The 56,138-nt window shown below is 63.6% G+C and carries 53 protein-coding genes (1 of these 53 running past the window's edge); 21 read left to right on the plus strand and 32 right to left on the minus strand.

Annotation, left to right across the window (positions count from 1 at the left end):
* The first annotated feature begins 230 nt into the window (after window positions 1-230).
* Both ACQKPS_RS12425 and ACQKPS_RS12430 read left to right on the plus strand, forming a co-directional pair.
* Window positions 231-551 carry a transcriptional regulator gene (locus ACQKPS_RS12425; protein ID WP_427604272.1) on the plus strand — a complete coding sequence of 107 codons (321 nt, stop codon included), beginning with the start codon at window positions 231-233 and terminating at the stop codon, window positions 549-551.
* Window positions 538-852, plus strand: a complete 315-nt coding sequence (locus ACQKPS_RS12430) for a helix-turn-helix domain-containing protein (protein WP_427604274.1) — start codon at window positions 538-540, stop codon at window positions 850-852. The genes ACQKPS_RS12425 and ACQKPS_RS12430 overlap by 14 nt, the downstream gene beginning before the upstream one ends.
* A gap of 75 nt (window positions 853-927) precedes the next feature.
* Here the strand turns inward: ACQKPS_RS12430 and ACQKPS_RS12435 are convergent, their stop codons facing one another.
* Both ACQKPS_RS12435 and ACQKPS_RS12440 read right to left on the minus strand, forming a co-directional pair.
* A complete protein-coding gene (locus tag ACQKPS_RS12435; RefSeq protein ID WP_427604276.1) occupies window positions 928-1,092 on the minus strand; it encodes a hypothetical protein in 165 nt (54 codons plus the stop codon).
* Between the two features lie 47 nt (window positions 1,093-1,139).
* Window positions 1,140-2,420, minus strand: a complete 1,281-nt coding sequence (locus tag ACQKPS_RS12440) for a Y-family DNA polymerase (RefSeq protein ID WP_427604278.1) — start codon at window positions 2,418-2,420, stop codon at window positions 1,140-1,142.
* 137 nt (window positions 2,421-2,557) lie between these two features.
* Between ACQKPS_RS12440 and ACQKPS_RS12445 the strand changes: the two genes are divergently transcribed.
* A complete protein-coding gene (locus ACQKPS_RS12445) occupies window positions 2,558-3,760 on the plus strand; it encodes an MFS transporter (RefSeq protein WP_427604280.1) in 1,203 nt (400 codons plus the stop codon).
* Here the strand turns inward: ACQKPS_RS12445 and ACQKPS_RS12450 are convergent.
* Entirely contained in the window at window positions 3,757-4,185 is a 429-nt protein-coding gene (locus ACQKPS_RS12450; protein ID WP_254480702.1) for a LexA family protein, read from the minus strand. The genes ACQKPS_RS12445 and ACQKPS_RS12450 overlap by 4 nt on opposite strands.
* A gap of 102 nt (window positions 4,186-4,287) precedes the next feature.
* Between ACQKPS_RS12450 and ACQKPS_RS12455 the strand changes: the two genes are divergently transcribed.
* On the plus strand, window positions 4,288-4,992 hold the full coding sequence (locus ACQKPS_RS12455) for an SOS response-associated peptidase family protein (RefSeq protein WP_427604282.1): 705 nt from the start codon (window positions 4,288-4,290) through the stop codon (window positions 4,990-4,992).
* 59 nt (window positions 4,993-5,051) lie between these two features.
* Here ACQKPS_RS12455 and ACQKPS_RS12460 read toward each other — a convergent pair whose 3' ends face one another.
* From ACQKPS_RS12460 to ACQKPS_RS12505, 10 genes are all read right to left on the minus strand, one after another.
* Complete coding sequence (locus ACQKPS_RS12460; RefSeq protein WP_427604283.1) at window positions 5,052-6,857, minus strand: ABC transporter ATP-binding protein/permease; 1,806 nt, start codon at window positions 6,855-6,857, stop codon at window positions 5,052-5,054.
* 137 nt (window positions 6,858-6,994) lie between these two features.
* Window positions 6,995-7,198, minus strand: coding sequence for a formate dehydrogenase subunit delta (locus ACQKPS_RS12465; RefSeq protein WP_054883529.1), 204 nt, complete (start codon window positions 7,196-7,198; stop codon window positions 6,995-6,997).
* Window positions 7,195-10,065, minus strand: a complete 2,871-nt coding sequence (gene fdhF, locus ACQKPS_RS12470; protein ID WP_427604285.1) for a formate dehydrogenase subunit alpha — start codon at window positions 10,063-10,065, stop codon at window positions 7,195-7,197. Before fdhF ends, ACQKPS_RS12465 begins: the two co-directional genes overlap by 4 nt.
* Window positions 10,062-11,621 (minus strand): formate dehydrogenase beta subunit, encoded by a 1,560-nt coding sequence (locus tag ACQKPS_RS12475; protein ID WP_254480706.1) that lies wholly within the window; start codon window positions 11,619-11,621, stop codon window positions 10,062-10,064. Before ACQKPS_RS12475 ends, fdhF begins: the two co-directional genes overlap by 4 nt.
* Window positions 11,615-12,097, minus strand: coding sequence for a formate dehydrogenase subunit gamma (locus ACQKPS_RS12480; protein ID WP_254480707.1), 483 nt, complete (start codon window positions 12,095-12,097; stop codon window positions 11,615-11,617). Before ACQKPS_RS12480 ends, ACQKPS_RS12475 begins: the two co-directional genes overlap by 7 nt.
* A gap of 256 nt (window positions 12,098-12,353) precedes the next feature.
* On the minus strand, window positions 12,354-13,511 hold the full coding sequence (locus tag ACQKPS_RS12485) for a glutathionylspermidine synthase family protein (protein ID WP_254480708.1): 1,158 nt from the start codon (window positions 13,509-13,511) through the stop codon (window positions 12,354-12,356).
* Window positions 13,512-13,513: 2 nt separating this feature from the next.
* The gene (locus tag ACQKPS_RS12490) at window positions 13,514-14,245 is read right to left on the minus strand and encodes a DUF1190 domain-containing protein (RefSeq protein WP_427604288.1); all 732 of its coding nucleotides are present in this window, start codon (window positions 14,243-14,245) and stop codon (window positions 13,514-13,516) included.
* Between the two features lie 16 nt (window positions 14,246-14,261).
* On the minus strand, window positions 14,262-14,687 hold the full coding sequence (locus ACQKPS_RS12495) for a DUF350 domain-containing protein (protein WP_027919591.1): 426 nt from the start codon (window positions 14,685-14,687) through the stop codon (window positions 14,262-14,264).
* A 12-nt stretch (window positions 14,688-14,699) separates the two neighbouring features.
* Window positions 14,700-15,299, minus strand: coding sequence for a DUF2491 family protein (locus tag ACQKPS_RS12500; protein ID WP_254480710.1), 600 nt, complete (start codon window positions 15,297-15,299; stop codon window positions 14,700-14,702).
* Window positions 15,300-15,594: 295 nt separating this feature from the next.
* Window positions 15,595-15,852, minus strand: a complete 258-nt coding sequence (locus ACQKPS_RS12505) for a hypothetical protein (RefSeq protein ID WP_254480711.1) — start codon at window positions 15,850-15,852, stop codon at window positions 15,595-15,597.
* 479 nt (window positions 15,853-16,331) lie between these two features.
* Between ACQKPS_RS12505 and ACQKPS_RS12510 the strand changes: the two genes are divergently transcribed.
* The 5 genes from ACQKPS_RS12510 (at window position 16,332) to ACQKPS_RS12530 (ending at window position 23,108) form a co-directional block, all read left to right on the plus strand.
* Window positions 16,332-18,086 carry a phosphoethanolamine transferase CptA gene (locus ACQKPS_RS12510; protein WP_427604291.1) on the plus strand — a complete coding sequence of 585 codons (1,755 nt, stop codon included), beginning with the start codon at window positions 16,332-16,334 and terminating at the stop codon, window positions 18,084-18,086.
* Between the two features lie 150 nt (window positions 18,087-18,236).
* Window positions 18,237-18,839, plus strand: a complete 603-nt coding sequence (locus ACQKPS_RS12515; RefSeq protein ID WP_254480713.1) for a phosphatase PAP2 family protein — start codon at window positions 18,237-18,239, stop codon at window positions 18,837-18,839.
* A gap of 156 nt (window positions 18,840-18,995) precedes the next feature.
* On the plus strand, window positions 18,996-20,006 hold the full coding sequence (gene dusA / locus ACQKPS_RS12520; protein WP_427604294.1) for a tRNA dihydrouridine(20/20a) synthase DusA: 1,011 nt from the start codon (window positions 18,996-18,998) through the stop codon (window positions 20,004-20,006).
* A 237-nt stretch (window positions 20,007-20,243) separates the two neighbouring features.
* Window positions 20,244-21,170 (plus strand): transaldolase, encoded by a 927-nt coding sequence (gene tal, locus ACQKPS_RS12525; RefSeq protein WP_254480781.1) that lies wholly within the window; start codon window positions 20,244-20,246, stop codon window positions 21,168-21,170.
* Between the two features lie 96 nt (window positions 21,171-21,266).
* Window positions 21,267-23,108 (plus strand): alkaline phosphatase D family protein, encoded by a 1,842-nt coding sequence (locus tag ACQKPS_RS12530; RefSeq protein ID WP_254480782.1) that lies wholly within the window; start codon window positions 21,267-21,269, stop codon window positions 23,106-23,108.
* A 138-nt stretch (window positions 23,109-23,246) separates the two neighbouring features.
* Here the strand turns inward: ACQKPS_RS12530 and rssC are convergent, their stop codons facing one another.
* Window positions 23,247-23,729 (minus strand): anti-sigma factor antagonist RssC, encoded by a 483-nt coding sequence (gene rssC / locus ACQKPS_RS12535; protein WP_254480783.1) that lies wholly within the window; start codon window positions 23,727-23,729, stop codon window positions 23,247-23,249.
* Window positions 23,726-24,910 (minus strand): two-component system response regulator RssB, encoded by a 1,185-nt coding sequence (rssB, locus tag ACQKPS_RS12540; protein WP_254485598.1) that lies wholly within the window; start codon window positions 24,908-24,910, stop codon window positions 23,726-23,728. The genes rssC and rssB overlap by 4 nt, the downstream gene beginning before the upstream one ends.
* 270 nt (window positions 24,911-25,180) lie before the next feature.
* On the opposite strand from rssB, the gene ACQKPS_RS12545 reads away from it, so the two are divergent.
* Complete coding sequence (locus ACQKPS_RS12545) at window positions 25,181-25,480, plus strand: PilZ domain-containing protein (protein WP_254480784.1); 300 nt, start codon at window positions 25,181-25,183, stop codon at window positions 25,478-25,480.
* Window positions 25,481-25,531: 51 nt separating this feature from the next.
* On the opposite strand, the gene ACQKPS_RS12550 is transcribed toward ACQKPS_RS12545, so the two are convergent.
* Window positions 25,532-26,239 (minus strand): MlaA family lipoprotein, encoded by a 708-nt coding sequence (locus tag ACQKPS_RS12550; protein WP_054883510.1) that lies wholly within the window; start codon window positions 26,237-26,239, stop codon window positions 25,532-25,534.
* Between the two features lie 189 nt (window positions 26,240-26,428).
* Between ACQKPS_RS12550 and ACQKPS_RS12555 the strand changes: the two genes are divergently transcribed.
* Window positions 26,429-26,992 carry a phosphonoacetaldehyde phosphonohydrolase-related protein gene (locus ACQKPS_RS12555; RefSeq protein ID WP_254480785.1) on the plus strand — a complete coding sequence of 188 codons (564 nt, stop codon included), beginning with the start codon at window positions 26,429-26,431 and terminating at the stop codon, window positions 26,990-26,992.
* 123 nt (window positions 26,993-27,115) lie between these two features.
* Window positions 27,116-27,379 (plus strand): DUF4404 family protein, encoded by a 264-nt coding sequence (locus ACQKPS_RS12560; RefSeq protein WP_054883508.1) that lies wholly within the window; start codon window positions 27,116-27,118, stop codon window positions 27,377-27,379.
* A gap of 39 nt (window positions 27,380-27,418) precedes the next feature.
* Here ACQKPS_RS12560 and queF read toward each other — a convergent pair whose 3' ends face one another.
* Both queF and ACQKPS_RS12570 read right to left on the minus strand, forming a co-directional pair.
* A complete protein-coding gene (queF, locus tag ACQKPS_RS12565; RefSeq protein WP_254480786.1) occupies window positions 27,419-28,249 on the minus strand; it encodes an NADPH-dependent 7-cyano-7-deazaguanine reductase QueF in 831 nt (276 codons plus the stop codon).
* A 68-nt stretch (window positions 28,250-28,317) separates the two neighbouring features.
* On the minus strand, window positions 28,318-28,845 hold the full coding sequence (locus tag ACQKPS_RS12570; protein ID WP_254480787.1) for a cupredoxin domain-containing protein: 528 nt from the start codon (window positions 28,843-28,845) through the stop codon (window positions 28,318-28,320).
* A gap of 155 nt (window positions 28,846-29,000) precedes the next feature.
* Between ACQKPS_RS12570 and cinR the strand changes: the two genes are divergently transcribed.
* Together cinR and ACQKPS_RS12580 are read left to right on the plus strand one after the other, a co-directional pair.
* On the plus strand, window positions 29,001-29,681 hold the full coding sequence (cinR, locus tag ACQKPS_RS12575) for a two-component system response regulator CinR (protein ID WP_254480788.1): 681 nt from the start codon (window positions 29,001-29,003) through the stop codon (window positions 29,679-29,681).
* Window positions 29,681-31,024 (plus strand): heavy metal sensor histidine kinase, encoded by a 1,344-nt coding sequence (locus ACQKPS_RS12580; RefSeq protein WP_427604300.1) that lies wholly within the window; start codon window positions 29,681-29,683, stop codon window positions 31,022-31,024. Before cinR ends, ACQKPS_RS12580 begins: the two co-directional genes overlap by 1 nt.
* A 60-nt stretch (window positions 31,025-31,084) precedes the next feature.
* Here ACQKPS_RS12580 and ACQKPS_RS12585 read toward each other — a convergent pair whose 3' ends face one another.
* Genes ACQKPS_RS12585 through ACQKPS_RS12595 form a run of 3 tightly spaced genes read right to left on the minus strand, consistent with a single transcriptional unit; the run spans window position 31,085 to window position 34,327 of the window.
* Window positions 31,085-32,326 (minus strand): lipoprotein-releasing ABC transporter permease subunit, encoded by a 1,242-nt coding sequence (locus ACQKPS_RS12585; protein ID WP_427604302.1) that lies wholly within the window; start codon window positions 32,324-32,326, stop codon window positions 31,085-31,087.
* 59 nt (window positions 32,327-32,385) lie between these two features.
* Window positions 32,386-33,069, minus strand: coding sequence for a lipoprotein-releasing ABC transporter ATP-binding protein LolD (gene lolD / locus ACQKPS_RS12590; RefSeq protein ID WP_176506135.1), 684 nt, complete (start codon window positions 33,067-33,069; stop codon window positions 32,386-32,388).
* 7 nt (window positions 33,070-33,076) lie between these two features.
* Window positions 33,077-34,327 (minus strand): lipoprotein-releasing ABC transporter permease subunit, encoded by a 1,251-nt coding sequence (locus ACQKPS_RS12595; RefSeq protein WP_283724113.1) that lies wholly within the window; start codon window positions 34,325-34,327, stop codon window positions 33,077-33,079.
* 93 nt (window positions 34,328-34,420) lie between these two features.
* Here ACQKPS_RS12595 and ACQKPS_RS12600 point away from each other — a divergent pair, with 93 nt between their 5' ends.
* Both ACQKPS_RS12600 and ACQKPS_RS12605 read left to right on the plus strand, forming a co-directional pair.
* Window positions 34,421-35,005: a PilZ domain-containing protein gene (locus ACQKPS_RS12600; protein ID WP_254480791.1), complete on the plus strand. Its 585-nt coding sequence runs from the start codon at window positions 34,421-34,423 to the stop codon at window positions 35,003-35,005.
* 30 nt (window positions 35,006-35,035) lie between these two features.
* Complete coding sequence (locus ACQKPS_RS12605) at window positions 35,036-35,752, plus strand: glycerophosphodiester phosphodiesterase (RefSeq protein ID WP_254480792.1); 717 nt, start codon at window positions 35,036-35,038, stop codon at window positions 35,750-35,752.
* Between the two features lie 48 nt (window positions 35,753-35,800).
* On the opposite strand, the gene sthA is transcribed toward ACQKPS_RS12605, so the two are convergent.
* The 3 genes from sthA to ACQKPS_RS12620 form a co-directional block, all read right to left on the minus strand.
* Window positions 35,801-37,195 (minus strand): Si-specific NAD(P)(+) transhydrogenase, encoded by a 1,395-nt coding sequence (gene sthA / locus ACQKPS_RS12610; RefSeq protein ID WP_054883499.1) that lies wholly within the window; start codon window positions 37,193-37,195, stop codon window positions 35,801-35,803.
* A gap of 202 nt (window positions 37,196-37,397) precedes the next feature.
* On the minus strand, window positions 37,398-38,396 hold the full coding sequence (locus tag ACQKPS_RS12615; RefSeq protein WP_283724111.1) for an FAD:protein FMN transferase: 999 nt from the start codon (window positions 38,394-38,396) through the stop codon (window positions 37,398-37,400).
* 121 nt (window positions 38,397-38,517) lie between these two features.
* Window positions 38,518-39,981 (minus strand): glyceraldehyde-3-phosphate dehydrogenase, encoded by a 1,464-nt coding sequence (locus ACQKPS_RS12620; protein ID WP_103449827.1) that lies wholly within the window; start codon window positions 39,979-39,981, stop codon window positions 38,518-38,520.
* 168 nt (window positions 39,982-40,149) lie between these two features.
* On the opposite strand from ACQKPS_RS12620, the gene mfd reads away from it, so the two are divergent.
* The 3 genes from mfd to ACQKPS_RS12635 are packed head-to-tail and all read left to right on the plus strand — an operon-like array spanning window position 40,150 to window position 47,491.
* Window positions 40,150-43,599 carry a transcription-repair coupling factor gene (gene mfd, locus ACQKPS_RS12625; RefSeq protein WP_427604307.1) on the plus strand — a complete coding sequence of 1,150 codons (3,450 nt, stop codon included), beginning with the start codon at window positions 40,150-40,152 and terminating at the stop codon, window positions 43,597-43,599.
* Between the two features lie 9 nt (window positions 43,600-43,608).
* Window positions 43,609-44,181: a CsiV family protein gene (locus tag ACQKPS_RS12630; RefSeq protein WP_427604309.1), complete on the plus strand. Its 573-nt coding sequence runs from the start codon at window positions 43,609-43,611 to the stop codon at window positions 44,179-44,181.
* 4 nt (window positions 44,182-44,185) lie between these two features.
* Window positions 44,186-47,491, plus strand: coding sequence for an SNF2-related protein (locus ACQKPS_RS12635; protein WP_427604310.1), 3,306 nt, complete (start codon window positions 44,186-44,188; stop codon window positions 47,489-47,491).
* Window positions 47,492-47,538: 47 nt separating this feature from the next.
* Here ACQKPS_RS12635 and nagZ read toward each other — a convergent pair whose 3' ends face one another.
* The 3 genes from nagZ to ACQKPS_RS12650 are packed head-to-tail and all read right to left on the minus strand — an operon-like array spanning window position 47,539 to window position 49,832.
* A complete protein-coding gene (gene nagZ / locus ACQKPS_RS12640) occupies window positions 47,539-48,537 on the minus strand; it encodes a beta-N-acetylhexosaminidase (RefSeq protein ID WP_427604624.1) in 999 nt (332 codons plus the stop codon).
* A gap of 22 nt (window positions 48,538-48,559) precedes the next feature.
* On the minus strand, window positions 48,560-49,084 hold the full coding sequence (locus ACQKPS_RS12645; protein ID WP_254480798.1) for a L,D-transpeptidase: 525 nt from the start codon (window positions 49,082-49,084) through the stop codon (window positions 48,560-48,562).
* A gap of 40 nt (window positions 49,085-49,124) precedes the next feature.
* The gene (locus ACQKPS_RS12650) at window positions 49,125-49,832 is read right to left on the minus strand and encodes a TetR/AcrR family transcriptional regulator (RefSeq protein ID WP_254480799.1); all 708 of its coding nucleotides are present in this window, start codon (window positions 49,830-49,832) and stop codon (window positions 49,125-49,127) included.
* Window positions 49,833-50,044: 212 nt separating this feature from the next.
* Here ACQKPS_RS12650 and lexA point away from each other — a divergent pair, with 212 nt between their 5' ends.
* Both lexA and sulA read left to right on the plus strand, forming a co-directional pair.
* Window positions 50,045-50,653 carry a transcriptional repressor LexA gene (gene lexA, locus ACQKPS_RS12655; RefSeq protein WP_283724106.1) on the plus strand — a complete coding sequence of 203 codons (609 nt, stop codon included), beginning with the start codon at window positions 50,045-50,047 and terminating at the stop codon, window positions 50,651-50,653.
* Window positions 50,654-50,666: 13 nt separating this feature from the next.
* Entirely contained in the window at window positions 50,667-51,143 is a 477-nt protein-coding gene (sulA, locus tag ACQKPS_RS12660) for an SOS-induced cell division inhibitor SulA (RefSeq protein ID WP_254480801.1), read from the plus strand.
* Window positions 51,144-51,182: 39 nt separating this feature from the next.
* Here sulA and ACQKPS_RS12665 read toward each other — a convergent pair whose 3' ends face one another.
* The 5 genes from ACQKPS_RS12665 to fadA all read right to left on the minus strand — a co-directional run.
* On the minus strand, window positions 51,183-51,416 hold the full coding sequence (locus ACQKPS_RS12665) for a hypothetical protein (RefSeq protein WP_054883489.1): 234 nt from the start codon (window positions 51,414-51,416) through the stop codon (window positions 51,183-51,185).
* 50 nt (window positions 51,417-51,466) lie between these two features.
* The gene (locus tag ACQKPS_RS12670; RefSeq protein WP_283724105.1) at window positions 51,467-51,982 is read right to left on the minus strand and encodes a DUF6586 family protein; all 516 of its coding nucleotides are present in this window, start codon (window positions 51,980-51,982) and stop codon (window positions 51,467-51,469) included.
* A 126-nt stretch (window positions 51,983-52,108) separates the two neighbouring features.
* Complete coding sequence (topA, locus tag ACQKPS_RS12675) at window positions 52,109-54,721, minus strand: type I DNA topoisomerase (protein ID WP_427604314.1); 2,613 nt, start codon at window positions 54,719-54,721, stop codon at window positions 52,109-52,111.
* A 100-nt stretch (window positions 54,722-54,821) separates the two neighbouring features.
* The gene (locus ACQKPS_RS12680; RefSeq protein ID WP_054883486.1) at window positions 54,822-55,073 is read right to left on the minus strand and encodes a DUF1653 domain-containing protein; all 252 of its coding nucleotides are present in this window, start codon (window positions 55,071-55,073) and stop codon (window positions 54,822-54,824) included.
* Window positions 55,074-55,152: 79 nt separating this feature from the next.
* On the minus strand, window positions 55,153-56,138 hold the 3' portion of the coding sequence (gene fadA, locus ACQKPS_RS12685) for an acetyl-CoA C-acyltransferase FadA (protein ID WP_003248768.1). It continues 190 nt past the right edge of the window; 986 of the gene's 1,176 nt are visible here — the last part of the coding sequence; its start codon lies beyond the right edge, outside the window; it ends in the stop codon at window positions 55,153-55,155.

Genomic DNA, 56,138 nt, shown 5'->3' on the forward strand with positions numbered 1-56,138 from the left:
GGGGGTTCTTACTATATCTTGGGGGGGTTTTGTCGGTGGGTGGGGGGCGGTGTTGGCCCGTGGGGGGGTGTTGTTGGGGTTTTTTTATTTTTATAGCGCGGGGGGCGGCTGCCCCCCCCCCGGCGATATCGAACCAAACCACCCTCTTGGCAACCCCTCGATACAACCTCCCGCTTCTTGATCTCAGGTAGGCAAAGCAAATACCTACGTCAAAGACGTAGGTATGCAGTATGCTGACGATCATTGAAGCGCCACTATTCACCAGGCAATGGCCCAGCTATTGGACAGAGGATGAGCACGGGGCATTCATGTCCTATCTGGCCAACGACCCTGACGCAGGTGCAGTGATTCCCGGCTCAGGCGGATGCCGCAAGGTACGCTGGAGCCTGGACGGCAAAAGCAAGCGAGGCGCCGTCCGTGTCATCTACACCGCTCAGCTGGCCAATGGCGCTCTGGTTGCTCTGCTGATCTATTGCAAGAGCGCCACCGAGAACATACCCGCGCACGTGCTGCGCAAGATTGCGAAGGAGCTTGATCATGCCCCTGACTGAAAAAGAACTGATGCTTCGGGATGCTACTCGCAACATCGGTGAAGAACTGCTGGAATCCATCCGCGATGTGAAGGCTGGTCGCTATGGCGCTGTGCATCAAGTAGAAGTGACCGAAGCAGCGGAAGCCCGGAGCAGAACTGGACTCTCCCAGATCAAATTTGCGGAGCTACTGGGCGTCTCGGTGCGTACGCTTCAAGAATGGGAGCAAGGTCGGCGCATGCCATCTGGGGCGGCCCGGTCTCTTCTGCACATTGCGGCTTCTCGCCCGGATGTGTTTCGCGAGGTTCTTCAGACACCCTAATTGGCTTGCGCCCCTCGCCTCACCAACCCCTACAACACCAGAACGGGCCGCGTCTGCGGCCCTATCAACAATCACCTATCCCTGTTCCAGACCTTGGAGCACAGCCTCAGCCAACGCCAGGCCCTTTTCCAGCGAGTTCTCCGTTGCAATCAGCAAGCTGCGCATCGGCTCTTTCGCCTTTTCCAATGCCAGCGCATTGGTTTCGAAGGCGGCATTCAGCGCTGCGAAGGCACAGACCATTGCGTCTTCTCCATCTCCAGTCTCGAGTCACTTCATCATTGAGATAGCTAGCACCGTGCCGGAATGGTCCAAAGCTGCTCATACATAGTGGTATACCCTCCACTCATCAACTCCCGCCGCATCGCCCACTGCGGTGCTGCCGGCACCGCCGCACTGCGCAGCGTCCCCCTCCCCCAACGCCCGTTGACGCCATCGATCACCTGCATCACCCGCTCGGCCTTCACGCTCTGCGTCGGCGTAAACAGGTCAGCGGTCACCTCCCCGCGCTGGCACAACTCCATCAGCAACACCTCGGCCTTGCTGTAGCGAAACCCCTCGCGATACACCCGCTCCACCGCTTCCAGCGCCATGCGTGTCAGCAACCGCTCGTCATCGGTCGGGTACGGCAGCTGCACCACCACGCCGTTGGCGTAGCGCGGTTCATCGGGGTTGAACATGCCAGTGCGGATACTCACCCGCATCCGCTGCGCCAACGAGCGCTGCTTGCGCAATTTTTCCGCCGCACGCATCACGTAGGTGGCCACGGCTTCCTTGAGTGGCGCAAGGTCGGTCAGGCGCTGGCCGAACATGCGGCTGCAGCAGATTTCCTGGCGTGGCGGGTCGACCTCCTCCAGTTGCAGGCAAGGCGTGCCGGCCAGTTCGCGGGCGGTCTTTTCCACCACCACGCTGAAGGTCTTGCGCAGCAGGCCGGGGTTGGCGCGGGACAGGTCCCAGGCAGTGCGGATGCCCATCGCTTGCAGGTGTGCCGTAAGCCGTTTGCCGATGCCCCAGACTTCCGACACATCGCACTTTTTCAACACCCACTCGCGCTTTACCGGATCACGCAGATCGACCACCCAGCCGCTGTGCACCGACCAGCGCTTGGCCGCGTGGTTGGCCAGCTTGGCCAGGGTCTTGGTGCCGGCGATACCGACCCCCACCGGGATGCCGGTGTGCTTGAACACCCTGGCGCGGATGTCACGGCCGAGGCGGTCCAGATCGCCGGGCATACCGGACAGGTCAGCGAAGGCTTCGTCGATGGAGTACACCTCCAGCGCCGGGACCATGCCCTCGATGACCGTCATCACCCGCTGGCTCATGTCCCCGTACAGCGCATAGTTGGAGGAAAACGCCACCACACCATGCCGACGCAACAGGTCCTTCACCTGGAAGTACGGTTGGCCCATTTTCACCAAAGGTTTGGCCTCGGCGCTGCGAGCGACGACGCAGCCGTCGTTGTTGCTGAGCACGACGATGGGCGTACGCTGCAGGTCCGGGCGAAACACCCGCTCGCAGCTGGCGTAGAAACTGTTGCAATCGATCAGGGCAAAAACAGGGGTGGGCTTCATTGGTAAGCATCAACAATACTGTATTTATATACAGTCAATCACAACGCGACGCCCATGCCTCCAGCCACTCATCCGATTTGCATCCTGCGCACGCAGTCCTACAGTTTCGAACTGTGACAACCCCATCGAGGCTCCCGATGCACAGTGCCGAAAAGTCCGAACAAGGCAGCACCGCCAAGGCCCTGCCGAAGATCCCTCGCAGCGTCTGGGCGCTGGGCTTCGTGTCGATGTTCATGGACATCTCCTCGGAAATGATCCACGCCCTGCTACCGCTGTACATGGTCACCGTGCTCGGTACGTCAGTGATCGCCGTTGGCTTCATCGAGGGTATCGCCGAGGCCACCGCGTCGATCACCAAGGTGTTTTCCGGCGCACTCAGCGACCGCCTCGGCAAGCGTAAGCTGCTGACCGTGCTGGGCTATGGCCTGGGCGCGCTGACAAAGCCGGTGTTCCCGCTGGCCTCCGGCCTGGAGTGGCTGACCGCGGCGCGCTTCGTCGACCGCATCGGCAAGGGCATCCGCGGCGCCCCGCGCGATGCGCTGGTCGCCGACGTGACGCCGGCCGAACTGCGTGGCGCGGCATTCGGCCTGCGCCAGACGCTGGACACCGTGGGGGCTTTTCTCGGCCCGTTGCTGGCGATCGGGCTGATGTGGCTGACGGCGAGCCATTTCCAGACGGTGTTCTGGGTAGCGGTGATCCCGGCGTTCGTCGCCGTGTACATTCTCGTCGCCTTCGTCCGTGAGCCCGGGACGGCGCCCGGCGCACGGCCGGTGCGCTCGCCGCTGGCATGGCATGAACTGGCGCGCCTGGGCCCGGCCTACTGGCGCCTGACCGGCCTGGCCATGCTGTTCACCCTGGCCCGTTTCAGCGAGGCTTTCCTGCTGCTGCGCGCTCAGGATATGGGCCTGGCGCCGTTGTGGGCACCTGCGGTGCTGGTGCTCATGGCCCTGGCCTATTCGCTGTCGGCCTACCCGGCCGGCGCGCTGTCAGACCGCGTCGGCCGCCGTGGCGTGCTGATGACAGGGCTGGGCCTGTTGATTGCCGCTGACCTGTTGCTGGCCCTGTTGCCAGGCTGGGCCGGGCTGGCGCTCGGGGTCGCCGCCTGGGGGCTGCACCTGGGGTTCACCCAGGGCATCTTCGCCGCGCTGATCGCCGACCGTGCGCCGGCCAGCCTGCGCGGCACCGCGTTCGGCCTGTTCAACCTGCTGACCGGGGTTGCACTGCTGGGCGCCAGTGTGGTGGCCGGGCTGCTGTGGGATGGCGCCGGGTTCCAGGCAACCTTCCTGGTCGGGGCGGGCTTTGCCGGCGCCACCCTCGTCGGAGTGATACTGCTGCGCTAAGCCGGGTCATGGCTGCGCACACTGAAGGTCACCACGCCCCAGATCATGAAGTCGTCACCCTCCATGATGTAGCGTGGCGCATAGCGCGGGTTTTCCGAGCGCAGCAGCACTTGCCCGGCGACATGCTGCAGCCGCTTGCACAGCGGCTCGCCGTTGACCGCAGCAATCACGATATGGCCATGGCGCGCCTCGATCGAACGGTCGACGAGCACCAGGTCGCCATCAAAGATGCCGGCACCTTGCATGCTGTCGCCGTCTATCCTGACCAGATAGATGTGCGGTGCGCGCAGGTTGAGCAGCTCATCCAGCGAAATGGGCTGCTCCATGTGGTCGGCAGCAGGTGACGGAAAGCCCGCCGGGACACGGAACAGATAGCGCGGCACGGCAACACTGCCGCCGGTGATGGGACCCAGGATGAAAGTCATGCGACGGCCTTTATGTTTAGCTGTATGCATATACAGTAAACGCCGTAGCAGGTATCCGGTCAATTTCGCCGTAGGATATTTCGACAAGTGGGGGTAGATGCCATGTGTGGACGCTTCGCCCAGTACCAGGGCCTGGCCGACTACCTGCGTGAGCTGGACGCCGAACAGGACGTGATCAGCGGGTACGACAACGTGCCGATCGGCCGCTACAACGTCGCCCCCGGCAGCCGCGTGCTGATCCTGCATCATGCCACCGATGGCCTGCGCATCGACCCCTGTCATTGGGGTTGGGCGCCGTTCTGGGCCACGGGCAAGCGGCCGGCACCGATCAACGCGCGGGTCGAGACGGTGACCTCCGGCAAGTTCTTCAAGGCCCTGTGGCCGCAAGGGCGGGCTTTGGTGATGGCTGACGGCTGGTACGAGTGGGTGGCTGACCCGCATGACCCCAAGCGTAAACAACCCTATTTCATTCGCCTGAAGAACCAGGCCCCGATGTTCATGGCGGCGCTTGCCGAGGTGCGTGCCGGGCACGAGCCTAACGAAGGCGATGGCTTCGTGATCATCACCGCCGCCAGCGATGCGGGGATGGTCGATATCCACGACCGCCGGCCCCTGGTGCTGAGCCCGGAGCATGCGCGGGCCTGGATTGATCCCGAGGTACCTGCCGGGGAGGCCGAGCGCCTGGCGCGGGAGCAGTGCCTGCCGGTGGAGGCGTTCGAGTGGTTTGCGGTGGGCAAGGAGGTGGGGAATGTGCGCAATGAAGGGGCTGAGCTGATCGTGATGCTGGATGCCGAGCATCAGCCCTGAAGTTTTTGTTGCCTGTGATGCCCTCTTCGCGGGTAAACCCGCGAAGAGGCCGGCACTGGTTAAGCCAGAACCTCCTGCTGGCGCAGCGACCAGCCGCCTTGCCCATCCACTTCCAGCCGATGGGTATGGAAGTCAGCCAACGTACTGCGGTGCCCCACGCTCACCAGCAAGGTCTCGGGCATCTCCTTGCGCAGCAACGCATACATCGCATGCTCCAGCCCTTCGTCCATCGCCGAGGTGGACTCGTCGAGGAACACCACCTGCGGCCGGTTGAACAGCACCCGGGCAAACGCCAGGCGTTGCTGCTCACCGACCGAGAGAATGTTCGACCAGTCGCAACTCACCGCCAGCCGCTCGGCCAGGTGCGCCAGGTTGACCTCGCGCAGGGCCTGCTGCATGCGCGCTTCATCCTCCGGCTGGCTGTCGGCCGGGTAGGCAATGGCGGTGCGCAGGTCGCCCAGCGGCAGGTAAGGCCGCTGCGACAGGAACAACGCCTGGGTCCCCAACGGCCGCCGGACTTCGCCCTCGGCATACGGCCACAGGCCGGCCAGGGCGCGCAGCAGAGTGGTCTTGCCACTGCCCGACGGCCCTTTGATCAGCAATGCCTGGCCGCCCTGCAGGCGCAGGTCGAGGTCGGCAATCAGCGCGTGCCCGTCCGGGCGCAGCACCTGCAGGCCAACGATATCCAGGGCGCGTGGCTGGTCTTCGGTCAACACCCGTGGCAGCGCACTGGCTTGGTCGTTGGCATTGAGGAAGCCGGTCAAACGGTCGAGGGTGGCGCGGTACTGGGCAAAGGTGTCGTAGGACTCACGGAAGAATGACAGCGAATCCTGCACCTGGCCGAACGCCTGGGAGGTCTGCATCACGTCACCGAGCTTGATCGCCCCGCTGAAAAAGCGTGGCGCCTGGAGGATGAACGGGAACACCACCGCCACCTGGCTGACGCCGAGGTTGAAACCGCTGAACTTCAGGTTCCGGAACACCAGCGCCCAGACGTTGACGATCAGTGCGCCGAAGCGCCCGAGCAAGGTTGCCCGTTCGACCGCAGCGCCCTGGTAGAAGGCAATGTTCTCGGCGTTCTCGCGCAGACGCATCAGCGCATAACGGAAGTTCGCCGTGAGTTTTTCATTGAGGAAATTCAGGCGGATCAACGGCCGGCCGAGGCGGAAGGCAATCCAGGTGGCGATCAGCACATAGATATACACCGCAAACACCATCGCCCGGGGTATCTCGTAGCCCGCCACCGTCAGCGGCGCCGACAGGCCCCAAAGGATGCCAGTGAAGGCCACCAGCGAAACCAGCGCGCTGACCGCGCCCAGGGCCAGCGAGACCGAATGGGTGACGAACGCGCTGACGTCCAGTTCGATACGCTGGTCGGGGTTGTCCACCGGCTCGGCGAGGAAACGGCCGCGGTAATAGGCATCGCCTTTCATCCAGTCGCCAGTCAAGCGCTCGGTCAGCCACACCCGCCACTGAATGCTGAACGCCTGGGTTACGTAGAAGGTGAACAGCGAACGCAGCACATGGATGGTGGCCAGCACCGCGAACACCCCCAGCAGGTACCAGAAGGCCGTCTGGTCGAGGGCCTGCAGGGCGCTGTAGAAGCCGTTGTACCAGAACGAGAACAGCACGTTCAGGCGCACCGAGAACAGCGTCAGCACCAGCAGCAGGCCGAACACCAGCAGCGGGCGCCAGCTGCGCCGGAAGGTGAAGTAGGGCCCCGCCAGCTGCCAGAACTGGCTGCCCCAGCGCGTGTAGCGCACGGCCAGGAAAGCAGCAGCGGTGAAGCCGATGAGGGTGATGAACGAGGCGATTGCAAGCCAGCTCAGGCTCTCTTGCAGGGCCTGGTGCCAGTTCATGTCCATAGAAGATATCCGTGACGAGGGTTTCCGCGAGCGTAGCATTGCGGCGGGATTCGTCTTGCATAAATGACGGACATTTCATTTTTTCTGTTCCGGCCTCTTCGCGGGCTCGCCCGCGAAGAGGCCGGAACAGGCAAGCGCTAGGCCAAGGCCTCCACCACCTTGGCATCCAGCCCTTCCTGCCCATGCTCGGCAATCCACTCCCCCAGCTGCCGGCGCATCGCCGGCGTCCAGAAGCTGTGCAGATGCTGCCTCACGCCCTGCACCGCCTGCGCCCGGTTTGGTTCGCTGTCGAAATAGTGGGCGATCTGGTTGGCCATCTTGACCAGGTTGTCACTGCTCATCGGCGCACCTCGGCTTTTTCCTGTGTGCGGCGCTCCTTGAGCAGACGCTGCTGTTCGTCACTGAAGTCCTGGTAGCGCTTCTGCCATTGCGACGGGTGGAACACCTTCACCACCTCCACCGCGGTGACCTTGTATTCCGGGCAATTGGTGGCCCAGTCGGAGTTGTCGGTGGTAATCACGTTGGCTCCGGACTCGGGGAAATGGAAGGTGGTGTACACCACCCCCGGGGCTACCCGCGTGCTGACCTTGGCACGCAGCACGGTCTGCCCCGCACGGCTGCCGATGCCGACCCAGTCGCCGTCCTGAATGCCACGGCTTTCAGCGTCGTCGGGGTGGATCTCCAGCCGGTCGGCATCGTGCCACGCGGTGTTGCTGGTGCGCCGGGTCTGGGCGCCGACGTTGTACTGGCTGAGGATGCGCCCGGTGGTCAGCAGCAGCGGGTAACGGCTGTTGACCCTCTCGTCGGTGGGCACATAACCGGTAAGCATGAAGCGCCCCTTGCCGCGCACGAACTGGTCGATGTGCATGGTCGGGGTGCCGTCCGGGGCGGCGTCGTTGCACGGCCATTGCAGGCTGCCATGGCGGTCGATCTCGGCATAGCTGACGCGGTGGAAGCTCGGGGTCAGGCGGGCGATCTCGTCCATGATCTCGGACGGGTGGCGGTAGTCCATCGGGTAACCCAGGGCATTGGCCAGGGCCACGGTAGCCTCCCAGTCGGCCTTGCCGGCGAGCGGTTCCATGACCTTGCGCACCCGCGAGATGCGCCGCTCGGCGTTGGTGAAGGTGCCGTCCTTCTCGAGGAACGAGCTGCCGGGCAGGAACACATGGGCGAACTTGGCCGTCTCGTTGAGGAAGATGTCCTGCACCACCACGCATTCCATGGCGCGCAGGGCGGCGGTGACATGCTGGGTGTTGGGGTCGCTCTGGGCAATGTCCTCGCCCTGGCAGTACAGCGCCTTGAAACTGCCATCGAGCGCCGCTTCGAACATGTTGGGAATACGCAGGCCCGGATCGGGTTGCAAGGTCACGCCCCACGCCTGCTCGAACTCGGCCCGCACCCCCTCGTTGGAGATATGCCGGTAGCCAGGCAGCTCGTGGGGGAACGACCCCATGTCGCAAGAGCCCTGCACGTTGTTCTGCCCGCGCAGCGGGTTCACCCCTACCCCTTCGCGGCCGATGTTACCGGTGGCCATGGCCAGGTTGGCGATGCCCATGACTGCGGTGCTGCCCTGGCTGTGTTCGGTCACCCCGAGGCCGTAGTAGATCGCCGCGTTGCCACCGGTGGCGTACAACCGGGCGGCCCGGCGGATCTGCTCGGCGGGCACGCCGCATACCGGCCCCAGGGCTTCCGGGGCATTTTCCGGCAGGCTGACGAAGTCACGCCAGCGGGCAAAGTCCTCGGTTTCACAGCGGGCGTCGATGAACGCCTGGGCCAGCAGGCCCTCGCTGACGATCACGTGGGCCAGGGCATTGAGCATGGCCACGTTGGTACCGGGGCGCAGCTGCAGGTGCAGTTCGGCACGGGCGTGGGGCGAGTCGACCAGGTCGATCCGCCGTGGGTCGATGACGATCAGCCGTGCGCCTTGGCGTAGCCGGCGCTTGAGCTGCGAGCCGAACACCGGGTGGGCGTCGGTGGGGTTGGCGCCGATCACCAGGATTACATCAGCCTGCATCACCGAATCGAAGCTCTGGGTACCGGCCGACTCACCCAGGGTCTGCTTCAGGCCATAGCCGGTCGGCGAATGGCAAACCCGGGCGCAGGTATCGACGTTGTTGTTGCCGAACGCCGTGCGCACCAGCTTTTGCACCAGGTAGGCTTCTTCGTTGGTGCAGCGGCTGGAAGTGATGCCGCCGATGGAATCGCGCCCGTACTTGAGCTGGATGCGGCGGAACTCGCTGGCGGCGTAGGTGACCGCCTCGTCCCAGCTGACTTCCTGCCACGGGTCTTCCAGGCGCTTGCGGATCATCGGCTTGGTGATGCGGTCGGGGTGGGTGGCATAGCCCCAGGCGAAGCGGCCCTTGACGCAGGCGTGGCCGTGGTTGGCGCCGCCGTTCTTGTCCGGGACCATACGCACCAGCTGGTCGCCCTTCATCTCGGCGCGGAACGAGCAGCCAACGCCACAATAGGCGCAGGTGGTGATCACCGCACGCTCGGGCTGGCCAAGCTGGACCAGGCTCTTCTCGGTAAGGGTCGCGGTCGGGCAGACCTGCACGCAGGCGCCACACGACACGCATTCGGAGGCCAGGAAGTTGTCGCCACCGGCTGCCGCTACCCGCGACTCGAAACCGCGCCCGGTGATGGTCAGGGCGAAGGTGCCCTGGATGTCTTCGCAGGCACGCACGCAGCGGCTGCAGACGATGCACTTGCTGGGTTCATAGTCGAAATACGGGTTGGAGGTGTCCTTCTTCTCGGCCAGGTGGTTGGCGCCGTCATAGCCGTAGCGCACTTCGCGCAGGCCGACCTGGCCGGCAACGGTCTGCAGTTCGCAGTTGCCGTTGGCCGAGCAGGTCAGGCAGTCCAGTGGGTGGTCGGAGATGTACAACTCCATCACGTTGCGGCGCAGGTCGGCCAGCCGCGGGGTTTGCGTGCGCACGACCATGCCTTCGCTGACCGGCGTGGTGCACGAGGCCGGGTAGCCACGCATGCCGTCGATTTCCACCATGCACATGCGGCACGAGCCGAAGGCTTCGAGGCTGTCGGTAGCGCAGAGCTTGGGGATGCTGGTGCCGAGCATGGCGGCGGCGCGCATCACCGAAGTGCCGGCCGGCACGCTGATGCTGCGGCCATCGATGTTCAGGCTGACCTGCACGTCGCTGTCGCGGGCCGGCGTGCCCAGGTCGGTCTCTGGATCGAAATAGTTGATCACTGTGCGGCCTCCGTGGTGGTCAGCCCGAAATCGGCGGGGAAGTACTTGAGGGCGCTGGCCACCGGATAGGCGGTCATGCCGCCCATGGCGCACAGCGAGCCGTATTGCATGGTGTCGCACAGGTCGCGCAGCAGCAGCGCCTGGTCATGGCGCTCGGTAAGGTCGCTGCTTGCAATCAGCCGGTCGACCACCTCCATGCCACGGGTCGAGCCGATCCGGCACGGGGTGCATTTGCCGCACGATTCCTCGGCGCAGAACTGCAGGGCGAAGCGCGCCATGCTGGCCATGTTCAGGGTATCGTCGGCCACCACCACGCCACCATGGCCGAGCATCGCGCCCATGGCGGCGAAGGCCTCGTAGTCCAGCGGCGTATCGAAGTGGCTGGGCGGTACCCAGGCGCCGAGCGGGCCGCCGACCTGGGCAGCCTTGAGCGGCCGACCGCTGGCAGTGCCGCCGCCGTAGCCTTCCACCAGTTCGCGCAGGGTCAGGCCGAAAGCGCGCTCCACCAGGCCACCGTGGCGGATGTTGCCAGCCAGCTGGAACGGCATGGTGCCCAGCGAGCGGCCCATGCCGAAATCGCGGTAGAACGCCGCGCCCTCGGCCAGGATGGTCGGCACCGAGGCCAGGGTAAGCACGTTGTGCACCAGGGTCGGCAGGCCGAACAGGCCTTCGAGCGCGGGTAGCGGCGGCTTGGCGCGGACGATGCCGCGCCTGCCTTCGATGGATTCGAGCAGCGCGGTTTCCTCACCGCAGATATAGGCACCGGCCCCCACCCGTACTTCCAGGTCGAACGCCTGGCCGCTGCCGGCCACGTCGCCGCCAAGGTAGCCGGCGTCGCGGGCAATGGCAAAGGCCTGGTTGAGCACACGAATGGCGTCGGGGTATTCCGAGCGCACATAGAGGTAGCCTTTGTCGGCCCCGACGGCGAGACCGGCGATGATCATGCCTTCGATCAGCAGGAACGGGTCGCCCTCCATCAGCATGCGGTCAGCGAAGGTGCCGGAATCGCCTTCATCGGCGTTACAGACCACGTACTTCTGCGCTGCACTGGCCTCGCGCACGGTGCGCCACTTGATGCCGGCCGGGAACGCCGCGCCGCCACGGCCGCGCAGGCCGGAGTCGAGCACGGTAGCGACCACGGCGGCGCCGTCCATCGCCACCGCCGTTTCCAGGCCCTTGAAACCGCCGTGGGCACGGTAGTCGTCCAGCGACAACGGGCGGGTGATGCCCGCGCGGGCGAACAGCAGGCGTTGCTGGGTTTTCAGGTAAGGGATTGCTTCGACCGGGCCCAGCGCCAGCGAATGGCCGCCGGGTACACCCGCCAGGGCGTCAAGCAGCGACGGCACGTCTGCCGGGCTGACCGGGCCGAAGCCCTGGCGCCCTTCGCTGCTTTCGCACTCCAGCAGCGGCTCCAGCCAATACAGGCCACGCGAACTGGTGCGTTGAATATCGACGGGCAACTGGCGACGCGCGGCCTCGGCCTGGATTGCATCGGCGACCTGATCGGCACCCACTGCGCGGGCGACCGAGTCACAGGGAATGAACACCTTCAGCATGTTTCACCCTCCAGGCAACCGTCCACCAACGCCCGCAGGCGCTCAGGGGTAAGCCGTGCATGCACCTGGCCATCCAGCTCCAGCGCCGGCGAACAGGCGCAAGCGCCCAGGCAGTACACCGGGCGCAGGCTGATGGCACCGTCGGCGCTGGTGCCATGGTCATCCAGCGCCAGCTGTTCACGCAGTTGCGCAGCCAGGGTTTCGCTGCCTCGGCTCTGGCACGATTCGGCGCGGCACAGGCGCAGGGTGTGACGGGCAGGCGGTGAGGTGCGGAAGTCGTGATAGAAGCTGATCACCCCGCGCACCTCGGCGAGGCTGAGGTTAAGGGCATGGGCGATTGCAGGAACAGCAGCTTCGGGGATGAAACCGACAGCGTCCTGGATGGCGTGAAGGATCGGCAACAGCGCGCCGGGAGCGTCCTTCTCGCGGGTCAGGATGTTCTGGATAACCGGCAGGTGAAGCAGTTCATCAGGCATACAGCGGACCTCGGCATCACGGACCCTGCCTGAATTGTTGTGAAGGGCAGGTATCCGGCGTGTTCTGCTGCGGCACACCGGCCACGTCACGGTGGCGTGGGCGCGGAGGCCTCCTTGCCGATGGCCGTGCGTCTGCGCGCACTGGGCCCATGGGCATCCCACAAGCATGGCAGTTGTGGCGCCGTCAGGTTGCGTGCGAGCGACCAGGCGCGTCCTGAAACCGACCTCGGGATTCTTGCAGGTGTTGCCGGTTTCCTCAGCCGATCACCACATGGGGCAGGAATCGCGAACTGTCCTTGGTAATCAACGAATCATCCTCGCGGATGCCAATCCCCGAAGCCCTGCCCCCAACCACCCAGGAGCCGATCAGGGTATAGCTGTCGCCAAACCTGGGCAGCGGCGCAAACCCCTGCAGGATGTAGGGCGCATCATCGTATGGCCCGTCCTCGAAAACCCGTTCCCCCTCGGCGGTGCGGATATCCACGTTGGCCCCTTCCCGCGAGAAATAAGGCTTACGTACCCAGCCCTTGGGCACTGGTGACTGCGGGCTGTCGTCGACAAAGGCCGGCAACAGGTTCGGATGGCCTTCATGCCACTCCCAGAGCAACGGCAGAATGCCTTTGTTGGAAATCAACGCCTTCCAGGGAGGTTCGACGAACTGTGTGTCGCACCCGGCAATCGCCTGGCCGAAGTCCTCGTGGAACATGTGCTCCCAGGCATGCAGCTTGAACAGCCGTGCAATCGCCCGCCCCTGCAGGTCGACGAAGCGGCCTTCGCCGTCCAGGCCGATGTCTTCCAGGTCGATATGCCGGGTACGGATGCCGGCATGCTCAGCCATCTTGCGCAGGAAGTCGGTGGTACCACGGTCCTCCAGCGATCCGGAGATGGTGGAAAAGTAAAAATCCGCATGCCCAGGCATCGCTGCAAATGCCTGGACCAGGTCTTCGGCCAGGGTATTGAACTGGCTCGCCTCGGCGGGCAGAACACCCCGCTGAATCTGCTCCTCCAGCCAGATCAACTGAAACGCTGCAGCTTCGTACAGCGAGGTGGGCGTGTCGTAATTGGCCTCGATCAACTTCGCCGGGCCTTTGCCGTCGTAACTGAAGTCGAAGCGCCCGTAGAGGTGCGCCTGCCCCTCCAGCCATGAGCGGCGTACCAGGTCGAAGAAGGCTGGCGGGATTGCCAGGCGCGTCATCAGCGCTTCGCTTTCGACGATGCGCCCTACCGCGTCCAGGCACATCGCGTGCAGCTCTGCCGTCGGAGCGTGCAGGTCATGCATCACCTGGGCCTCGCTGAACTGGTAGTACCCACGTTCGTCCCAGTAACGCTCACCGTCGATCGTGTGGAAGGCAAAGCCCTCGCGCAGGGCTGTCGTGCGCCAGTCGGGACGCTCCGCCAGTTCGACCTTGTGCATGTCTACCCCCCGAAGAAACTGCCGGATCTGCCGCCCCAACCACTGCGCGCAGTGGCCTGGCTACCAAAGCCACCACGCGTGACCGAGGCTGAAGTCGCCGAACGCGACTCGTTGCGGCTTGAGCCGCCGTAGCCGCCACCACCCCCTCCGCCACTCGAAGAGCTGCTGCTCTCTTCGTCCTGCTTCACCCGCTGAATACCACCCGTGGCACCGTAGCGCTGGCCAAGCAAACCGTGCCGCTGGCCTGCACCGTCGCGATAGGCATACAACGGTTGCGCGTTGTAGTGGCGGCCGGCGCTGTTGCCCATTTGCCCAAGCAGCATGCCGGCCACCGCGGCGGTGGCCACATGGCCATAGCCACCGCCCTGGGCATAACCCGCGTCGAGCTGAGACTGCGTCACCTCAGCGCTGGTCTGCAGCTCGAAGCCACTCATACGTGGCATGTAGCGACCACCAGCGGTGATCTGGCAACCGCCCGGGGTGAACTGCGCCTCGCACTCCGCCTGGGTGAAAAATGTCGGTGCATTGCGCTGGTAATCCGCCAGCGCCCGTTTGAAGGCATCGTTGCAGGCGGGTTCCGGCACCTTGTCGGCGACGCAGGCGGCAACGCTGTCGTAATTAGTTTGCTGGGTGACCGTGTACAGCTCTTCCTGCGGGCCGCAAGCGGTCAGCGCCAGTGGTAGCGAACCGGCCAGCACCAGCTTGACGGAGCTGCGTCGAATAGGGGGCTTCATGGGGGCTCCTTGCACGTCAGGCCGCCGGCGTCATGCAGGCCGAGTTGAGGAAGCCCACGCTGATTGCCACACTGGCCGCGTAAATGGCCGCAGCCAGTTCGCCCTTGACGATGCGCCTGGACAGATCGCGAAGCACCAGGCTGGTGAGGCCGAAGGCGAGCAACTGCACCACTGCCGCGATCACCACCCAAGCGACGAAATCGAGAATGCTCACGCTGTAGGCGATGATGTTGCTGGCCGGCAGCGAGAAACCGATTAACGAGCCACCCAAGGCGATGGCCGCCGCCGGATTGTTTTCGCGGATCAGCGAAAACTCGCGGTGGGGCGTAATGCGCGTGTAGATGAACTGGAACAGCCAGAACAGCAGCAGCGCCACACTGATATAGAGGATGAAACCGGTCACCGCCGAAGCATTGAGTGACAGGCGAAGCGCGTCGAGCATGGTGAATCCTTGTCAGGTTACGTTGAAGTCCGTGGGGAACAGGGTGACACCCAGCGAGGTGGTGAAGGTGAACGCGCCGTGCTCATCTTCTTCGAGGGAAAACAGCAGGAATTCGCGACGGTCAAGCAGGCCCGTGTCGCGGGCATAAAGCATCGACAGGTGCTGGACGCCATAGCGCGCTTGCGGGCTGACCACCTGCTCATGGAACCGGACCAGTTCAGCCTGCCCTTGGGCCTGGCCCCATTGGCGCGAGTAGAGGCAGCCATCATGTGTGTAGATCGGCAGGCCGACTTTGGACAGGTAGCCGACCAAGTCCTGCCGGTGCGCCTCGTCGCGCACGGCAATGGCGCTGTGGTAGCCGAACAACACGATATCGCCCGGCTGGCTGCCACGCATCAGCACTTGCAGCCAGTAATCTTCGTTGTCCATGTAGTAACGCAACAGGCGTACGGACTGGCCAAGATCGACCTCGCCGCAGGCCCACACCGTTTCCGGGCCGGGGAGCTGAAGCTCAGAGTAACCGTCGAGCAACGGCGCGAGCGTGGGGGCAGGCGTGAAGGTACTGCCTTTGCGCAGGCCGAAAGGCGAGCTGGCCCGATTGAAAAGCGACATCAATTACTCCCTTGGGTCGCGGCGTTCCTTGCTGGGGGCGACACCTTAACGGGTTTCACCACCAGGGCCAACACTGACGCTATTGAAGTCGGGCGGCCACAGCACCACCGCCCAAATGTCCATTCTCAATCCTCTTTGTTTGTTGAGGCTGATGGCCTCTTCGCGGGCAAGCCCGCTCCCACAAGACCTCACCATCCTTCAGCCTTGTATGAGACCTGTGGGAGCGGGCTTGCCCGCGAATGCGATTGACCAGGCAACCCATCTGTCCGAGCCATCAGCCGAATGAAGCAGCGCCTCAGTGCAGCGTGTGCGCCTGCCGAGGCCGCTTCAACTGCACCTGCGCAATCGCCGACTCCAGCAACGTGCGCACGGCCTCCATTTCATGAATCATCGATAGCGTCATGACGGTGGCGGGTGACTTGGGCAGCGTGGTGACGGCCTGCTGGGCCACGGCCAGGCCGCAGAGCAGGTATTCGGTGGCCTCGACCAGGGTGTCTTCGAGGTAGTGGGATGCGTCGGGGACGAAGGGTGGGTCAGGTACCATTTTGAGCATGGCGAAAATCTCTAGTTGAACTGAAGAAATCGCCACCTGCTCACTTGCAGATGATTGGGTGGCGGCTACGTACAGGCCTGCAAGACCAGGTCAACTAGAAACCCCGGCTGATCCGAAGATCACCCGTACGTAGCCACCATAAAACGCAGCCAGACGCGAAATGCGATCAGCTGATGGCGGCAATCCTAGTGAACCCACAGGCTTGCAGACCTGGCCGTTGAATTTGCAACGGCACCGCCAGCCTAGGGAGCTCAATTTCCCACCGCAATGCCCCAAAGACTGATTCAGACGCGTCCTACAAGCTAGAGGAAAAATCTGTTTCTACATTTGTAGGAACCACCCACCCAAACCCCATCCGAAATAGTTTGTTAAGACTTTTTGCATATTTAGTTAACGTAATTTTCACGATCCGCCCTCTAGCGTCTCTGCCTTTCCGGCAGCCACCTTTTTCTGGCTGTCGCCATGGTTACGAGGCACACGTGGCAAACACCGCATCCCCATCCGCGCCCAAGCGCGTGGACTGGGCCGGCCTGGGCTGGCTCCTGCTGTTCTTCTGGTACTTCTCCGGCGTCACCCAGGCGTTGCTGCTGTTCAGCGGCACCACCGGTTTTGCCGGTTTCCGCGATGCGCTGTTCCTCAGCACCCTGTGGTTCGTCCCGGTCCTGCTGCTGCCACGCCTCACCCGCACCCTCGCCGCCGTCATCGGCGTGGTGCTGTGGGCCGCCTCGCTGGTGGGCCTGAGCTACTTCGGCATCTACCACCAGGAATTCTCGCAAAGCGTCATCTTCGTGATGTTCGAGTCGAACACCGCCGAAGCGGGCGAATACTTCAGCCAGTACTTCAGCATTGGCCTGATGCTCGGCCTGCTGGCCTACACCGCAGGCGCCGTGCTGCTGTGGACCCGCGTTCGCCCGGTCACCCTGCGCCTGCGCAGCCGAATCCCGGTAGTGGTGCTGTTGCTGGTCGCCAACCTGGTGCTGCCGTTCTACAAGCAGATGGTCACCCAGGAGCGCAACTTCGCCGACGCCGTGGAGAAAGTGCAGCAACGCATGGAGCCAGCCGTGCCCTGGCAGCTGGTGGTCGGTTACCGTCAGTACCTGCAGCAGCTCAACAACATGCAAAAACTGCTGGCCCAGAACGCCGCCCTGCCGCCCCTGCAGAACCTCCAGGACGGCAGCGGCGACGCCCCGCGCACCTTGGTGCTGGTACTCGGCGAGTCGACTACCCGCGAGCACATGCACCTGTACGGCTACAACCGCGACACCACCCCCAACCTGGATGCGCTGGCCGCCGACAAGAGCCTGACCGTATTCCGCAACGTGGTGACCCCGCGCCCTTACACCATCGAGGTGATGCAGCAGATCCTCACCTTTGGTGACGAGGAGCATCCCGATCGCTTCCTCACCGACCCGTCGCTGATCAACCTGATGAAACAGGCAGGCTACAAGACCTTCTGGATCACCAACCAGCAGACCATGACCAAGCGCAACACCATGCTTACCACGTTCTCGCAACAGACGGACGAGCAGGTCTACCTGAACAACCAGCGCAACCAGAACGCCAGCCAGTACGATGAAGTGGTGCTGCCTCCGTTCGACAAGGCCCTGAAAGACCCGGCGCCGAAGAAGTTCATCATCGTCCACCTGCTGGGTACGCACATGGATTACCGCTACCGGTACCCGGATGCCTACCAGCACTTCACCGATCGCAAAGGTGCGCCGGCTGCACTGACCGATGACCAGGTGGAAACCTACAACTTCTACGACAATGCCGTGCGCTATAACGATTTCGTAGTGTCGAGCCTGATCAGGCAGTATTCGGCGACCACGCCCAACGGCTTCTTGCTGTACCTGTCCGACCACGGCGAAGACGTCTACAGCTCCGGCAACCACGACCGCCTGGGCCGCAACGAAGGCGCGCCGACCCGGCCGATGTACACCGTGCCGTTCCTGCTGTGGACATCACCGAGCTGGCAGGCCGAGCACCCGCGTGATCTGGAGTCGATGGCCAACCGTGCCTACAGCAGCTCGCACCTGATTCATACACTGTCGGACCTGGCAGGGTTGAGCTACGACCGGTACGAGCCGGCCAAGAGCCTGGTGAGCACGCAGTTCACGCCAATGCCGCGCTGGATTGGCGACCCGTACCGCAAGGATGGGTTGCATGAGTTCGACAAGCTGCCGCAGGACACCGTGGAGCAGGCTCAACAGACTGCGGCCAATTCCCGGCAGTAACGAGCGGACGGCTACCCACCGCTCTGAAGGCCGATGGCGAGGTCTCTGACACGCTATCGGCCTTTTCTTTGTCCAGTCGCTGCGCAACGCATGCCAGCAGCTTTAATTGATATCAATACAGCGTCAGAACGCACGGCGGGGAAACACACCATGGGCGAAATCGAAGCATTCAACCGCTCCCTCTTCCTGCTGATCAACGCCGGCAGCGACACGCCGCACTGGCTGATCCTGCTCGCCATCGGTATAGCCAAGGGACTGATCTTTCTGCTTCCCGTGCTGATGATGGGATTCTGGGTTTGGGGGCATCGTGGCGAACGCAGGCTGGTGCTCAAGGCGACGCTGATTACAGTGATTGCGCTGGTCGTCAACCAGCTGATCTGGGCGGTCTGGCCGCATCCACGGCCATTCATGATCGGGTTGGGACACACGTGGATGCTGCATGCACCTGATTCGTCGTTCCCGAGCGACCACATGACCGTGTTCGGCTGCATCGGCTTGACCCTGCTGCTCGACGGCTTGTCGGGTTGGGGCGTGATCATCCTGCTGACCGGGCTCAGCGTCGCCTGGGCGCGGGTGTTCCTTGGGGTGCACTTCCCGCTCGACATGCTAGGCGCGATGATGGTCTCGCTATTGGTTTACACAGGGTTCTCGCCCGTCTGGCAGCGTACTGGCCGGCCTGTCACCGAACTGGCGGAACGTTGCTATCGCAACCTGATGGCTGTGCCGATCAGGGCGGGTTGGCTGCGGGGCTGAGGTAAAAACGACATTGCGTCGCCATACTGGCTGTCGGCAGGCACGCGCTAGCCACTCTTGGTAAACTAGGGCAACTTTTCCTGAAGGCCGATCCGGCGAGGTCACTGACCACGCCATCGGCCTTTTTCCATGTTTCGATCGTTGCCCTAGAAACAAATGTCCCTAGAACAGATCACGAACCCAAGCACCACAAGGCCTGAACCGTCGCGTCGCTTCAGCGTTGCGCCTATGATGGACTGGACTGACCGCCACTGCAGGTTCTTCCTGCGCCTGCTCTCCAAGCACACCCTGCTCTACACCGAAATGGTCACCACCGGCGCCTTGCTGCACAACGACGCCTACCGTTTCCTGCGTCACGACGTCTCTGAGCACCCGCTGGCCCTGCAATTGGGCGGCAGCGTGCCGGCCGACCTGGCCGCCTGCGCCAAACTGGCCGAGGATGCTGGCTACGACGAGGTCAACCTCAACGTCGGCTGCCCGAGCGACCGGGTGCAGAACAACATGATCGGCGCCTGCCTGATGGCCCACCCGGCGCTGGTGGCCGATTGCGTGAAGGCCATGCAGGATGCGGTCTCTACCCCCGTGACGGTGAAACACCGCATCGGCATCAACGGCCGTGACAGCTATGCCGAGCTGTGCGATTTCGTGGGCCAGGTGCGCGAGGCCGGTTGCCGGAGTTTTACCGTGCATGCGCGGATCGCGATTCTCGAGGGGCTGTCGCCGAAGGAAAACCGCGAGATCCCGCCGCTGCGCTATGACATCGCTGCGCAGTTGAAGGCGGACTTCCCGGACCTGGAGATCGTGCTCAATGGCGGGATCAAGACCCTGGCGGAATGCCAGGCGCATCTAGAGACCTTCGATGGCGTGATGCTGGGGCGCGAGGCGTACCACAACCCTTACCTGCTGGCCGAGGTGGATCAGCAGCTGTTTGCCAGCCAAGCGCCGGTGGTGAGCCGCAGCGAGGCACTGGAGCAGCTGCGGCCTTATATCGTGGCGCACATGGAAAGCGGTGGCGCGATGCATCACATCACTCGGCATATCCTGGGGCTTGGCCAGGGGTTCCCGGGGGCGCGGCGGTTCCGGCAGTTGCTGTCGGCGGATATTCACAAGGCGGCGGAGCCGCTGAAGGTGTTTGATCAGGCGGCGGAGTTGATGCAGGGGCGGTGAGGTTGGGGTCTGACAGGTGCCTGCCGCAACATTTGCAGCGCCTGTGAGATCGAGCGCCGCCCGGGCGGCGCTCGATCTCACAGGCGCCAAAACACTCAAGGCGAACACCCAGGGAACCTCACGCCACCTCCTGACTCGAATCATCACCGTCGGCACTTTTGCCCCGCCCCACTGGCCTCTTGAGCGCCCGTCGGGCCTCGGGTAATGTCGAGTAAATGCACAGGACAGAGCACGCCCATGACCTCCAAGCTGGAACAACTCAAGCAGTTCACCACCGTGGTTGCCGACACCGGGGACCTGGATGCCATCACCCGCCTCAAGCCGGTCGATGCCACCACCAACCCCTCCCTGCTGCTCAAGGCCGCCGCCATCCCGGGCTACGCCGAGCTGCTCAAGCAGGTGAAGGCCGATGCCAAGGGCGATGTAGACCTGGCCTGCGACAAGTTTGCAGTGGCTGTGGGCGCGGGCATTCTCAAGGTCATTCCGGGGCGTATCTCCACCGAGGTGGATGCACGCCTGTCGTTCGATGAGCCGGCACTGCTGAGCAAGGCACGCCAGCTGATCGGCCTGTACGAAACCGCAGGGGTGTCGAAAGACCGCGTGCTGATCAAGCTGGCCTCCACCTGGGAAGGCATCCGCGCCGCCGAGAAGCTGGAGAAGGAAGGCATCCAGACCAACCTGACCCTGCTGTTCTCCTTCGCCCAGGCCCAGGCCTGCGCCGATGCTGGCGTGTTCCTGATTTCGCCGTTCGTGGGCCGTATCTACGACTGGTACAAGAAGAGCACCGGCCAGGAATACGTCGGTGCCGAAGACCCAGGCGTGCAGTCGGTCACGCGCATCTACAACTACTACAAGGCCAATGGCTACGACACCGTGGTCATGGGCGCCAGCTTCCGCAACCTCGGCCAGATCGAACAACTGGCCGGCTGCGATCGGCTGACCATCAGCCCGGACCTGCTGGACAAGCTGGGCAGCGACCAGGGCACGCTGCCGCGGGTTCTCACGCCAGGCAATGCCGGTGAAGCCAAACAGGTGCTGAACGAAAGCCAGTTCCGCTGGGCGATGAACGAAGATGCCATGGGTACCGAGAAGCTGGCAGAAGGTATTCGCCAGTTCGCCCGGGACCAGGAAAAACTCGAGAAGTTGATGGCTGAAAAAGCCTGATACATCTAAGGTTTGCCAGGCGGGCGGGAAATGTTCAGCATTTTCCGCCCGTTTCGTTTCAGCGGGCTGTGAACGCGTTCCGAACCCAAAGGCAAAATGACCTCATCCCCCTTGCCCCTCGTACTCGCCGGCCCGGTATTGCGCCGCCTTGAATCGCAAAGGCTGGCCATCTGGCTAGTCGGCAGCCAACCCCTGCAACCCGATTTCATCTTCGACGGCACCGCCAAGGTCGATTGCCAGGTCGTGGCCGTCGGCCAGCATGCCTTCATTCATCTGCTGGACATTCATTTCGCCGAGCCCCTGCCGCGCAACGTCGCCATCGCCTATAACCTGCTGATCGAGGGCCAGGGCGTTGCCAGCTGGGCCCCGCACCTGCTCTACCCCGGCAGCCACCGCCCCAGCCTGGTGTTGCGCGACCGCCTTGACCAGCTGCTGCACGGCTCATGCCGCAAGCCGCATCACCCGGCCGCCGACGGCCTGCTCTGCGCCGACCGCCTGCTGCAGGCCTGCCAACGACCGGAAGACCGCCCCGCCGTGCTCTTGATGAGCGGCGATCAGGTGTATGCCGACGACGTCGCCGGCCCGATGCTGCGGGCCATTCACTCGCTGATCGAACGCCTGGGGTTGTTCGACGAGGCACTGGATGGCGCGGTGGTTGCCGACTGCCAGGCGCTCTACCGCCACCCGGCCAGCTACTACCATCGCGCCGACCTGCTACCCGCCCAGGAAAACAACGAAACCCTGCGCGAACGCTTCTTCGGCGGCAAGCGTAAACCGATATTCTCTTCCAGCAACGCCGACAACCACTTGGTGACCTTCGCCGAAGTCATGGCCATGTACTTGCTGGTTTGGGCGCCCGCGCCCTGGCAGCTGGTGGACCTGGGCATGCCTGCCGGCCTGAGCCAGCAAGACCAGGCGCGCTACCGTGCGGAGCTGCCGCTGATCGAAGCTTTCGCCGCCAACCTGGGCGACGTGGCACGGGTGATGGCACACCTGCCCTGCCTGATGATCTTCGATGATCACGACATCACCGACGACTGGAACCTGTCAGCCCAATGGGAAGAAACCGCCTATGGCCACCCCTTCTCGCGACGAATCATCGGCAATGCATTATTGGGCTATCTGCTGTGCCAGGCCTGGGGCAACGACCCGAATGGCTGCAACGCGCTGATCGCACAGTGCCAGGCGCTGAGCCAGCAGCAGGATGAGCTGATCGGTGAGCTCCTGCGCTTCCAAGGTTGGCAGTACAGCCTGCCCAGCGAGCCGCCGCTGCTGGTGCTGGACACCCGCACACGCCGTTGGCGTAGCGAAAGCGACCTGGGCAAGCCGTCCGGCCTGCTCGACTGGGAAGCGCTGTGCGAGTTGCAGCAGGCGCTGCTGGACCATCCCTCGGCAATCATCGTGTCACCGGCTCCGATATTTGGCGTCAAGCTGATCGAGAGCGTGCAGAAGGTGTTCAGCTGGCTAGGCTACCCGTTGCTGGTGGATGCCGAGAACTGGATGGCCCACCGCGGCGCGGCGCAGGTGATCCTCAATATCTTCCGCCATTCGCGCACGCCAGGGCACTACGTGATTCTCTCGGGCGATGTGCATTATTCATTCGTCTACGAGGTGCTGATCCGCCATCGGCAGCGCAGCCCGCATCTCTGGCAGGTGACCAGCAGCGGGATCAAGAACGAGTTCCCACGGCGCTTGCTGAACGTGCTCGACAGGCTCAACCGCTGGTTGTACTCGCCACGCTCACCACTGAACTGGTTTACCAAGCGCCGGCAGATGGAGGTGGTACCGCGTACGCCGAGCCGCAGCAAAGCCGGGGAGCGGTTGTGGAATGGGGCGGGGTTGGGGCAGGTGATGTTCGATGAACAGGGGCGACCGGCGCGGGTTCTTCAGCTGAGTGCGGATGGCAGTGAAGCGACCGAATTTGCGCGGCGAGAGTGACTGGCCTGATGGTGTTGTGGGGGCGTTGCTGGCCTCTTCGCGGCTGAAGCCGCTCCCACAGGATCTCACCTGTCTTGAAGCCTGTACGGTACCTGTGGGAGCGGCTTTAGCCGCGAAGAGGCCGGCACAGGCTGCAGATCAGCTCCGCTCCAGCGCATTCACCAGGTCGTGGAACGCTTCGCGGTTGGAGTCATTGAGGCCCATGAGAATTTTGTGCGCCTCCAGCACCTTGGAGCGCACCACATCTTCGTTCTGATCCTGCGACGGCAGGTCGGTCAGGCACTCAGGGCGCGGCACCGGGCGGTCGACGATGTTGAACACCTGGTCGAAGCCCATCGATTGCAGCAGCCGCGATATATCCGGGTTGGTGGTGACCACGGTCGGCAACAGGCCCACCTTCTGCCGCGACAGGATCGACAGCTTGGCCAGCAGGCCCAGGGTGGTGCTGTCGATGCTTTCGGTTTCGGTCAGGTCGATGACGATGGTCGAGAAGTTCAGCGCGGTGAAAATCTTCTCGATCGTCGCATCCAGTGCCGAACACAGGGTCAGGCGCACTTCACCGACGAATTTCAGCACAAAGGTACCGCTCTGCTCGGCGAACTGGATTCTACCGGTACTCATTGAAGGTTCCTGCTCAACACCAATAGGGCGATATCATCCGGCATCTCCCCAAGCGTAGCCAATCCGAATCGTTGGCGCAGCCCATCCAGGCTACCCCCCGCCGCCCTGACGATGTCTGGCAAGGCAGCTTCTTTATCTTTGAGCGTATGCCCCGGCAAAAGGTCCAGAATGCCGTCGGACATCAGGCTCAGGCTGAACTGCGGCGGCAGCTCGATCACCAGATCCTGGTAGCTCGCTTCGTCGAACAACCCTACCGGCAGGCCTCGGCCTTCCAGGTAGCGGGCCTCGCCGGGGGTAAACAGCACCGGCAGCGGCAGGTGACCGCCCACGGCGTAGGTCAGCAGGCCGGTTTCTTCATCGATCACGCCACCGACCATGGTCACGTGCTTGCCCAGCTTGCAGTTGATCAGACCGCGGTTGATGTGGCTGAGCACTTCCGAAGGCTTGAACTCGCGCAGCTTGCTATTGCGCTTGAATTCGAACAACAGCCGCGTGGTCATGAACTTCAGCAGCACCGTGACGAACGCCGACGACGCGCCGTGCCCGGAGACATCAGCCAGGTAGAAGGCAATGCGCCGCTCATCCACGCGGAAGTAGTCGGCAAAGTCGCCCGACAGATACAGCGATGGAATGATCTGGTGCTCGAAAGAGAACTCGCCGAGCTTCCAGGGGCTTTCCGGCAGCATGTTCATCTGCACTTGGCGACCAGCGGTCTGGTCCTCCTGCAACAGGTGCAGGCTGGCTTCCAGTTCGCGGTTGGCCGCTTCCAGCTTGTCGCGGTAGCGCTGGTTTTCCAGCACCAGGCGCGAACGGTCAAGCGCCCGGCGTACCGAGTGTTCGAGCACGGCCAAGTCTTCCAGCGGCTTGATCAGGTAGTCGGCGGCCCCGAGGCGCAAGGCCTCGACCGCGTCGCTCATCACGCCGGCACCCGAGACCACGATCACCGGCAACTGCGGCGCACGCTCGCTGATCTGGCGGATCAGTTCGAGGCCGCCCATCTGCGGCATGCGCAGATCGCAGATCACGAGGTCGGGCTGGTGTTCTTCAAAGACCTGGAGCCCCTGCTGGCCATTACCGGCCTGGAGGACGCTGAAGCCACTGTCTTCCAGATAGGCGGCGAGGCTCGCACGGACCACGTCGTCATCATCGATGATCAGCAGCGTTGCACTGATTTTCTGCATGTGGGCGAACGGCGCCGATTTGGGGTGGTGCAGGGGCGTCTGCAAGGCTGACATCCAACTGCTGGAATACTCTGTGGTAACGCTCTACTTGAGTTGTAGGCCAAGAACACGGCCCAGGCAACCAGTCGAGCTACCTCGTAAGGCGCAGACGGTACTCCCATCCGCCAGGCGTTTCAAGCATACGTCGGTCGAGTTCGCTGCTCTTTACAGGGTAAATCACCGAGAGTTATAAAAACGCCGACCAGTACAACCTATTGGGAAGGATGCAGCATGCCTCATACGCCCTCCAGCCACAGCGAAAAACGCGATTTCATCCGCATGCGCATCGACACCCAGGTCAGCCTGCTGCATGAGGGCCAGGTCATCGCGGCGGTCTGCCTGGACCTTTCCAGCGGCGGCATGCAGGTGCAGGCGTCGCAGCGATTCAAGGTGGGTGACTCCCTGGAGGTGCGCATCGAATCCGACCACCCCGCACTCAAGGGCCTGCATGCCAGCACCGAAGTGGTGTGGATCGCCAGCCAACCCGGCGGGCAGCAGAAATTTGGCCTGCGCATCCTGGCCATGCATTGAGCGGAAATGAAAACGGCGACCCGAAGGTCGCCGTTTTCATGCCCGCCAGGATCAGAAGTCGTCTTCGACTTCGCCATCCTTGACCTTGAACTCGCGGTTCTGCAGGTAGGCGTTGCGGATGAAGATGTACTTGTCGCCCTGGATCAGCTTCTCGGCCGACAGCAGGCTGGCGCGCGTGTCGACTACGTTGAGGGCGAAGATCGAGTTACGCACCGGCACGTCGTTGATGTAGCGGTAGGGTTCGGTGTAGGAGTCCGGGTACTTGGCCAGGCCGTCACGCACGGTACTCGGGCCGAGCAGCGGGATCACGACATAGGGACCGCTGGGCACGCCCCAGTGACCGAGGGTCTGGCCGAAGTCTTCGTCGTTACGCTGCAAGCCCATCTTGCTGCCGACATCGAAGAAGCCACCGATGCCGAACACGGTATTGACGATCAGCCGCGCCGTGTCGACGCCCGCCGCATGGGGCTTGAATTGCAGCACGTCGTTGGCCAGGTTGGTGACATCACCGACGTTGTTGAACATGTTGTGAATGCCATCCTGCAGGAACTGCGGGGTGACCCACTGGTAGCCCTTGGCCAATGGCTTGAGGCCATAGGTATCGATCGCATCGTTGAAACGGAAGATCGGGCGGTTGACCGCTTCCCAGGGATCTTCCTCGGTGGCGGCATGGGTGGCTGCCACGGGCGCCAGCAACAAGCTGGCGCAGACACAGGCCTGGGTGACTCGTTCGATCACACCGGCACCGATCCTACGCATAGATGTTTCTCCATCGAAATTCTCGGCCGCAAACGCCACGCGAGCGCTGCTGTACGGCGGCAGTATAGAGCCTTGTACGCTGATAAACAGCTTTACACATTTTTGCTCAATAATTTGTGAACAACTGTTGCCCGTCACAGCACGGTAACAATCGTCCAATAGCCTGCGGACTATTTCAGGGACGTTACCATGCTCGCTGCACCCGCCATTACCGCTGTGCTGTTCGGCCTGCGCGGTTGCTTGGTCCAGGCCACCGACGGCAGCCCCCTGCCCGCCCCTGGCGCCCTCGAAACCCTGGCCGGCCTGCGCCACGCCCAGGTGCCGTGCATCTGGCTGGACGACCTCGGCAGCCTGCAAAGCAGGCGCCTTGCCAGCGTTCTCCCCGCCTGGTTGCCGGGCCACTCGGTCAATGGTGTGCACTGGCCGGCGCCAAACGCCTGCTGGCAGGCCTTGATGAGCCTGGGCAGCGAACGCCTGGAAGGTTGCGTGCTGGTCAGCGGTGAGCCAAAGCTGCTGCAATCTGGCCTCAACGCCGGCTTGTGGACAGTAGGCCTGGCAGCCTGCAGCCCCTCGTGCGATGCCTCCTCCAGGCAATGGCAGGCCATGACCCAGCAGGAGCAGGACCTGGCGCGTGGCAAGGCCACCCTGGCTTTGTTCAGCCTGGGTGTCCATTCGGTGATCGACCACCTCGATGAACTGGACGCCTGCCTTGCCGACATCGCCCTGCGCTGCAGCAAGGGTGAAAAACCCTGACACAGCCCCATTGATGCCGATCATGCAAAGCGCCAGCGAGTGGATTACGCTAGGAGACAGGCGAGAACCTTTGCCGCTTCGCTGAGGTCCATGCCTTGCCAAGCCATTGATGGAGAACAGCCAATGCCTGCCCGCGAATTGCAAGAGCGCTTGAACAGCCTGCGCGAGCAACTGGACCGCAACATACCGCTTACGGATGAAGAACTGGCCGCCCTGCACGAAGAGGCCAGGCAGATCGAAGCGCAGTTGAAGCTCGAGGAAGCCACGCCGGATAACAACGTGGTTGACGGGGTGAACCTGGCGATCGAACGTTTCGAGGCCGATCACCCTGACTTGACCGCCACACTGCGCAGCATCGCCAACTCGCTGCACAGTATGGGGATCTGAAACATCTGGGGCCGCTTTGCGGCCCCGACTACATGGAAATTACTGCCGGACCAGTCGCCGGTTCGCCGGGCTGATCGCTCCGGTGCTGCGGTAAGGGTTGATATCCAGCCCACCGCGGCGCACATACCGCGCATACACCGTCAGGTGCTCAGGCTGCAGCAGGTTCTTCAAGTCCAGGTAAATCCGCTCCACGCACTGCTCGTGGAAGTCGGCATGCTGGCGGAAGCTGATCAGGTAGGTCAGCAGGCTGGCATGGTCCAGCGCCCTGCCCTTGTACTCGACCACCACGCTACCCCAGTCCGGCTGGCCGGTCACCGGGCAGTTGGATTTGAGCAGGTGGCTGTGCACGGTCTCTTCGACGATGCGCTCCGGGTGACAGCTCAGCAGCTCCGGTTGCGGCTGCGCGTAGTTGTCGATCGCCACATCCAGCGCATCGATGCACAGCCCAGGCAAAGCGACCACGCCTTGGGCCTCCACTTCTGCCAAGGTACGCACCTGCACACCGACGGGTTTGCCAGCGGCCGCCGACAGGTCTTTGACCAGGCATGCCTGCAGCTCGCCGATCGAGGCAAACACGGTCTGATTCAACGAGTTGAGATAGAGCTTGAACGACTTCGATTCGATGATGTTCGGCGAATCTGCCGGAATGGCGAACTCACCAATGGCCACCACCGGTTTGCCCGAGGGCAACAGCCACGACAGCTCGAAGCAGTTCCAGTAGTCCACGCCCTGCCACGGCAGGGTCTGGGCAGTCACGCCCAGCTCTGCCCATTTGGCCGTACGCGGGATCGGGAACAGCAACGAAGGCGTGTAGGTAGCGATGTATTCGCTGGACTTGCCCAGCGGAGAGTGTTCGGCGGCGGGATGCATGGAAACTGACCTGGAGGTTCGAAATTGCCCTTAGTCTACCGGTTTTGCCCCCCGCCTTGGAGTGCCAGTCACTCGATGGTCAGCTCACCGACCATACCGGCCTGGTAATGCCCCGGCACGTTGCAGGCGAATTCGATCGGCGCCGACTTGCGAAACGTCCAGGTCAGCTCGGCGCGCTGGCCTGGCTGCAGCAGTACGGTATTGCCGCCGTCATGGCCATGGGCACCGTGGTCCATCGGTTTGGCGGGTGCGTGGCCCATCTGCGAATGGTCCATGCCCTCATGCTGCATGGCAGCGTTGTACATCTTGCCCTGCATGGCGATCATTTCCTTCTGGTGTTCGGCATGCATGGCCTTGTCACCGAGGTTGAACTCATGGGGCAGCTTGCCTTCGTTGATCAGCACGAAGCGTACGGTCTCACCGGCTTTGACGTGCAGGCTCTTGGGCTCGAAGGCGATGTCCTTGAGCACCACTTCGACGGTGCGGGTGGCCTTGTCCGCCGGAGCGGGCTCGCCGAAAGCAAAGGTTTTCGCCTCGCCAGCCAGGGTGGGCAGGCTGGCCAGGGCCAACACGGTGGCGACGAACAGGTGTTTCATGATGACTCCGAAAGATCACGGCAGGATGAGACCACTCTAGAAAGGCACGGCTGGCGCTTAGCTGACGGGGAGATTACAACTTTGTCAGCTTGGGCGAGGCTCGAGTTGGTCACGTATCATTTCAGCCATTACATCCCCCTGATTGTGGATTAAGCATGAAACTGCTGATCGTCGAAGACCAGGCCCGCACCGGCCAGTACTTGAGCCAGGGCTTGAGCGAAGCCGGCTTTGCCACCGAACTGGCCACCGACGGCGAAACCGGCCAGCACCTGGCCCTGACCGGCGACCACGACCTGCTGATTCTCGACGTGATGCTGCCCGGGCGGGACGGCTGGCAGATTCTGCAAGCCGTGCGTACTGCCGGGCTGGACACCCCGGTGCTGTTCCTTACCGCCCGCGACGCCGTCGAAGACCGCGTGCACGGCCTTGAGTTGGGCGCCGATGACTATCTGGTCAAGCCCTTCGCCTTTTCCGAGCTGCTGGCCCGGGTACGCAGCCTGCTGCGCCGGGGCGCCAGCCCCAGCCAGGACACTATCCTGACCCTGGCCGACCTGCGCCTGGACCTGATCCGCCGCCGCGCCGAACGGGCGGGCGCACGTATCGACCTGACCGCCAAGGAGTTCGCCCTGCTCGAACTGCTGCTGCGCCGCCAGGGCGAGGTGCTGCCCAAATCGCTGATTGCCTCGCAAGTGTGGGACATGAATTTCGACAGCGACACCAACGTGATCGAAGTGGCGGTTCGCCGCCTGCGCCTGAAGATCGACGACCCACACCCGAACAAGCTGATCCATACCGTGCGCGGCATGGGCTACGTGCTCGAAGAGCGTCACGACTGATGCGCAGGCTTTCCCTCGGCACGCGCCTGGCACTGCTGTTTGCCGCCTGTACCGCCGCCGTGTCGCTGGGCGCGGGGCTGCTGTTCAACCGCGCCAGCGAGCAGCATTTCGTCGAACTGGACCAGCAACTGCTGGAGTCGCGTCTTTCGCTGTTTCGCAGCCAGCTCGCAGGCCTGCAGGGGCCTGGCGAATTGCAAGGCCGCCTGCCTGCCCTGCGCAACGAACTGAGCCATCAGGCTGACCTGGCGCTGCGCATCGCTGGCCGCGACGGTGCGACCTGGTTCGCCAGCCGTGACGGCCTGCCAGGTACTCCGTCAACGCCGGGGCTTACGACCCTGCACGCCGACGGTGTCGATTATCGAAGCCTGTCTGTGCCGCCGGACGCTCAGACGCCTGCGCAACTGACGCTGTTTCTCGACATCACCCATCACCAGCACTTCCTGCAAGGCATGCAGCGCCTGATCTGGCTCACCGTCGGGCTGTCGGCGCTGGCCACCGCCCTGCTCGGTGCCTGGGCCGCACGCCGTGGCCTGCGCCCCTTGCGCCAGATGGGCCGGGTGGCCGCCAGCGTGTCGGCGCGCTCATTGACCACGCGCCTGCCGGTGGCGCAGATGCCCGAGGAACTGGCGGAGCTGGCCACGACCGTAAATGCCATGCTGCAACGCCTGGACGACGCCTTCCAGCGCCTGTCGGCGTTCTCCGCCGACATCGCCCATGAGCTGCGCACTCCGCTGTCCAACCTGCTGACCCACACCCAGGTCACCCTCACCCGCCCGCGCAGCCTGGAGGAGTACCGCGAGGCACTGCATGGCAACCTCGAGGAACTGCAGTGGATGGCGCAGATGATCAACGACATGCTGTTCCTCGCCAAGGCCGACCACGGCCTGTTGGTGCCGGGGCAAACAGCGCTGGCCCTGCACGATGACGTGGACGCACTGCTGGAGTACTACGCGCCGTTGGCCGAGGACAATGAAGTGCAATTGCTGCGCGAGGGCGAGGCGATCGTGCAGGGCGACCGGCCTATGCTGCGACGGGCGCTATCCAACCTGCTCGACAATGCCCTGCGCTTCACCCCGCCAGGCGGGCAGATACGGGTGACGCTGGAGCCGGGGTTGCGGATTTGCGTGGCCAATACCGGGGGGGCAATCGAAGCGGCGGCGTTGCCGCGGCTGTTTGATCGTTTCTACCGGGTGGACCCGGCGCGGCGGGAAGGCAGCAGCGAACATGCAGGATTGGGGTTGGCGATTACCCGTTCGATCATACAGGCCCATGGCGGGAGCATTCAGGCGCATTGCCAGGATGGCTGGACCCGTTTCGTGATCGAATTGCCTGAAGTTAGGTGACATGGGGCTGCCTTGCAGCCCTTCGCGGGCAAGCCCGCGAAAGGGCCCTGACAGGAGCACTCAGACGGCCAGGCCAATCGCCGGCTGCACCTGCGACGCCCGGTAAGCCGGGTAGATCGTTGCCAGGAAGCTCATCACCAACCCCGCAGTGCAGATCATCAGCACATCCCCGCCCTGCAGCTCGGACGGCAGGCTGCTGACGAAATAAACGTCGGAAGTGAAAATGTGCTGCCCACTCACCCGCTCCAGCCAGCCGACGATCTGGCTGACATTGAGCGCTGCAAGCACCCCGAGCACGCCGCCGATCAGGGTGCCGACAATGCCGATCAAGCTGCCCTGGACCATGAACGTGCCCATGATCTGTGCCGGCGTGGCACCCAAGGTGCGCAGAATGGCGATGTCTGGGCCTTTATCGTTCACCACCATCACCAAGGTGGCGATGATGTTGAATGCCGCCACCGCGATGATCATCAGCAGCAACAGGCCGATCATGGTCTTTTCCATCTTCATCGCGCTGAACAGGCTGCCCTGGGTGTGCGACCAGTCGTCGGCACGGTAGCTGTCGCCCAAGCTGGCAGCGATCGCCTTGGACACCTGTGGCGCGGCATACAGGTCGTGCAGCTTCAGGCGCACACCCTGGACCTGGCCCGGCGCCCAGCGCTGCATTTCACCGGCATCGGCCACGTGCATGTAGGCCTGCGAGCCGTCCAGCTCGGCACCGACCTTGAAAATGCCGACCACGGTCAGGCGCTGCATGCGCGGGGTGATGCCCCCTGGCTCCTTGCTGATTTCCGGCACGATCAGGGTCAGCTTGTCGCCCGTGTTGAGACGGAAGCGCCGCGCCGTCAGTTCGCCGATGACCACACCGTATTCACCCGGCTGCAAGTCCTGCAGGCGGCCCTGGACGATGTGCTGGCCGACGATCGAAACCTTGCCTTCCTCGGCCGGGTCGATGCCGCTGACCTGGATCGGCTGCATCGCGCCCTTGTAGGAGAGCATGCCTTCCATCTCGGTGATCGGCGCGGCGGCCATCACTGCCGGGTTCTGCAGCGCAGCGTCTGCCGCGTTGTGCCAGTCGTCCAACGGCTGCACGCCGAGGATCGAGGCATGCGGCACCAGGCCGAGAATGCGTGAGCTCATTTCGCGCTGGAAGCCGTTCATCACCGACAGCACCACGATCATTGCCAGCACGCCCAGCGACAGGCCGATCATCGAGGTCATCGAGATGAACGAGATGAAGTGGTTGCGGCGCTTGGCCCGGGTGTAGCGCGCGCCGATGAAGATGGGCAAGGGTCTGAACATTTAGGAAACACCCAATTGAAACGGGAAAACGGGGCAGCGCTGCCACCCCGTGTACTCGGTCAGATCGCCACCAGGTGGCCGTCGTCGAGCTTCAGTACGCGATCCATCTGGCGCGCCAGGTTGAGGTCGTGAGTCACCACCAGGAAGGCGGTACGCGACGCACTGGACAGCTCCTGCATCAGTTCCTGGATGCCCTGGGCGGTGTGATGGTCGAGGTTGCCGGTCGGCTCGTCGAGCATCACCAGGCCCGGCCGGTTGACCAGGGCGCGGGCAATCGCCACGCGCTGGCGTTCGCCACCGGACAGCTCGGCCGGCTTGTGGTGCAGGCGATGGCCCAGGCCGACCCGCTTGAGCAACGCCTCGGCACGCTCACGGGCCTCCGGGATGGCGGTGCGGCCGATCAGCAGCGGCATGCACACGTTCTCCATGGCGGTGAATTCTGGCAACAGGTGGTGGAACTGGTAGACGAAGCCCAGCTCGCGGTTGCGCAGCAGGCCGCGGGCGCGCTCGCCAAGGGCCGACAGCTCTTCGCCGGCCAGCCATACGCTGCCCTGGGTCGGCCGGTCGAGGCCGCCCAGCAGGTTGAGCAAGGTGCTCTTGCCCGAGCCCGAGCTGCCGACGATGGCCACGCGCTCACCGGCGTGCAGTTCCAGATTAAGCCCGGACAGCACCTGCACCGACTCCGGGCCCTCGTCGTAGGACTTGCCCAGGTTGCGGCAACTCAGAACGGCTTTATCACTCATGCGCGACTCACTCATAACGTAGCGCCTCTGCAGGCTGGGTGCGGGCCGCACGCCAGGCCGGGTACAGGGTGGCGAAGAAACTCAGGACCAGCGCCGCACCGCAGACCATGTAAACATCCTGGGCCTGGATCTGCGACGGCAGGTAATCGATGAAGTAGACGTCGGCATTGAGGAACTTGTGCCCGATCAGTTTCTCGATGCCGGCGATCACCGCGCTGACATTCAGCGCGGCGACGATCCCGACCACGGCGCCGATCAGGGTGCCGATCACCCCGATCACCGTGCCCTGGACCATGAAGATCAGCATGATCTGCCCGGGCGTGGCACCCAGGGTACGCAAGATGGCGATATCGCCGCGCTTGTCGTTGACCACCATCACCAGGGTGGAAATGATGTTGAACGCCGCCACCGCGACGATCAGCAGCAACAGCAGGCCGATCATGGCCTTTTCCATGCGGATCGCCTGGTACAGGTTACCGTGGGTGCGGGTCCAGTCGCGGCTGTAGTATTCCTGCTCGCCCAGCTGCTGGGCGATATTCCAGGCCTCCCGCGGCGCCTGGAACAGGTCGTCGAACTTCAGGCGCAGGCCCTGCACCTGGTCCGGCTTCCAGCGGTGCAGGCGGGACAGGTCGGTGATGTGGGTCAGGCCCAGGTAGCCGTCGATCTCGCCAGCGCCCACGTGGAAGGTGCCGACCACGGTGAAGCGCTTCATGCGCGGGAACATCCCGGCCGGGGTCACGCTGACTTCGGGGGCGACGAAGGTCAGCTTGTCGCCGATGGCCACGCCCAGCTTGGCTGCGGCCTTGTCGCCGATCATGATGCCCCACTCCCCCGCCGCCAGCTTGTCGAGGCTGCCTTGCTGGATGAAGTTGTCGATGATCGACACCTCGCGCTCGCGCGCCGGGTCGATGCCGTTGAGCAACACCTTCTGCACCTTGCCATCATGGGTCAGCAGGCCCTGCATCTGCGTGTACGGAGCCACTGCCAGCACGTGCGGATTCTGCTTTACTTGTTGGGCAAGGGCAGACCAGTCGTTGATCGGCTGGCCACTCTCCAGCGTGGCGTGGGGGATCATCCCCAACACGCGGGTACGCATCTCGTGGTCGAAACCGTTCATGACCGAGAGCACCACGATCATCACCACCACGCCCAGGGCGAGGCCGATCATCGAGGTCAGGGAAATGAACGAGACGAAGTGATTACGGCGCTTGGCACGGGTGTAACGCGTACCGATGAATGCGAAAAGAGGTCTGAACATGTCGGGGCTTGTTCGGATGAAAGGGAACGTCCTTGTGGCGAGGCGCCTACGGCGGCTTTACACTCGGACCACCGCCGCAACCATGGGTTCGCCATGACGACATTAGACGAAGAAGATCGCCGCGAATACTACCGCATCGAAGATCGGATCGCACTGGAAATCAGCCCCCTCAGCGCGGCCGAAGCCCTTGAAGCAGAACTGTTGCAGGATGATTCGCCGCTGTTCAACCTGCTCAGCGAATTGCACCTGTCCGACTTCGAGTCGCAGCACCTGCTGCGCCAGCTGAGCGAGAAGGACCGCACCCTGGCAGCCTTCCTGCGGGCGCAGAACAAGCGCCTCGACCTGCTCAGCGCCGTGGTCGCACAAACCCTGCTCGGCGAAATCGGCCAACCGCAACGGGTGATCATCTCCGAAGGTGGCATCGAGTTCGCGCAACCGCGGCCGATCGCCCCCGGCACCCGGGTGAAAGTGAAGATGGTGCTGATGCCACGTGCCCACGGCCTGCTGCTGCGCGGCAAGGTCACCCACTGCGACCCGAGCCCGGACGGCGACTTCGAGGTGGGCACGGAATTCACCGACATGACCGATGCCCAACGGCAACTGCTGGCCCGCTACATCCTGCAACGCCAACAGCAGCAACGGCGCCAGCAACTGGAACAAGACGGCCCCGCCTCCTGAGCCCTATCCCCCTGATTTGAAGGAACGAACGTGACCCTGATCTATGGCCACCGCGGCGCCAAGGGCGAAGCCCCCGAAAATACCCTGAAGAGTTTTCAGCAGTGCCTGTCCCACGGCGTGACCCGCTGCGAACTGGACCTGCACCTGTCGGCCGACAACGAGCTGATGGTCATCCACGACCCTACGCTCAAGCGCACCACCGGCCGGCGTGGCAAGGTGGTCGAGCACCCGGCTGCCGAACTGGTCCGGATCGACGCGCGCAAAGGCGGCCCGGGCCATGTGCAGCCCTGCCCGATCCCGAGACTCGAAGAACTGTTCGAGAAATGCCCGTTCGAGCATTGGCAGCTGGAGGTCAAGAGCGCTTCGCGCACCCGCGCCGCCACCACCGTGCTGGCGATTCGCGAACTGGCGCAGCAATACGGCCTGCTGGACAAGGTGACCATCACCTCCAGTTCACGCGAAGTGCTGGGCGCGGCCCAGGAGCTGGTGCCGGATGTGAAACGCGGGCTGGTAGCCGAATACGCCTGGCTCGACCCGTTGAAGGTCGCGCAGAACTACGGCTGCGAGCTGCTGGCATTGAACTGGACACTGTGCACCCCCGAGCGCCTGCTCAAAGCCCAGGGTCAGGGCCTGCACGTGTCGGTGTGGACGGTCAACGAACCGGCACTGATGCGCCGGCTCGCTGATTTTGGCGTGGACAGCCTGATTACAGACTTTCCCGGTTTGGCCAAGACCACCCTCGGGTAGGGCTGAAATCGGTCTCCCCGACCGGCTCAGGCCACCGGCCGGAGCCGCTTAAAAAAGCCGGTTCAGGCCGTCATAGGCCGCTACCCGATAGGCTTCGGCCATGGTCGGGTAGTTGAACGTGGTGTTGACGAAGTACTTCAGATTGTTCTGCTCGCCCGGCTGGTTCATGATCGCCTGGCCGATGTGAACGATTTCCGAAGCCTGGTAGCCGAAGCAGTGCACGCCGAGGATTTCCAGGGTTTCGCGGTGGAACAGGATCTTCAGCATGCCTTGCGGCTCGCCGGCGATCTGCGCGCGCGCCATGCTCTTGAAGAACGCCTTGCCCACTTCGTACGGCACCTTGGCCTGGGTCAGCTCCTGCTCGTTCTTGCCGATCGAGCTGATCTCCGGGATGGTGTAGATGCCGGTCGGCACATCGTTGACGAAGCGCCAGCTGCCGTTATCGACGATGCTGCCAGAAGCCGAACGGCCCTGGTCGTGGGCAGCACTGGCCAGGCTTGGCCAGCCGATCACGTCGCCGGCACCATAGACGTTCGGCACGCTGGTGCGGTAGGCCTCGTCGACCTCGATCTGGCCACGGCTGTTGACCTTGATGCCGATGTTTTCCAGGCCCAGCTTGTCGGTGTTGCCGGTACGGCCGTTGCACCAGAGCAAGGCGTCGGCCTTGATCTTCTTGCCCGACTTCAGGTGCAGGATGACGCCGTTGTCCAGGCCCTCGACCCGCTCGTACTCCTCGTTGTGGCGCACGGTGATGTTGTTGTTGCTGAAGTGGTAGCTCAGCGCCTGGGAAATTTCCGAATCGAGGAAGCTCAGCAGCTGGCCGCGGTTGTCGACCAGCTCGACCAGCACGCCCAGGCCGCTGAAGATCGAGGCGTACTCGCAACCGATCACGCCGGCGCCGTAGACGATCAGCTTGCGCGGGGTGTGGCTCAGGCTGAGGATGGTGTCGCTGTCGTAGACGCGCGGGTGGTGGAAGTCGATGTCGGCCGGGCGGTACGGGCGCGAGCCGGTGGCAATGATGATGTGCTTGGCATTGAGCTTCTCGACCACGCCATTCGGGCAGACCACTTCGACGGTCTGCTCGTCGGCGAAGCTGCCAGTACCGAAGAACAGATCAACGCGGTTACGGGCATAGTAGCCGGTACGCGAAGCAACCTGCTTGGCAATGACCTTCTCGGCGCTCTTGAGTACGTCCGGGAACGAAAACCAGCGCGGCTCACCGATGGCACGGAACATCGGGTTGGTGTTGAACTGCATGATCTGCCGCACCGAGTGACGCAGCGCCTTGGACGGGATGGTGCCCAGGTGGGTGCAGTTGCCGCCGACCTGACGGCGGCTGTCGACCATTGCCACCTTGCGCCCCGCTTTGGCGGCGTTCATTGCCGCGCCTTCACCGGCCGGGCCGGAACCCAGCACCACTACGTCGTAGTTGTAGACAGCCATGCGTACTCCTTCAGAACTGGCCCGGGGTTACGGTTACCCGCGGGGCTCGATCATGCCGCCGGGGCGTCATGAGAAAATTCGGGTGCAGTCTAATCAAGCGTGAACGCCGCGCACATTAACCCTTGGTCGCGTCGTAGGCCAATTTTGCCTGCACTACATGTCATTCACCGATCCCTGGCGGCGATCATCCCTGCCAACGCTTTCAATCGCCTTTCACCGCCTGCTCGAATGCAGGGGTCGCTCGGGAGACGAAGCCACCGTCTGCCCGAGTCACCAAAACCGCAGCCAGATCATGGGCCAGGGCGAAATCCCAGCCGCGCTCAGGCCCCAGGATCAGCAACAGGGTCGAATAGCCATCGGCCAGCAGCGCCGAGGCATCGAGCACGGTAACCGCGGCCAGGTCGTGGTCGACCGGGCGCCCCAGGCGTGCGTCGAAGGTATGTGAATAGCGCCGGCCATTCTCCTCGAAATAGTGGCGATAGTCACCCGAGGTCGACACCCCCAGGCCATTGACCGGGATGATCTGGCGGGCGATCTGCCGGTCTTCGCGCGGCAACTCAAGGGCGATGCGCCAGGGGCTGCCGTCCGGCTTGCGGCCCACGGCCTTGAGCTCACCGGTGGCTTCGGCGACGAAACTGGCCACGCCCATGGCGCGCAGACGCTCGGCGATCAGGTCGACGGCGTGGCCAGCAGCGATGCTGTTGAAATCCAGTTGCACCGCGGCGTCCTTGCACAGTGCCTGGCCGTCGATGCGCAGGTGGCGGTAACCGACGCGCTGGCGGGCCTGGGCCAGGGCCAGCGGGTCAGGCACCTGCTCTTGGCGGGCTTGCGGGCCGAATCCCCAAAGGTCGAGCAATGGCTCGACGGTGAGGTCGAAAGCGCCATCGCTCTGTTCGGCCAGGTGCTGGCCGAATGCGGCCAGCTCAAGCATGTCGGGCGGCAAGGCCATGCACTGGTTGGCGGGCAGCAGGTTGAACTGGCTGACGGTGGAGTCGCCGCGGTAGGTCGAGTAATGCTGGTCGATATCGTTGAGGATGGCCTCGACCGCCGCCTGGACCTGGGCCGGCGCCGGGCCGCCGGGCTCGCGGACGTACTGGATGCTGTAGCTGCTGCCCATGGTCGGGCCGCCCAGGCGTTCCAGGGTTGGGCCCTGGTTGCAGGCAGTGAGGAGCATCAGGATGAACAGGAGGGCTGTGCGCAAAGGTCGGCTTCTCGGTTGCCTGAGTGGGTTTACCCGCGAAGAGGCCCGCTCAGGCAGCACAAATCTGGATAAAAAAACGGGAACCCGAAGGTTCCCGTTTTTTCATGCGCTTACAAGCGAATCAGCGTGGAAACGCTGGCGGGTTCACACCCGACATCTCTTCCATCACGCGAACGACCTGGCAGCTGTAACCGAATTCGTTGTCGTACCAGACGTACAGGACAACGCGGTTGTCGTTGGCGATGGTCGCCTCGGCATCCACCACACCGGCGTGGCGCGAACCAACGAAGTCGGTCGAAACCACTTCCTGCGAGCTGACGTAGTCGATCTGCTTGTGCAGTTCCGAGTGCATGGCGGTCTGGCGCAGGTACTCGTTGATTTCGTCGCGGGTAGTCGGCTTCTCAAGGTTCAGGTTGAGAATGGCCATCGAAACGTTCGGCGTCGGAACGCGAATGGCGTTGCCGGTCAGCTTGCCTTTCAGCACTGGCAGTGCCTTGGCGGCAGCGGTGGCGGCGCCGGTTTCGGTAATGACCATGTTCAGCGGCGCGGCACGGCCACGGCGGCTGCCCTTGTGGAAGTTGTCGATCAGGTTCTGGTCGTTGGTGAACGAGTGAACGGTTTCGACGTGGCCGTTGACGATGCCGTACTGGTCGTTGATGGCCTTGAGCACCGGCACGATGGCGTTGGTGGTGCACGAAGCTGCCGAGATGATCTTGTCATCGGCAGTGATGTCGCCGTGGTTGATGCCGTGCACGATGTTCTTCAGCGCGCCTTTGCCCGGTGCGGTGAGGATCACGCGGGCAGCGCCCGGGCAGGCCAGGTGCTGGCCCAGGCCGTCGGCGTCACGCCATACACCGGTGTTGTCGACGATCAGCGCATTGTTGATGCCGTACTGGGTGTAGTCGACTTCGCTCGGGCTCTTGGCGTAGATGATCTGGATCAGGTTGCCGTTGGCGGTGAGGGTGTTGTTGGCTTCATCGATGGTGATGGTGCCATCGAACGGGCCATGCACCGAGTCACGGCGCAGCAGGCTGGCACGCTTGACCAGGTCGTTCTCGGCGCCTTTGCGCACGACGATGGCACGCAGACGCAGGCCGTCGCCACCACCGGTCTTCTCGATCAGGATGCGCGCCAGCAGGCGGCCGATGCGACCGAAGCCGTACAGGACGACATCGGTACCCTTGCGGGCCGAAGCGTTCTGCTGGCCAACCACGTCGGCCAGCTCTTCACGGACGAACTGCTCGGCAGTACGGCCGTTGCCCTCCTGCTTGAACTTGTTGGCCAGCTTGCCCAGGTCGACCGAAGCGGCGCCCAGTTTCAGCTCGCTCATGGCCTTGAGCAGGGGGAATGTCTCGTGTACGGACAGTTCGGTCTCGTCGGTCTGACGGTGACGTGCAAAGCGGTGGGCTTTGAGGATCGAGATAACCGAACGGTTGATCAGGCTGCGGCCATAAATCGAGCTCACCACATTGTTGTTGCGGTAGAGCTGACCGATAAGCGGGATCATCGCTTCAGCCAGCGCTTCACGATCGATCCACTCACCAAGACACTGGTCGGGCTTCTGAGTCACGGGAACCTTCCACATGTAGGGACAGAAAAAAGGGGCTACATTATGACGCCCCAGCGCGTAACCGGCAATGAGCGCCTGTCGCCGATGGCAAAGCCCGCTGTTCATGGCCTGTGAAGCCTGACAGCAGGCACCGTCACCGGTACAATCGATCTCTTTGCCGCAACGCTTGGAGTGCAATCTCCCGTGTCAGTTCTGCGCCTTCCGCAAATGTCGGCCACGGCCGGCAAACAAACCTGGGGCAACCTGCCCGGGGCCGCCCTCAGCCTGGCCATCGCCGAGGCCGCCAGCAGCGCCGGTCGCTTCACCCTGCTGCTGACCGCCGACAGCCAGGCAGCCGATCGTCTGGAACAGGAACTTCGCTTCTTTGCCCCGGAGCTGCCGGTGCTGCCGTTCCCCGATTGGGAAACCCTGCCCTACGACCTGTTCTCGCCGCACCAGGACATCATTTCCCAGCGTATCGCCAGCCTCTACCGGTTGCCGGAACTGAGCCACGGCATTCTGGTCGTGCCGATCACCACCGCCCTGCACCGCCTGGCCCCCACGCGCTTCCTGCTGGGCAGCAGCCTGGTGCTCGACGTGGGCCAGACCATTGACGTCGAGCAGATGCGCACGCGCCTGGAAGCCACCGGCTACCGGTGCGTCGACACCGTCTACGAGCATGGTGAGTTCGCCGTGCGCGGCGCACTGATCGACTTGTTCCCGATGGGCAGCAAGCTGCCTTATCGCATCGACCTGTTCGATGACGAGATCGAGACCCTGCGCACCTTCGACCCGGAGACCCAGCGCTCGATCGACAAGGTCGACTCGATCCGCCTGCTGCCGGCGCGCGAGTTCCCCATGCAGAAGGAAGAGGTGACCCGCTTCAAGGCGCGTTTCCGTGAGCGCTTCGATGTCGACTTCCGCCGCAGCGCAATCTTCCAGGACCTGGCCAGCGGCATCATCCCCGCCGGCATCGAGTACTACCTGCCGCTGTTCTTCGAAGAAACCTCGACCCTGTTCGACTACCTGCCCGCCGACACCCAGGTGTTCTCGCTGCCAGGCGTCGAACAGGCTGCCGAGCACTTCTGGAACGACGTGCGCGGGCGCTATGAAGAGCGCCGCGGCGACCTGACCCGCCCGCTGCTGCCGCCAGCCGAACTGTTCCTGCCGGTGGAAGACTGCTTCGCCCAGCTCAAGCAGTGGCCACGGGTGGTGGTCAGCCCCGACGACATCGACACCGCTGTCGGCCGCGAGCGCTTCCCTGCGCGCAGCCTGCCCAACCTGGCCATCGAAGCCAAGGCCAACCAGCCGCTGGCGGCGCTGGCCGAGTTCCTCGATCAGTTCAGCGGCCGCGTGCTGTTCACCGCCGAATCGGCGGGCCGCCGCGAAGTACTGCTGGAGCTGCTCGAACGCCTCAAGCTGCGCCCCCAGACGGTCGACAGCTGGGCCGATTTCATTACCGGCGGCGAGCGCCTGGCGATCACCATCGCCCCGCTCGACGACGGCTTGCTGCTGGAAGACCCGGCCGTCGCCCTGGTTGCCGAGAGCCCGCTGTTCGGCCAGCGTGTGATGCAGCGCCGGCGCCGTGAAAAACGCGGCGAAGCAGCCAACGACGCGGTGATCAAGAACCTCACCGAACTGCGCGAAGGCGCGCCGGTGGTGCATATCGACCATGGCGTGGGCCGCTACCTGGGCCTGGCCACCCTGGAAATCGACGGCCAGGCCGCCGAGTTCCTTACCCTGGAATACGCCGAGGGCGCCAAGCTGTATGTGCCGGTGGCCAACCTGCACCTGATCGCCCGCTACACCGGTAGCGATGACGCCCTGGCGCCGCTGCACCGGCTGGGCTCCGAAGCCTGGCAGAAAGCCAAGCGCAAAGCTGCCGAACAGGTCCGCGACGTGGCGGCCGAGCTGCTCGACATCTATGCCCGCCGCGCGGCGCGCAAGGGCTATGCCTTCGCTGACCCCGCCGCTGACTACGCCACCTTCAGCGCAGGCTTCCCGTTCGAGGAAACCCCTGACCAGCAAGCAGCGATCGAGGCGGTGCGGGTCGACATGCTGGCGCCCAAGCCAATGGACCGCCTGGTGTGTGGCGACGTCGGCTTCGGCAAGACCGAAGTGGCCATGCGCGCCGCCTTCATCGCCGTGCACAGTGGCCGCCAGGTGGCGGTGCTGGTGCCCACCACCCTGCTCGCCCAGCAGCACTACAACAGCTTCCGCGACCGCTTTGCCGAATGGCCGGTGAAGGTCGAAGTGATGAGCCGCTTCAAGTCGGCCAAGGAAGTGGCCGCAGCGGCCGCCGACCTCGCCGAAGGCAAGATCGACATCCTCATCGGCACCCACAAGCTGTTGCAGGATGACGTGCGCTTCAAGGACCTGGGCCTGGCCATCATCGACGAGGAACACCGCTTCGGCGTGCGCCAGAAAGAGCAGCTAAAGGCCCTGCGCAGCGAAGTGGACATCCTCACCCTGACCGCCACGCCGATCCCGCGCACGCTGAACATGGCGGTGGCGGGCATGCGCGACCTGTCGATCATCGCCACCCCGCCGGCGCGGCGCCTGTCGGTGCGTACCTTCGTCATGGAGCAGAACAAGAGCACGGTCAAAGAGGCGCTGCTGCGTGAGCTGCTGCGCGGCGGCCAGGTGTATTACCTGCACAACGATGTGAAAACCATCGAAAAGTGCGCCGCCGAACTGGCCGAGCTGGTCCCGGAAGCGCGTATCGGCATCGGCCACGGGCAGATGCGCGAACGCGAACTGGAACAGGTGATGAGCGACTTCTACCACAAGCGCTTCAATGTGCTGATCGCCTCGACCATCATCGAGACCGGTATCGACGTGCCCAGTGCCAACACCATCGTCATCGAGCGCGCCGACAAGTTCGGCCTGGCCCAGCTGCACCAGCTGCGTGGCCGGGTTGGCCGTAGCCACCACCAGGCCTACGCCTACCTGCTGACGCCGCAGCGCCAGAAAATCAGCGCCGATGCCGAAAAGCGCCTGGAAGCCATCGCCAACACCCAGGACCTCGGTGCCGGCTTCGTGCTGGCCACCAACGACCTGGAAATCCGCGGTGCCGGCGAGTTGCTTGGCGAAGGCCAGAGCGGGCAGATCCAGGCCGTGGGCTTTACCCTGTACATGGAAATGCTCGAACGTGCGGTCAAGGCCATCCGCAAGGGCACCCAGCCAAACCTCGAGCAGCCGCTGGGCGGCGGCCCGGAGATCAACCTGCGCCTGCCAGCGCTGATCCCCGAGGACTACCTGCCTGACGTGCACGCCCGCCTGATCCTCTACAAGCGCATCGCCTCGGCGGCCGACGAAGAAGGCCTCAAGGACCTGCAAGTGGAGATGATCGACCGCTTCGGCCTGCTGCCCGAGCCGACCAAGAACCTCATGCGCCTGACCCAGCTCAAGCTGCAGGCGGAAAAGCTCGGCATCAAGAAAGTCGACGCCGGCCCCAATGGCGGCAAGATCGAGTTCGAGGCCGAGACCCCGGTCGACCCGCTGACCCTGATCAAGCTGATCCAGGGCCAGCCCAAACGCTACAAGTTCGAAGGTGCGACGCAGTTCCGTTTCCTGGTACCGATGGAACGCCCCGAAGAACGCTTCAATACCCTGGAGGCGCTGTTCGAGCGCCTGACCCCACAGCCTGCCTAAGGAAGATCCATGCGTGCCATCCGTTGCCTGACCCTGCTGCTCGCGCTGTTCGCGCCAGCCGCCTTTGCCGAAGGGATGTATCAGGTGGAAATGATTCTGGTGCGGCAGAACAGCGTGCCTGCCTTCACCAGCCCGTTCGCCCCGGAAGACTGGAGCGCCGGCGCCCCGCGCCTGGACAAGGGCGCCGAACGCCCGCTGGCGCTGCAGGACGAAGCCACCCGGCTGCAGGCCACTGCGGACTACACCGTGCTGCTGCACAAGGCCTGGCAACAGCCGGTCAGCAGCGACACCAGCCGCATCGCCCTGGGCGATGGTACCGAGCAGTTTGGCCACTTCCCAATCGAAGGCAATCTGAGCATCACCTCTGGTCGCTTCATCAGCGTAGAGGCCAACTTCTGGGTCAACCAGCTCGACAGCAACGGTAACGTGCTGCAAAGCGAGCAGTTCAAGCAGAGCAACAGCAACATGAAAGGCGGCCAGCTGACCTTCCTCGATGGTGGCCACCTGGCCCTGCTGCTGAAGGTCACGCCACCGGGCACGCCGAAGATGCCCGTGATGGACCCGGAAATGATGGAGCAGTGACGCAATGAGCCGCGACGCTCTGCAGCTGCTGCGCGAGTACCCGAACTGGACCCAGTCGTTCACCGGCCCGGTCCTGCAGCGCGGCGAGCGTTACGCCCAGGAAGACCGAGTAGAGATCGAACACTGCAGCGGCCCGCTCATCGAAGCCACCTGCCGTGGCAGCGAAGGCAGCCCCTATCGGCAGAAGATCACCCTTACCGCCCTGGCTGGCCGCTGCCATGTACGCGGCCAATGCAGCTGCCCCGTGGGGCAGAACTGCAAGCATTGCGCCGCCGCGTTGTTCGTCCTGAGCGAGACACCGGCAGCGGCGAAAAATGGCGATACCCTGCCAGCCGACCTGCAACGCTGGCTCAAAGGCCTCGAGCAACCCGCGCTGGAGCCTGCCCAAGTGCAGGACAAGCGCGGGCGCATGGTCTGCTACCAGCTCAGGCTGACCGAAGAGCCCGGCTGCGCCCTGCGGGTGCGCAAAGGCACTCGCGAAGAGCAGGGCCTGCGCTACAGCCGCGTGCAATCCCTGTACGAGTTCCTTTACGAACCCCCGCGCTTCGTCCAGGAAGAAGACATCCGCATCCTGCGCCTGCTTTCGGCACTGAATCAGACCGCCAGCCAGGACCGCGGTTACCAGCTCAAGGGCCAGGAAGGCGGCGAACTGTTCCAGCGTGCGCTGGATACCGGGCGCATGTACTGTGACGAGAACAAGCCGCTGCTGCGTGAGGCGCCCCCACTTGCGGCCGAATTCCGCTGGGTGCGTCTGGACAATGGTCACTATCGCGGCATCTGGTATCACGGCGAGACACCGCTGAACTGCGTGATCGCGCTGCTGCCACTTTACTATTTCGACTTTTCGAGCAGCCAAGTGGGCAAGATCGAGCACAACCTCGATCCACACATCGCCCTGCAACTGACCATCGCTCCCGATGTCCCGGAACACCTCGTCGTGCCTCTCAGCCACAAGCTCAACGCCTTGAACCACCAGCTTCCTACGCCGACCACGCTGCACGAACAACTCATCGACGACCTGCAGCCCAGGCCCCACCTGACCCTCGGCAGCCTCGAGTTCAGTGCCTACATGCCCAAGACCGGGCGCATGCAACGGCAGATGCAGCACCGTGCCGCGCTGGCGTTCGATTACGACGGCCTGCGCGCCAGCGGCAGCGACGACAAGCCGCTGACCCGCCTGGTCGATGCCACCAGCCAGCGCATCCGCCGCCAGCCCCAGGCCGAGCAGGCGCTGCGCAAGGTGCTGCGCGACTTCGGTTTCAAGCCTGCCACCCGGCAGAGCAAGGCCCTGCCCGACAGCGCTGGCGAGATGTACCAGCTGCCCGACGACGAGGCCTGGCTGCGCTTTGCCCGCGATGGCCTGCCGCGCTTGCGCGAGGCCGGCTGGGATATCGACATCCACCGCGACTTCGCCTTCAACCTGCAGGAAGTGGACGACTGGTACGCCAGCATTGACGAAGCGCCAGGCCATGAATGGTTCGACCTGGAACTGGGCATCGTGGTCGAAGGCCAGCGCCACAGCCTGCTGCCGATCGTACTGCAACTGTTGCGCAGCAACCCCGAACTGCTGCGCCCCAGCGAACTGGCGCGGCGCAGCGACGATGAGCATTTGCTGATCGACCTCAATCGCGGCCGCCTGGAGAGCCCGGCGCTGCGCGTCGCCCTGCCCTATGGCCGCATCAAGGCGGTGATGGGCACCCTCGGCGAGCTGTACCTGCACGAGGACGCGGTCGGCCCAAGCCTGCGCATGGGCCGTGCCGACGCCGCGCGCCTGAACGACATCGAGCACCTGCCGCTGCACTGGGAAGGCGGCGCCCATGTGCGCGACCTTGGCCGCCGCTTGCGCGACGCCCGTGACCTGCAAGTCGAAGTGCCAAGCGGCCTCAACGCCACCCTGCGCCCCTACCAGCAGCAAGGCCTGAACTGGCTGCAGGCGCTGCGCGAAATGGGCACCGGCGGCATCCTTGGCGACGACATGGGCTTGGGCAAGACCCTGCAGGCCCTGGCCCACCTGCTCCTGGAAAAACAGTCCGGGCGCCTGACCGCCCCGGCACTGGCGGTGATGCCCACCAGCCTGGTGCCCAACTGGCTCGATGAAGCGCGACGCTTCGCCCCCGGCCTGCGCGTGCTGGCCCTGCACGGCCCAGGCCGCAGCAAGCATTTCGCCAAGCTGCACGAATATGACCTGGTGCTCAGCACCTATGCCCTGGTGCCGCGCGACCTGGAACATCTACGCGCGCAGGCCTGGCATGTGCTGGTGCTGGACGAGGCACAGAACATCAAGAGCAGCACCAGCAAGGCCGCCCTGGCCGTCGGCGAGCTGCAGGCCAACCAGCGCCTGTGCCTGACCGGCACGCCAATGGAGAACAACCTCGGCGAGCTGTGGTCGATCTTCCACTTCCTCATGCCCGGCTGGCTGGGTGACGTGAAACGCTTCAACCAGGATTACCGCACCCCGATCGAGCGCCACGGCGACGCCGAGCGCCTGGCCCACCTGGTCAGCCGGGTGCGCCCTTTCCTGCTGCGCCGCACCAAAGAACAGGTGGCCACCGAGCTGCCGGCGAAAACCGAAATGGTCCACTGGGTCGAACTCAGCGACGCCCAGCGCGACACCTACGAAGCAGTGCGCGTGGCTATGGACAAGAAGGTCCGCGACGAGATCGCCCGCAACGGCGCGGCGCGCAGCCAGATCGTGATCCTCGACGCCCTGCTCAAGCTGCGCCAGGTGTGCTGCGACCTGCGCCTGGTCAAAGGGGTCGAGACCAAGGGCAACCAGGCCGACAAGGGCAAGCTCGGCGCACTGCTGGAGATGCTCGAAGAGCTGCTCAGCGAGGGGCGCCGGGTGCTGCTGTTCTCACAGTTCACGTCGATGCTGGCACTGATCGAGCAGGAGCTGGAAAAGCGCAAGATCCGCTACAGCCTGCTCACCGGCGACACCCGCGACCGGCGCACGCCGGTGCAGCAGTTCCAGCAGGGTGACAGCGAGGTGTTCCTGATCAGCCTCAAGGCTGGAGGGGTGGGGCTGAACCTCACCGCTGCGGACACCGTGATCCACTTCGACCCGTGGTGGAACCCGGCCAGCGAGAACCAGGCGACCGACCGCGCCTACCGGATTGGCCAGGACAAACCGGTGTTCGTGTTCAAGCTGATTACCCGGGGCACTGTGGAAGAAAAGATCCAGGCGCTGCAACAAGAGAAGGCAGCGCTGGCGGCGAGCCTGCTCGATGGTGGGCAGGCGGGGCAGTGGCGGCTTGGCGATGACGAGATCGACGCGCTGTTTGCCCCGCTACCTGGCAAACGAAGCCGTTAGTCAGTACTGGCTTCTCCGCGGGCAAACCCGCGAAGAAGCCAGCAAGGTCAATCGACCAGCTGTGCGTCCTTCAACGCCCCCAAGGCCTCCAGCCAACGCGGCTGCTGGCGATAATCGGTACGCGCAAACCCACGCCCGCGCATCTGCGCAATGCGCGGCGACGGCTTGACCTTCAAACGCTGCGCAGCCGTCAGCGCCAGCTCCGCCGCCGCCCGGTCGTTGCACACCAGGCCCATGTCGCAACCAGCACTCAGCGCCGCCTCGATGCGATTGGCGGCATCACCCACCACATGCGCACCAGCCATCGACAGGTCGTCACTGAAGATCACCCCGTCGAAGCCCAGCTCACCACGCAGAATGTCCTGCAGCCAACGCCGCGAGAACCCGGCTGGCTGGTTGTCGACCTGCGGGTAGATGACATGCGCCGGCATCACCGCTGCCAGTTGCCGGCTGAGGCGGGAGAACGGCACCAGGTCCGCCTGGCGCAGCTGCTCGAGGCTGCGCTCATCGGTAGGAATCGCTACGTGCGAATCCGCCTCGGCCCAGCCATGCCCGGGGAAGTGCTTGCCGCAAGCCGCCATGCCCGCCGCATTCATGCCGCGAATGAATGCGCCAGCCAGCTGCGTGGCACGCTCAGGGTTGCCTTCGAAGGCACGGCTGCCAACCACCGCGCTGCGCTGGTGGTCGAGGTCAAGCACCGGAGCGAAGCTCAGGTCCAGGCCGACCGCCAGCACCTCGGTGGCCATCAGCCAGCCGCACTGCTCGGCCAGGTACTCGGCATTGGCATTGTCGGCGATGGCGCGCATCGCCGGCAGGCGTACGAAGCCCTGGCGTAGGCGCTGCACGCGCCCGCCTTCCTGGTCGACCGCAAGGATCAGGTCGGGACGAACGGCGCGAATCGATGCGCACAGCTCACGCACCTGGCGTGGACTGTCGATGTTGCGGGCGAAGATGATCAGGCCGGCCACTTGCGGCTGGCGCAGAAGCTGGCGATCTTCGGCAGTCAGCCATTTACCGGCGATATCCACCATCAGGGAGCCTTGCAGGCTGGCGGTCATAGGCAATCCTTCATTGCAGATTCAGTGAAGCCCAGTGGGGGCAGGCGGCCTCGTCGATGCGCACCGGGCAATGTGCCGGGACGCGCTCGAAAAGGCCAAGCAGGTCGATGTTACGCAAGCGTATGCAGCCATGGGACAGCGGCACGCCCAAGGGTTCCGTGTCTGGCGTGCCGTGCAGATAGATGTGGCGGCGAAAGGTGTCAACGCTACTCAGGCGGTTGACGCCCGGCTCGCAGCCACTGAGCCAGAGGATACGGGTCAGGATCCAGTCGCGCCCGGGATGCTGCGCGTGCAGCGTCGGCGACCAGACCTCACCGGTCCAGCGCCGGCCTTGCAGCACGGCATTGACTGGCAAGCCTGCGCCGATACGAGCACGCACCTGGTGCAGCCCGCGCGGTGTGCAACCCGAGCCGTTGCGCTCACCTGCGCCATTACGTGCGGTGGAGACTGCGAGGCGCACGCGCAGCTGGCCATGGGCAAAACCGTAGAGGCGCTGGTCGGCGAGAGAAATGTGCAGGAAATCGAGGTCAGGCATGGGCGCTAGCTTAGCCGAAGCGCCCTGCCCCGCCCAGCCTTCAGGCCTTGGCGGTGGTGCTGCCGGTCTTGCTGCGTGGGCGCAGCTGGGCGCTGGCCATGGCGCTGTCGGTGACACCGCTGTCGGCACGCATGCCAGCGGCCAGGAAGGGCACCATCAGGCGCATGACCTGCTCGATCGACGTGTTGATACCGAAATCGGTCTCGGCAATGGCACGCAACGCCTTGATCCCGGACATGCTGAACGCCGCGGCACCGAGCATGAAGTGTACGCGCCAGAACAATTCCAGCGGAGGAATGCGCGGTGCAGCTTCGTTGACCAGCAGCATGTAGCGGCGGAATACCTTGCCGTACATGTCCTCGAGATAGCGCCGCAAATGGCCTTGGCTCTGACTGAAGGCCAGGCCCAGCAGGCGCATGAAGATCGACAGGTCGTTGTTGCTGCGTGGTTGCACGACCAATGCCTGCTCCACAAGCATTTCCAGCAGCTCTTCCAGGCTGGGCTTTTGCTCGGGCTTGGCCTGCCGCCGCTCCAGCTCACGTTCGAGGCTGGCGCAGAACGGCCCGAGGAAGCGCGAGAAGACCGCCTGGATCAGGGCTTTTTTCGAGCCGAAATGATAATTGACCGCTGCGAGGTTGACCCCGGCCTTGCTGGTAATCAGCCGCAATGAGGTTTCCGCGAAGCCTCGTTCCGCGAACAGCTGCTCGGCAGCATCGAGGATGCGTTCAACGGTTTCAGATTGGGCCATCACTACTCCGCCAGACAGAGACAAACAGGTGTTTGAAACATACGTTTCAGCCCTGCTGATGTCAAGGCTCGGTGACCGGGCGGTCGCCATTTAAAAGCGCCAGACTGCAGGCTGCAAGCGTCATCCTGCGTATTTCCTGCACCTTTGTGCTTGCAGCGTATGCAGTACTGTATATAATCCCAGTCACTGTATAAAAAGACAGAGCGCCTGCCATGTTGAAACTGACGCCACGCCAAGCCGAGATTCTGGCCTTCATCAAACGCTGCCTCGAAGACAACGGCTTCCCACCCACGCGTGCGGAAATCGCTCAGGAGCTGGGCTTCAAGTCGCCGAATGCCGCCGAGGAGCACCTCAAGGCCCTCGCCCGCAAAGGCGCGATCGAAATGACCCCGGGCGCTTCCCGCGGCATCCGTATCCCGGGGTTTGAGGCCAAGGCCGAAGAAAACGGCTTGCCAATCATTGGCCGGGTCGCTGCTGGCGCTCCTATCCTCGCCGAGCAGCACATCGAGCAATCCTGCAACATCAACCCGACCTTCTTCCACCCCCCTGCCGACTATTTGTTGCGCGTGCACGGCATGAGCATGAAGGACATCGGCATCTTAGACGGCGATCTGCTGGCGGTGCACACCTGCCGCGAGGCCCGTAATGGCCAGATCGTCGTCGCCCGCATCGGCGACGAAGTGACCGTCAAGCGCTTCAAGCGTGAAGGCAGCAGGGTCTGGCTCATCGCCGAAAACCCCGAATTCGCCCCTATCGAAGTCGACCTGAAAGAGCAGGAACTGGTGATCGAGGGTTTGAGTGTCGGCGTCATTCGCCGCTGATCCAGGAGGCGTCATGCAGCAGTCCATCCAAGCACATCAGCAGGTCCAGCTTCCGCTGTTCGAAGCGTTCCTCGCCCAGCCGGTACTGCCTGGCCTTAAGGCCAGCGAGCAGGCACGCAAGAGCAGCCGTCCGGAGCTGTTCAGCGAACTGTCCCTGCGTGGCGCCCCCGAACACTGCCAGAGCCTGTTGGCGCCGGTATTGCGTGAGCTGAGCGAGGAGCAAGAAGCACGCTGGCTGACGCTGATTGCCCCACCGGCCAGTCTCACCCAGGCCTGGCTGCGCGATGCCGGGCTTAACCGCGAACGCATCCTGCTGCTGCATGCCCGGGGCAATCAGAGCGCACTGCAGCTGGCCTGCGAAGCGTTGCGCCTAGGCCGCAGCCACACCGTTGTCAGCTGGCTTGGCAGCGTCAACGCTACCGCTCGCCAACAACTGCTACGCGCTGCCAGTGCCGGAAACGCACAAAGCCTGAACATCCGCCTCGGCTGATGTTCAGGCTTTGCCTATGAAGCAGTGCAAGCGCGCACTTCAGTGCAGCACACGTGGCCCTTCGTCGCGCTCCAGCTCACCCTCTACCAGGCGACCTGCCATCTGCACGCCAACGCTCAGCATCGCCTTGGCGACCTCGACATGCTGGCCCTGCAGGAACGCCTTGGCGTCTTCCGAAAAATCCAGGGTTACCAGGGAGCCTTCATCCTCGGCGCGACGCAGCTCGATACGGCCATCAGGCAACTCGACAATTTCCAGAAACGACGTAGACATATAGGGCAGTTCTCCACGAAAGGCAGGTAGTGTACCAGCCGTTGCAGCTATCAGCACTCACTCAACGCGTCGCGGAAACGTCTCACCAAGCCTTTAAGATTGTTGCGCCAACTTTCCAACTCTTCCCTCGACAACGCAGGATGCTCGGGCTCATCGAGATTGACGGCCTGTATCAGCGGCTGGGTGACGTCGGTTTTTGCTGTTTTTTTCGCGACCGGTGGTCGGAACAAATCGGCATAAGCGCTGAGCAGTTGCGCCAACCAGGTTTCGCGCTGGCGAACCAGTTCGAGCATTTCGGCCACTTCAGGGATGGCGATGGTGTTCAGTGCATCATCGGCGAGCGCCTGCTCGACCGAAGCCACTACGGGCAGACGGTAGAACCCACCGATTTCATGACACAGCCCCAGCAGTGCGCCGTACAGGTGAAACAGCGCCGACTCACGCTCGGCCTGGACCAGGCCTTGGGCGTTCATGGCCTGGCTCTGTTCGGCCTTGGCCATGGATTCGAGGGCCAGCCCTGCGAAGAACAGTTTCTGGTTGGTGCGGGTGTAGAGTTCCTGGGCCATTTTCAGTGCCCTCCGTAAGGCTGCGAGGCGGATAGCTGCATCATAAATGATTGGGGCCGCTTTGCGCCCCTTCGCGGGCTTGCCCGCGAAGGGGCGCAAAGCGGCCCCAGTTACTGCACTGATTGGTCAGCGCTTGTCTTCGACCTTCCAGCTACCACCGTCATAGAAAGCCTTCCAGCCAGTCGGCTTGCCATCGACCTCGGACTGCACGTACTGCTCCTTGGTCTTGCGGCTGTAACGAATCACCGCCGGGCGCCCTTCCGGGTCTTTCTGCGGCGCATCGCACAAGAAGTGGTACTTCGGATCGATCTCGTGCTTGTGCGGCACGATCTCCAGCACCAATGGTGCACGGGTTTCGCGGTTTTTCGGGAACTGGCTGGCCGCCAGGAACAGGCCCGAAGCGCCGTCACGCAGCACGTAGGTGTCGTCGACCTTTTCGCACTTGAGCTCCGGCATTTCCACCTTGTCCATTTTCGGTGGTGCGGCCTCACCGCTCTTGAGCAGCTTGCGGGTGTTCTTGCACGCCGGGTTGGTGCAACCGAAGAACTTGCCGAATCGGCCCGTCTTGAGCTGCATCTCGCTGCCGCACTTGTCGCACTCCAGGCTCGGCCCTTCGTAGCCCTTGATACGGTAGCTGCCCTCTTCGATCTCGTAACCGGCGCAGTCCGGGTTATTACCGCAGATGTGCAGCTTGTGCTTCTCATCCAGCAGGTAGGCATCCATCGCCGTGGCACAGATCGGGCAACGGTGCTTGCCCAGCAGCACGCGCGATTCCGATTCACCCTCATCGTCCGCCGCAATCTCGTCGCCCGGGACCAGGTTCACGGTGGCCTTGCACCGCTCTTTCGGCGGCAGGCTGTAACCCGAGCAACCGAGGAACACACCGGTGGAAGCGGTGCGGATCATCATTGGCCGGCCACATTCCTTGCACGGAATGTTGGTCATGGTCGGCTGATTGGCACGCATGCCGCTCTCTGCAGACTCGGCAGTCAGCAGTTTCTTGCTGAAGTCACCGTAAAACTCGTCGAGCACGTTCTTCCAGTCACGTTCGCCCTGGGCCACGTCGTCGAGGTTCTCTTCCATGTCGGCAGTGAAGCCGTAGTCCATCAGGTTGGAGAAGCTCTCCGAAAGGCGCTCGGTGACGATATCGCCCATCTTCTCGGAGTAGAAACGACGATTGTGCAGGGTGACGTAGCCGCGGTCCTGAATGGTGGAAATGATCGCCGCGTAGGTCGACGGGCGGCCAATACCACGCTTTTCCATTTCCTTGACCAGGCTGGCTTCAGTGAAGCGCGCCGGTGGCTTGGTGAAGTGCTGGCTCGGGTCGAGCTGGATCAGCTTGAGCGCTTCGCCCTGGGCCATTTCCGGCAGCACATCATCTTCGCCCGGCTTGCTCTGCTGTGGCAGCACCCGGGTGTAACCGTCGAACTTGAGAATGCGGCCTTTGGCACGCAGTTCGAAATCACCAGCGGCCACGGTGACGCTGGTGGACAGGTATTGCGCCGGAGGCATCTGGCAGGCCAGGAACTGGCGCCAGATCAGCTCGTACAGGCGCTCCGCGTCCCGCTCCATGCCGCTGAGCTTGGTGGGGTGGGTATTGACGTCGGAAGGGCGTATCGCCTCGTGCGCTTCCTGGGCACCTTCCTTGCTGCCATACACCAGCGGGGCTTCCGGCAGGTACTGCTTGCCAAACTCGCGCTCGATGTAGCTACGCGCCATGTCCAGGGCATCTGCCGACAGGTTGGTCGAGTCGGTACGCATGTAGGTGATGTAACCCGCTTCGTACAGACGCTGAGCCATCATCATGGTCTTCTTCACCCCAAAGCCCAGGCGGTTGCTCGCGGCCTGCTGCAAGGTGGAGGTGATGAACGGGGCCGACGGTTTGCTGCTGGTCGGGCGGTCTTCGCGCTTGACCACGCTATAGCTGGAGGCCTTGAGCTTGTCCAGCGCCGCCATGGCCTGAGCTTCGTTCAGCGGCTTGAAGGCCTCGCCCCTCTCGCGCGCCACTTCGAAACGCACTTTGGCGTTCTTGGCGGTGCCAAGGTCGGCGTGCACTTCCCAGTATTCTTCGGGGACGAAGGCACGGATCTCGCGCTCACGCTCGACCACCAGCTTCACCGCGACCGACTGTACACGGCCGGCCGACAGGCCGCGGGCGATCTTGGCCCACAGCAGCGGCGAGACCATGTAGCCCACCACGCGGTCGAGGAAGCGCCGCGCCTGCTGGGCGTTGACCCGGTCGATGTCCAGCTCGCCAGGCTGCGAGAATGCCTCCTGGATCGCTTTCTTGGTAATTTCGTTGAACACCACGCGCTTGTAGCGGGTGTCGTCACCACCGATGGCTTCGCGCAGGTGCCAGGCAATGGCTTCCCCTTCGCGGTCCAAGTCGGTTGCGAGATAGATGGTGTCGGCGTCCTTGGCCAGGCGGCGCAGCTCTTCGATCACCTTCTCCTTGCCGGGAAGGATCTCGTACTTGGCTTTCCAGCCGTGCTCGGGGTCGACGCCCATGCGCGCCACCAGCTGGCGACGGGCCTTCTCTTTCGGCGACAGCGCCGGAGCCTCACCCGCAGCAGCCTTGCCACGCTTGGCGGCCGGCTCTTTGCTTGCGCTGGCCGAACCGCTGGTGGGGAGGTCTCGGATATGGCCGATACTCGACTTCACCACGTACTGGTTGCCCAGGTACTTGTTGATGGTCTTGGCCTTGGCCGGGGATTCCACAATGACCAGCGATTTGCCCATGGATCGGAGTATTCCTGAATCTGAAGATGAAAAACGCGTCAGGTGCCGGACGCGGCACCGCTATATATAGTGGCAAAAGAGTGAGGTCAAGCGTGGTCGATCACGCTTGCGACTTGCCAACCAACTCCGGCAGCCCTTCTTCGACCTTGACCAAAGCAAAGCGCGGCACCTGCTCGCCGTCAACCTCGACGGACTCCTGGAACATCGCAAGGGGCCTCACCCAGAAGCTGTAATCACCATACAGGCATTGGTAGAAGACCATCCACTCTTCATTCTCCGAGTGCCGTGCAACACTGAAGACACGGTACTCAGGCCCTTTGTAATGCCGGTATACGCCTGGTTGTATCTGCATGCCGCGCTTCCCCCTGAAACAAATTCTGTAAAAAACAAAAGCCGGGGCACAAGGCCCCGGCTGCTGTCCCGCTACGCGATCAGACGCGTTCGAAGACAGTGGTGATACCTTGACCGAGGCCGACGCACATGGTCGCCACCCCCAAGGTACCGCCGTTCTGCTTCATGACGTTGAGCAGGGTGCCGGAAATCCGTGCGCCGGAGCAACCGAACGGGTGGCCCAAAGCGATGGCGCCGCCGTGCAGGTTAACCTTCTCATCCATCTTGTCGAGCACTTTCAAGTCTTTGAGCACTGGCAGGGCCTGTGCAGCGAAGGCTTCGTTGAGCTCGATGAAGTCGATATCGGCCATGGTCAGGCCGGCGCGCTTGAGGGCTTTCTGGGTCGAAGGCACCGGGCCGTAGCCCATGATCGCCGGGTCGACGCCGGCCACCGCCATCGAGCGGATCACCGCCAGTGGCTGAATGCCCAGGTCCATGGCGCGCTGGCCGGACATGACGATCATGCACGAAGCGCCGTCGGTGATCTGCGAGGACGTACCTGCCGTCACGGTGCCGCCCTTCGGGTTGAACGCTGGCTTCAGCGAGGCCAGGCCTTCGAGGGTGGTTTCCGGGCGAATGGTCTCGTCGAAGTCGAAGACCTTCAGGAAACCGTTCTCGTCATAGCCCTGCATCGGGATGATTTCGTCCTTGAACTTGCCCTCGACCGTCGCCTTGTGGGCGAGCTGGTGCGAGCGCAGGCCGAACAGGTCCTGCTGCTCGCGGGTGATGCCATGCATCTTGCCGAGCATTTCGGCGGTCAGGCCCATCATCCCGGACGCCTTGGCCGCGTGCAGCGACAGGTGCGGGTTAGGGTCGACACCATGCATCATGCTGACGTGGCCCATGTGCTCGACGCCGCCGACCACGAACACATCGCCGTTGCCGGTCATGATCGCCTGGGCGGCGGTGTGCAGCGCGCTCATCGACGAGCCGCACAGGCGGCTGACGGTCTGGGCGGCCGAGGTGTGCGGGATCTGGGTCATCAACGACGCCATGCGGGCGATGTTCCAGCCCTGCTCCAGGGTCT

The sequence above is a fragment of the Pseudomonas sp. NPDC086566 genome (genome assembly GCF_050280885.1).
GTDB classification, from domain to species: Bacteria; Pseudomonadota; Gammaproteobacteria; order Pseudomonadales; family Pseudomonadaceae; genus Aquipseudomonas; species Aquipseudomonas vlassakiae.

Coding starts and splice junctions, on each gene's coding strand:
- ACQKPS_RS12425 (WP_427604272.1), top strand. CDS start 231: ATGCTGACGATCATTGAAGCGCCACTATTCACCAGGCAATGGCCCAGC.
- ACQKPS_RS12430 (WP_427604274.1), top strand. CDS start 538: ATGCCCCTGACTGAAAAAGAACTGATGCTTCGGGATGCTACTCGCAAC.
- ACQKPS_RS12435 (WP_427604276.1), bottom strand. CDS start 1,092: ATGGTCTGTGCCTTCGCAGCGCTGAATGCCGCCTTCGAAACCAATGCG.
- ACQKPS_RS12440 (WP_427604278.1), bottom strand. CDS start 2,420: ATGAAGCCCACCCCTGTTTTTGCCCTGATCGATTGCAACAGTTTCTAC.
- ACQKPS_RS12445 (WP_427604280.1), top strand. CDS start 2,558: ATGCACAGTGCCGAAAAGTCCGAACAAGGCAGCACCGCCAAGGCCCTG.
- ACQKPS_RS12450 (WP_254480702.1), bottom strand. CDS start 4,185: ATGACTTTCATCCTGGGTCCCATCACCGGCGGCAGTGTTGCCGTGCCG.
- ACQKPS_RS12455 (WP_427604282.1), top strand. CDS start 4,288: ATGTGTGGACGCTTCGCCCAGTACCAGGGCCTGGCCGACTACCTGCGT.
- ACQKPS_RS12460 (WP_427604283.1), bottom strand. CDS start 6,857: ATGGACATGAACTGGCACCAGGCCCTGCAAGAGAGCCTGAGCTGGCTT.
- ACQKPS_RS12465 (WP_054883529.1), bottom strand. CDS start 7,198: ATGAGCAGTGACAACCTGGTCAAGATGGCCAACCAGATCGCCCACTAT.
- ACQKPS_RS12475 (WP_254480706.1), bottom strand. CDS start 11,621: ATGCTGAAGGTGTTCATTCCCTGTGACTCGGTCGCCCGCGCAGTGGGT.
- ACQKPS_RS12480 (WP_254480707.1), bottom strand. CDS start 12,097: ATGCCTGATGAACTGCTTCACCTGCCGGTTATCCAGAACATCCTGACC.
- ACQKPS_RS12485 (WP_254480708.1), bottom strand. CDS start 13,511: ATGCACAAGGTCGAACTGGCGGAGCGTCCCGACTGGCGCACGACAGCC.
- ACQKPS_RS12490 (WP_427604288.1), bottom strand. CDS start 14,245: ATGAAGCCCCCTATTCGACGCAGCTCCGTCAAGCTGGTGCTGGCCGGT.
- ACQKPS_RS12495 (WP_027919591.1), bottom strand. CDS start 14,687: ATGCTCGACGCGCTTCGCCTGTCACTCAATGCTTCGGCGGTGACCGGT.
- ACQKPS_RS12500 (WP_254480710.1), bottom strand. CDS start 15,299: ATGTCGCTTTTCAATCGGGCCAGCTCGCCTTTCGGCCTGCGCAAAGGC.
- ACQKPS_RS12505 (WP_254480711.1), bottom strand. CDS start 15,852: ATGCTCAAAATGGTACCTGACCCACCCTTCGTCCCCGACGCATCCCAC.
- ACQKPS_RS12515 (WP_254480713.1), top strand. CDS start 18,237: ATGGGCGAAATCGAAGCATTCAACCGCTCCCTCTTCCTGCTGATCAAC.
- dusA (WP_427604294.1), top strand. CDS start 18,996: ATGTCCCTAGAACAGATCACGAACCCAAGCACCACAAGGCCTGAACCG.
- tal (WP_254480781.1), top strand. CDS start 20,244: ATGACCTCCAAGCTGGAACAACTCAAGCAGTTCACCACCGTGGTTGCC.
- ACQKPS_RS12530 (WP_254480782.1), top strand. CDS start 21,267: ATGACCTCATCCCCCTTGCCCCTCGTACTCGCCGGCCCGGTATTGCGC.
- rssC (WP_254480783.1), bottom strand. CDS start 23,729: ATGAGTACCGGTAGAATCCAGTTCGCCGAGCAGAGCGGTACCTTTGTG.
- rssB (WP_254485598.1), bottom strand. CDS start 24,910: ATGCAGAAAATCAGTGCAACGCTGCTGATCATCGATGATGACGACGTG.
- ACQKPS_RS12545 (WP_254480784.1), top strand. CDS start 25,181: ATGCCTCATACGCCCTCCAGCCACAGCGAAAAACGCGATTTCATCCGC.
- ACQKPS_RS12550 (WP_054883510.1), bottom strand. CDS start 26,239: ATGCGTAGGATCGGTGCCGGTGTGATCGAACGAGTCACCCAGGCCTGT.
- ACQKPS_RS12555 (WP_254480785.1), top strand. CDS start 26,429: ATGCTCGCTGCACCCGCCATTACCGCTGTGCTGTTCGGCCTGCGCGGT.
- ACQKPS_RS12560 (WP_054883508.1), top strand. CDS start 27,116: ATGCCTGCCCGCGAATTGCAAGAGCGCTTGAACAGCCTGCGCGAGCAA.
- queF (WP_254480786.1), bottom strand. CDS start 28,249: ATGCATCCCGCCGCCGAACACTCTCCGCTGGGCAAGTCCAGCGAATAC.
- ACQKPS_RS12570 (WP_254480787.1), bottom strand. CDS start 28,845: ATGAAACACCTGTTCGTCGCCACCGTGTTGGCCCTGGCCAGCCTGCCC.
- cinR (WP_254480788.1), top strand. CDS start 29,001: ATGAAACTGCTGATCGTCGAAGACCAGGCCCGCACCGGCCAGTACTTG.
- ACQKPS_RS12580 (WP_427604300.1), top strand. CDS start 29,681: ATGCGCAGGCTTTCCCTCGGCACGCGCCTGGCACTGCTGTTTGCCGCC.
- ACQKPS_RS12585 (WP_427604302.1), bottom strand. CDS start 32,326: ATGTTCAGACCCTTGCCCATCTTCATCGGCGCGCGCTACACCCGGGCC.
- lolD (WP_176506135.1), bottom strand. CDS start 33,069: ATGAGTGATAAAGCCGTTCTGAGTTGCCGCAACCTGGGCAAGTCCTAC.
- ACQKPS_RS12595 (WP_283724113.1), bottom strand. CDS start 34,327: ATGTTCAGACCTCTTTTCGCATTCATCGGTACGCGTTACACCCGTGCC.
- ACQKPS_RS12600 (WP_254480791.1), top strand. CDS start 34,421: ATGACGACATTAGACGAAGAAGATCGCCGCGAATACTACCGCATCGAA.
- sthA (WP_054883499.1), bottom strand. CDS start 37,195: ATGGCTGTCTACAACTACGACGTAGTGGTGCTGGGTTCCGGCCCGGCC.
- ACQKPS_RS12620 (WP_103449827.1), bottom strand. CDS start 39,981: ATGTGGAAGGTTCCCGTGACTCAGAAGCCCGACCAGTGTCTTGGTGAG.
- ACQKPS_RS12630 (WP_427604309.1), top strand. CDS start 43,609: ATGCGTGCCATCCGTTGCCTGACCCTGCTGCTCGCGCTGTTCGCGCCA.
- ACQKPS_RS12635 (WP_427604310.1), top strand. CDS start 44,186: ATGAGCCGCGACGCTCTGCAGCTGCTGCGCGAGTACCCGAACTGGACC.
- ACQKPS_RS12645 (WP_254480798.1), bottom strand. CDS start 49,084: ATGCCTGACCTCGATTTCCTGCACATTTCTCTCGCCGACCAGCGCCTC.
- ACQKPS_RS12650 (WP_254480799.1), bottom strand. CDS start 49,832: ATGGCCCAATCTGAAACCGTTGAACGCATCCTCGATGCTGCCGAGCAG.
- lexA (WP_283724106.1), top strand. CDS start 50,045: ATGTTGAAACTGACGCCACGCCAAGCCGAGATTCTGGCCTTCATCAAA.
- sulA (WP_254480801.1), top strand. CDS start 50,667: ATGCAGCAGTCCATCCAAGCACATCAGCAGGTCCAGCTTCCGCTGTTC.
- ACQKPS_RS12665 (WP_054883489.1), bottom strand. CDS start 51,416: ATGTCTACGTCGTTTCTGGAAATTGTCGAGTTGCCTGATGGCCGTATC.
- ACQKPS_RS12670 (WP_283724105.1), bottom strand. CDS start 51,982: ATGGCCCAGGAACTCTACACCCGCACCAACCAGAAACTGTTCTTCGCA.
- topA (WP_427604314.1), bottom strand. CDS start 54,721: ATGGGCAAATCGCTGGTCATTGTGGAATCCCCGGCCAAGGCCAAGACC.
- ACQKPS_RS12680 (WP_054883486.1), bottom strand. CDS start 55,073: ATGCAGATACAACCAGGCGTATACCGGCATTACAAAGGGCCTGAGTAC.